General features: G+C 52.4%; 48 protein-coding genes and 1 tRNA gene (1 of these 49 running past the window's edge). 21 read left to right on the forward strand and 28 right to left on the reverse strand.

Annotated features, from left to right (window positions below; translation table 11 throughout):
- Positions 1 to 127, forward strand: the end of a protein-coding gene (locus SH678x_RS20205; protein WP_496920267.1) for a hypothetical protein. 506 nt of this gene lie to the left of the window's left edge; 127 of the gene's 633 nt are visible here — the last part of the coding sequence; its start codon lies off the left edge, out of view; its stop codon occupies positions 125 to 127.
- 706 nt (positions 128 to 833) lie between these two features.
- On the opposite strand, the gene SH678x_RS20210 is transcribed toward SH678x_RS20205, so the two are convergent.
- From SH678x_RS20210 to SH678x_RS20220, 3 genes are all read right to left on the reverse strand, one after another.
- Positions 834 to 1,859: a PIN/TRAM domain-containing protein gene (locus SH678x_RS20210; protein ID WP_496920268.1), complete on the reverse strand. Its 1,026-nt coding sequence runs from the start codon at positions 1,857 to 1,859 to the stop codon at positions 834 to 836.
- 137 nt (positions 1,860 to 1,996) lie between these two features.
- Positions 1,997 to 3,118 (reverse strand): deoxyguanosinetriphosphate triphosphohydrolase, encoded by a 1,122-nt coding sequence (locus SH678x_RS20215; protein WP_496920269.1) that lies wholly within the window; start codon positions 3,116 to 3,118, stop codon positions 1,997 to 1,999.
- Entirely contained in the window at positions 3,108 to 3,653 is a 546-nt protein-coding gene (locus tag SH678x_RS20220; RefSeq protein WP_496920270.1) for an HIT family protein, read from the reverse strand. Before SH678x_RS20220 ends, SH678x_RS20215 begins: the two co-directional genes overlap by 11 nt.
- Positions 3,654 to 3,901: 248 nt before the next feature.
- Here SH678x_RS20220 and SH678x_RS20225 point away from each other — a divergent pair, with 248 nt between their 5' ends.
- Both SH678x_RS20225 and SH678x_RS20230 read left to right on the forward strand, forming a co-directional pair.
- On the forward strand, positions 3,902 to 4,663 hold the full coding sequence (locus SH678x_RS20225) for a segregation and condensation protein A (protein ID WP_496920271.1): 762 nt from the start codon (positions 3,902 to 3,904) through the stop codon (positions 4,661 to 4,663).
- A gap of 117 nt (positions 4,664 to 4,780) precedes the next feature.
- On the forward strand, positions 4,781 to 5,902 hold the full coding sequence (locus SH678x_RS20230; protein WP_496920272.1) for a ligand-gated ion channel: 1,122 nt from the start codon (positions 4,781 to 4,783) through the stop codon (positions 5,900 to 5,902).
- Between the two features lie 97 nt (positions 5,903 to 5,999).
- Here the strand turns inward: SH678x_RS20230 and SH678x_RS20235 are convergent, their stop codons facing one another.
- Positions 6,000 to 7,133, reverse strand: a complete 1,134-nt coding sequence (locus SH678x_RS20235) for a linear amide C-N hydrolase (protein ID WP_496920273.1) — start codon at positions 7,131 to 7,133, stop codon at positions 6,000 to 6,002.
- A 695-nt stretch (positions 7,134 to 7,828) separates the two neighbouring features.
- On the reverse strand, positions 7,829 to 8,239 hold the full coding sequence (locus tag SH678x_RS20240) for a hypothetical protein (RefSeq protein WP_496920274.1): 411 nt from the start codon (positions 8,237 to 8,239) through the stop codon (positions 7,829 to 7,831).
- 188 nt (positions 8,240 to 8,427) lie between these two features.
- On the opposite strand from SH678x_RS20240, the gene SH678x_RS20245 reads away from it, so the two are divergent.
- A tRNA-Gly gene (locus SH678x_RS20245) sits at positions 8,428 to 8,498 on the forward strand.
- 1 nt (position 8,499) lies between these two features.
- On the opposite strand, the gene SH678x_RS20250 is transcribed toward SH678x_RS20245, so the two are convergent.
- Positions 8,500 to 9,525, reverse strand: coding sequence for a LolA family protein (locus tag SH678x_RS20250; RefSeq protein ID WP_496920275.1), 1,026 nt, complete (start codon positions 9,523 to 9,525; stop codon positions 8,500 to 8,502).
- A 121-nt stretch (positions 9,526 to 9,646) separates the two neighbouring features.
- Entirely contained in the window at positions 9,647 to 10,138 is a 492-nt protein-coding gene (locus SH678x_RS20255) for an RNA polymerase sigma factor (protein ID WP_496920276.1), read from the reverse strand.
- A gap of 298 nt (positions 10,139 to 10,436) precedes the next feature.
- On the opposite strand from SH678x_RS20255, the gene SH678x_RS20260 reads away from it, so the two are divergent.
- A complete protein-coding gene (locus SH678x_RS20260) occupies positions 10,437 to 10,748 on the forward strand; it encodes a hypothetical protein (protein ID WP_496920277.1) in 312 nt (103 codons plus the stop codon).
- Positions 10,749 to 10,808: 60 nt separating this feature from the next.
- Here the strand turns inward: SH678x_RS20260 and SH678x_RS20265 are convergent, their stop codons facing one another.
- The 5 genes from SH678x_RS20265 to SH678x_RS20285 all read right to left on the reverse strand — a co-directional run bounded on the left by SH678x_RS20265 (position 10,809) and on the right by SH678x_RS20285 (position 17,058).
- Complete coding sequence (locus SH678x_RS20265) at positions 10,809 to 11,258, reverse strand: type II toxin-antitoxin system VapC family toxin (protein ID WP_496920278.1); 450 nt, start codon at positions 11,256 to 11,258, stop codon at positions 10,809 to 10,811.
- Positions 11,249 to 11,467 carry a hypothetical protein gene (locus tag SH678x_RS20270; protein WP_496920279.1) on the reverse strand — a complete coding sequence of 73 codons (219 nt, stop codon included), beginning with the start codon at positions 11,465 to 11,467 and terminating at the stop codon, positions 11,249 to 11,251. The genes SH678x_RS20265 and SH678x_RS20270 overlap by 10 nt, the downstream gene beginning before the upstream one ends.
- Positions 11,468 to 11,548: 81 nt before the next feature.
- Complete coding sequence (locus tag SH678x_RS20275; protein WP_496920280.1) at positions 11,549 to 12,454, reverse strand: ThuA domain-containing protein; 906 nt, start codon at positions 12,452 to 12,454, stop codon at positions 11,549 to 11,551.
- An 81-nt stretch (positions 12,455 to 12,535) separates the two neighbouring features.
- Positions 12,536 to 13,996, reverse strand: coding sequence for a DUF1501 domain-containing protein (locus SH678x_RS20280; RefSeq protein WP_496920281.1), 1,461 nt, complete (start codon positions 13,994 to 13,996; stop codon positions 12,536 to 12,538).
- A gap of 14 nt (positions 13,997 to 14,010) precedes the next feature.
- Positions 14,011 to 17,058, reverse strand: a complete 3,048-nt coding sequence (locus SH678x_RS20285; protein WP_496920282.1) for a PSD1 and planctomycete cytochrome C domain-containing protein — start codon at positions 17,056 to 17,058, stop codon at positions 14,011 to 14,013.
- A 226-nt stretch (positions 17,059 to 17,284) separates the two neighbouring features.
- Between SH678x_RS20285 and SH678x_RS20290 the strand changes: the two genes are divergently transcribed.
- The 5 genes from SH678x_RS20290 (at position 17,285) to SH678x_RS20310 (ending at position 24,121) form a co-directional block, all read left to right on the forward strand.
- Positions 17,285 to 18,499: a hypothetical protein gene (locus SH678x_RS20290; RefSeq protein ID WP_496920283.1), complete on the forward strand. Its 1,215-nt coding sequence runs from the start codon at positions 17,285 to 17,287 to the stop codon at positions 18,497 to 18,499.
- Between the two features lie 1,189 nt (positions 18,500 to 19,688).
- A complete protein-coding gene (gene cutA / locus SH678x_RS20295) occupies positions 19,689 to 20,006 on the forward strand; it encodes a divalent-cation tolerance protein CutA (RefSeq protein WP_496920284.1) in 318 nt (105 codons plus the stop codon).
- 38 nt (positions 20,007 to 20,044) lie between these two features.
- Positions 20,045 to 20,944: a CHAD domain-containing protein gene (locus tag SH678x_RS20300; RefSeq protein WP_496920285.1), complete on the forward strand. Its 900-nt coding sequence runs from the start codon at positions 20,045 to 20,047 to the stop codon at positions 20,942 to 20,944.
- Between the two features lie 48 nt (positions 20,945 to 20,992).
- Positions 20,993 to 22,333, forward strand: coding sequence for an MFS transporter (locus tag SH678x_RS20305; protein ID WP_496920286.1), 1,341 nt, complete (start codon positions 20,993 to 20,995; stop codon positions 22,331 to 22,333).
- A 102-nt stretch (positions 22,334 to 22,435) separates the two neighbouring features.
- On the forward strand, positions 22,436 to 24,121 hold the full coding sequence (locus SH678x_RS20310; RefSeq protein ID WP_496920287.1) for an alkaline phosphatase: 1,686 nt from the start codon (positions 22,436 to 22,438) through the stop codon (positions 24,119 to 24,121).
- A 4-nt stretch (positions 24,122 to 24,125) separates the two neighbouring features.
- Here SH678x_RS20310 and SH678x_RS20315 read toward each other — a convergent pair whose 3' ends face one another.
- Positions 24,126 to 24,497: a DUF4345 family protein gene (locus SH678x_RS20315; RefSeq protein WP_496920288.1), complete on the reverse strand. Its 372-nt coding sequence runs from the start codon at positions 24,495 to 24,497 to the stop codon at positions 24,126 to 24,128.
- 204 nt (positions 24,498 to 24,701) lie between these two features.
- Between SH678x_RS20315 and SH678x_RS20320 the strand changes: the two genes are divergently transcribed.
- Positions 24,702 to 26,375: a SulP family inorganic anion transporter gene (locus tag SH678x_RS20320; RefSeq protein ID WP_496920289.1), complete on the forward strand. Its 1,674-nt coding sequence runs from the start codon at positions 24,702 to 24,704 to the stop codon at positions 26,373 to 26,375.
- Positions 26,376 to 26,417: 42 nt separating this feature from the next.
- On the opposite strand, the gene SH678x_RS20325 is transcribed toward SH678x_RS20320, so the two are convergent.
- The 6 genes from SH678x_RS20325 to SH678x_RS20350 all read right to left on the reverse strand — a co-directional run bounded on the left by SH678x_RS20325 (position 26,418) and on the right by SH678x_RS20350 (position 32,626).
- Positions 26,418 to 27,578, reverse strand: coding sequence for a vWA domain-containing protein (locus tag SH678x_RS20325; RefSeq protein ID WP_496920290.1), 1,161 nt, complete (start codon positions 27,576 to 27,578; stop codon positions 26,418 to 26,420).
- Between the two features lie 291 nt (positions 27,579 to 27,869).
- The gene (locus SH678x_RS20330; RefSeq protein ID WP_496920291.1) at positions 27,870 to 28,217 is read right to left on the reverse strand and encodes an RHS repeat-associated core domain-containing protein; all 348 of its coding nucleotides are present in this window, start codon (positions 28,215 to 28,217) and stop codon (positions 27,870 to 27,872) included.
- A gap of 145 nt (positions 28,218 to 28,362) precedes the next feature.
- Positions 28,363 to 28,977, reverse strand: coding sequence for a hypothetical protein (locus SH678x_RS20335; protein ID WP_496920292.1), 615 nt, complete (start codon positions 28,975 to 28,977; stop codon positions 28,363 to 28,365).
- Positions 28,978 to 28,982: 5 nt separating this feature from the next.
- Positions 28,983 to 30,821: an RHS repeat-associated core domain-containing protein gene (locus tag SH678x_RS20340; protein WP_496923088.1), complete on the reverse strand. Its 1,839-nt coding sequence runs from the start codon at positions 30,819 to 30,821 to the stop codon at positions 28,983 to 28,985.
- A 238-nt stretch (positions 30,822 to 31,059) separates the two neighbouring features.
- The gene (locus tag SH678x_RS20345) at positions 31,060 to 31,848 is read right to left on the reverse strand and encodes a Cdc6/Cdc18 family protein (protein ID WP_496920293.1); all 789 of its coding nucleotides are present in this window, start codon (positions 31,846 to 31,848) and stop codon (positions 31,060 to 31,062) included.
- Positions 31,835 to 32,626 (reverse strand): AICE-type RepA C-terminal domain-containing protein, encoded by a 792-nt coding sequence (locus SH678x_RS20350; protein ID WP_496920294.1) that lies wholly within the window; start codon positions 32,624 to 32,626, stop codon positions 31,835 to 31,837. The genes SH678x_RS20345 and SH678x_RS20350 overlap by 14 nt, the downstream gene beginning before the upstream one ends.
- A gap of 725 nt (positions 32,627 to 33,351) precedes the next feature.
- On the opposite strand from SH678x_RS20350, the gene SH678x_RS20355 reads away from it, so the two are divergent.
- On the forward strand, positions 33,352 to 35,379 hold the full coding sequence (locus SH678x_RS20355; RefSeq protein WP_496920295.1) for a S9 family peptidase: 2,028 nt from the start codon (positions 33,352 to 33,354) through the stop codon (positions 35,377 to 35,379).
- A 77-nt stretch (positions 35,380 to 35,456) separates the two neighbouring features.
- Here SH678x_RS20355 and SH678x_RS20360 read toward each other — a convergent pair whose 3' ends face one another.
- Entirely contained in the window at positions 35,457 to 36,614 is a 1,158-nt protein-coding gene (locus tag SH678x_RS20360) for an aminotransferase class V-fold PLP-dependent enzyme (RefSeq protein ID WP_496920296.1), read from the reverse strand.
- 294 nt (positions 36,615 to 36,908) lie between these two features.
- On the opposite strand from SH678x_RS20360, the gene SH678x_RS20365 reads away from it, so the two are divergent.
- Both SH678x_RS20365 and ilvN read left to right on the forward strand, forming a co-directional pair.
- The gene (locus SH678x_RS20365) at positions 36,909 to 37,397 is read left to right on the forward strand and encodes a cysteine dioxygenase (RefSeq protein WP_496920297.1); all 489 of its coding nucleotides are present in this window, start codon (positions 36,909 to 36,911) and stop codon (positions 37,395 to 37,397) included.
- Between the two features lie 59 nt (positions 37,398 to 37,456).
- The gene (gene ilvN, locus SH678x_RS20370; RefSeq protein ID WP_496920298.1) at positions 37,457 to 37,816 is read left to right on the forward strand and encodes an acetolactate synthase small subunit; all 360 of its coding nucleotides are present in this window, start codon (positions 37,457 to 37,459) and stop codon (positions 37,814 to 37,816) included.
- Here ilvN and SH678x_RS20375 read toward each other — a convergent pair.
- The 3 genes from SH678x_RS20375 to SH678x_RS20385 all read right to left on the reverse strand — a co-directional run bounded on the left by SH678x_RS20375 (position 37,744) and on the right by SH678x_RS20385 (position 42,581).
- A complete protein-coding gene (locus tag SH678x_RS20375; protein WP_496920299.1) occupies positions 37,744 to 38,757 on the reverse strand; it encodes a DUF2891 domain-containing protein in 1,014 nt (337 codons plus the stop codon). The two genes, ilvN and SH678x_RS20375, sit on opposite strands and share 73 nt — an antisense overlap.
- A 201-nt stretch (positions 38,758 to 38,958) precedes the next feature.
- Positions 38,959 to 40,893 (reverse strand): tetratricopeptide repeat protein, encoded by a 1,935-nt coding sequence (locus SH678x_RS20380; RefSeq protein ID WP_496920300.1) that lies wholly within the window; start codon positions 40,891 to 40,893, stop codon positions 38,959 to 38,961.
- A gap of 89 nt (positions 40,894 to 40,982) precedes the next feature.
- Positions 40,983 to 42,581, reverse strand: a complete 1,599-nt coding sequence (locus SH678x_RS20385; protein ID WP_496920301.1) for a sigma-54 interaction domain-containing protein — start codon at positions 42,579 to 42,581, stop codon at positions 40,983 to 40,985.
- Between the two features lie 585 nt (positions 42,582 to 43,166).
- Here SH678x_RS20385 and SH678x_RS20390 point away from each other — a divergent pair.
- The 6 genes from SH678x_RS20390 to SH678x_RS20415 all read left to right on the forward strand — a co-directional run bounded on the left by SH678x_RS20390 (position 43,167) and on the right by SH678x_RS20415 (position 52,025).
- Positions 43,167 to 44,138, forward strand: a complete 972-nt coding sequence (locus tag SH678x_RS20390; RefSeq protein WP_496920302.1) for a DUF1559 family PulG-like putative transporter — start codon at positions 43,167 to 43,169, stop codon at positions 44,136 to 44,138.
- A 58-nt stretch (positions 44,139 to 44,196) separates the two neighbouring features.
- Positions 44,197 to 47,016, forward strand: a complete 2,820-nt coding sequence (locus SH678x_RS20395; RefSeq protein ID WP_496920303.1) for a beta strand repeat-containing protein — start codon at positions 44,197 to 44,199, stop codon at positions 47,014 to 47,016.
- 111 nt (positions 47,017 to 47,127) lie between these two features.
- Positions 47,128 to 47,961 (forward strand): PEP-CTERM sorting domain-containing protein, encoded by an 834-nt coding sequence (locus tag SH678x_RS20400; RefSeq protein ID WP_496920304.1) that lies wholly within the window; start codon positions 47,128 to 47,130, stop codon positions 47,959 to 47,961.
- A gap of 177 nt (positions 47,962 to 48,138) precedes the next feature.
- Positions 48,139 to 49,488 carry a TlpA family protein disulfide reductase gene (locus tag SH678x_RS20405; protein ID WP_496920305.1) on the forward strand — a complete coding sequence of 450 codons (1,350 nt, stop codon included), beginning with the start codon at positions 48,139 to 48,141 and terminating at the stop codon, positions 49,486 to 49,488.
- Positions 49,489 to 49,600: 112 nt separating this feature from the next.
- Positions 49,601 to 50,026 (forward strand): RrF2 family transcriptional regulator, encoded by a 426-nt coding sequence (locus SH678x_RS20410; RefSeq protein ID WP_496920306.1) that lies wholly within the window; start codon positions 49,601 to 49,603, stop codon positions 50,024 to 50,026.
- A 43-nt stretch (positions 50,027 to 50,069) separates the two neighbouring features.
- Positions 50,070 to 52,025 (forward strand): protein-disulfide reductase DsbD family protein, encoded by a 1,956-nt coding sequence (locus SH678x_RS20415; RefSeq protein WP_496920307.1) that lies wholly within the window; start codon positions 50,070 to 50,072, stop codon positions 52,023 to 52,025.
- Positions 52,026 to 52,043: 18 nt separating this feature from the next.
- Here SH678x_RS20415 and SH678x_RS20420 read toward each other — a convergent pair whose 3' ends face one another.
- The 5 genes from SH678x_RS20420 to SH678x_RS20440 all read right to left on the reverse strand — a co-directional run bounded on the left by SH678x_RS20420 (position 52,044) and on the right by SH678x_RS20440 (position 56,419).
- Positions 52,044 to 52,838: a sulfite exporter TauE/SafE family protein gene (locus SH678x_RS20420; RefSeq protein ID WP_496920308.1), complete on the reverse strand. Its 795-nt coding sequence runs from the start codon at positions 52,836 to 52,838 to the stop codon at positions 52,044 to 52,046.
- 360 nt (positions 52,839 to 53,198) lie between these two features.
- Entirely contained in the window at positions 53,199 to 53,987 is a 789-nt protein-coding gene (locus SH678x_RS20425) for a hypothetical protein (RefSeq protein WP_496920309.1), read from the reverse strand.
- Positions 53,972 to 54,817 (reverse strand): RecB family exonuclease, encoded by an 846-nt coding sequence (locus SH678x_RS20430; RefSeq protein WP_496920310.1) that lies wholly within the window; start codon positions 54,815 to 54,817, stop codon positions 53,972 to 53,974. The genes SH678x_RS20425 and SH678x_RS20430 overlap by 16 nt, the downstream gene beginning before the upstream one ends.
- A gap of 32 nt (positions 54,818 to 54,849) precedes the next feature.
- Positions 54,850 to 55,353, reverse strand: coding sequence for a hypothetical protein (locus tag SH678x_RS20435; protein ID WP_496920311.1), 504 nt, complete (start codon positions 55,351 to 55,353; stop codon positions 54,850 to 54,852).
- A gap of 82 nt (positions 55,354 to 55,435) precedes the next feature.
- Positions 55,436 to 56,419 (reverse strand): DUF932 domain-containing protein, encoded by a 984-nt coding sequence (locus SH678x_RS20440; RefSeq protein WP_496920312.1) that lies wholly within the window; start codon positions 56,417 to 56,419, stop codon positions 55,436 to 55,438.
- A gap of 347 nt (positions 56,420 to 56,766) precedes the next feature.
- On the opposite strand from SH678x_RS20440, the gene SH678x_RS20445 reads away from it, so the two are divergent.
- On the forward strand, positions 56,767 to 57,588 hold the full coding sequence (locus tag SH678x_RS20445; protein WP_496920313.1) for a hypothetical protein: 822 nt from the start codon (positions 56,767 to 56,769) through the stop codon (positions 57,586 to 57,588).
- Positions 57,589 to 57,671: the final 83 nt, after the last annotated feature.

Raw genomic sequence — 57,671 nt, forward strand, 5'->3', positions numbered from 1 at the left:
TCAAAATCACCAGTACTTCTTTTGGGTTCCTCTAGGAAAACTTGATCCTGGGTCGTATGACGTCAAACTTGAGGATGGTGATTCAAATACGACAAAACTTACGCGCCGAGTTGAGATTACGCGGTAAGCTTTCCACAAGTTTTTACCTCACACAAACAACTTGCTGGACTCCTATTTTTCTAGACCTCACTGAATAACAATCCTTTCGGCGTTAAGAAATTCAGGGCTCTTTCTTATCCGCGTTGATCAGCGTCCATCAGCGGTTTCTTATTCGTGCTATTCGTACGATTCGTGGTTTCTCTCTGCGACCCCCGCGTCTCTGCGTGAAAATTCTGGATTCCCGCCTGCGCGGGAATGACACGCCGAGGGGTGGCCAAAAATCGTGGTAGCATCGCGCTCACAAATCACGATAATGGGGTCTTATCGTTAGCCGCGACGTGATGCGAAGCAACGCGGAGCGAGTTAAGTGCATTGTAGGCCGGACGGAGTAACACGAGTTCCGGCAAGAAGAGGGGGAGCGTTAAACATCTTTCGATGAAGCATTGCCGGAACTGCGCGGAGCTTGTTCCGGCCTACAAGTTTCACAACCCATTTCGAGGGACGGATACTTTACACTATCCGTCCTGGCCACGCCGAAGGTCCAGACAGAAGGCAATCACGATGAAAAAAAACACACTCATTTCAAAAGTGCGCAAAAAAGTCTGCCAAGTTGACCAAGTTGGAAGAGTTGACGTTTTTCCCGAGAAAATATGAGGATCTGCAGCAGAAATCAACTTGGCAAAGTTTGCCAAGTTGAAGGAGGGAAAATTGATGATTTCTGAATCGGCTTCCCATCAGCCCGTGGGTTTTCCCTCATACTTACCGAACACCATACGCCCCGCGCTGGTCTGCAGAACGCTCGTCACGTTCGCCATGATATTTTGATTGACATAATCACGGCCCCCTTCGATCACGACCATCGTGCCGTCTTCGAGATAGCCGACCCCTTGGCCGGGCTCTTCGCCCGCTTTGATGATGCGGACTTCCAAGTGTTCGCCGGGCAGGAAGATGGGCTTGAGGGCGTTGGAAAGGTCGTTGAGATTGATGACCCCCACACTATGAAGCTTTGCCACTTTGTTGAGGTTGTAGTCGTTGGTTACGACCTTGCCTTCCAAATGCTTGGCGAGCAACACGAGTTTTTGATCGACCGATTGCCCGGCAAATTGGGGCAGCTCGCGATCGAAAATTTGCAGATCAACCTTGGGATCGGAGCGCAAACGGTTGAGAATGTCGAGCCCGCGACGCCCACGCCCGCGACGCAGTCGGTCGCTGGAATCTGCGATCGCCTGCAACTCGGCAACGACGAATTGGGGCATGATCAGTTGGTTGTCGATGATGTGCGTTTCCACGACGTCTGCAATCCGTCCGTCGATCACCACGCTGGTATCGAGCACGTAAGGTTTGAGACCTTTGATTTCTTTGGCAAATTCAACATAGGGAATAATGAAGCGAAAATCGTCCTTGGTCTGCATCAGAATGCTAATGCACGTATAGCACATGACCATGCCGAGAATCACGGGGATCCATTGCGCGAGCAGTGTTCCCGCCCGCGGGAGCATCGGACTGAGCGCCAATTGCAACACGTAAGTCAGCAGCAGTCCGATCAACAAGCCAAAGTAGACCGCAGTGATCGTATCGAGCCGTTTGCGGCCCGCGAGAACGTCAATCGCGATGACCCCGACGGCCAGCAGGACCAACCCGCCAAAGACCATGTAAGGGATCAATGCGGAATCACGCGAGAGCTCGTCGGAATTGATGAGTTGAAAACCAATACCCGCTGCGACGAGCACAAAAAAGCAGCGTAAAATTACAAGAGCCATAAAGATCGGCCAAGTTATGGATGATGTTGGCGTGCGCTCGCAAAAATGATGGCAAGCCGCTCGCCAGAAAAATGATATTACCCCGCATATATTCTAGCACGCTCGGCTAAGCGAGTCAGCCCAGGCCGCGCTAGCGCTTAGCGGCGATGCTCGCCCAAGGCAAAACGGTCGGTCATACTGGCCAGATAATCGCAGACAGAACGCGAAACGCCGTCGTCCGCCAAACGGGCTTGAAACTTGGGTGGCAGAGTTTTTGGATTAGCCGAGTAGCGGTTAAAGAGTTCCAGAACTGCCTCTTCGGCAAGGGACCGTTCAGCCAAAACATTCGGATGCCGGTAAACTCGCTCAAACAGAAAGCGTTCCAATTCCGACTTTTTCGCCAGGATTGCATCCGACGGGGTGATGAGACGCAATGGCGCTGAAGTGACTTGAGACACACTTTGAATCTCGTATTCCGTGAGTAGGGTTTTGGTATTTTCGACCAAGTCGCTCACCAAGAATTCAATCAGCCGATGAATCACGGCGCGGCGAAACCGCTCGGTATCGAGCGCCGGATAGCGAGAACGAACATCATCCGCCGCTTGCTGCCACAGAGGCACGGCCAACAAGTCGTCCAAATCAAGCAGGCCCAACTCCAAGGCATCATCGGCATCGTGCGTGTCGTAGGCAATACTGTCCGCCGCGTCGACCACTTGCACTTCCAACAGCGGCATCGACTTTTGCGACATGCGATGCTCCTTCGTGCGAGTTCGCTGGCCGGAAAGAACTTCGCTGGAAAGATTGAGCCCGGCAAATTCCGGATAGCGAGTTTCCAACAGCGTGGCGATTCGCAGGGCGTGTTGGTTATGATTGAAGCCTCCGCAATCCCGGCAGCACTCAGCGAGCACGGCTTCCCCCGCATGCCCAAACGGCGGGTGACCAATATCGTGCATCAAGGCCAGGGCTTCGATCAAATCTTCGTTGAGTCGAAGTTCGCGGCCAATCGTACGTGCGATCGAGGCGACTTCGAGCGTATGAGTCAAACGCGACCGATGATAATCGCCGAGTTCTCCGGTGAAGACTTGCGTCTTGTGGGCCATCCGGCGAAAAGCGCTGCTGTGAACGATCCGATCACGATCGCGTTGAAACGGACCGCGATACGGATGGGCCTGCTCGGGGTGTTCGCGACCAGCCGTGTCAGCGCTGTGCATCGCATACGGCGCGAGCAGTGCGGCCTCGCGTTCCACGGTCGACTCGGCGGCAAACAGATCACGAGTCATTCGTCAAAGCCTCCCACAAGGCTTCCAGCGATTGCGAGATCACCCGTGTCCCCGCCGTGGTGGGCATGAAGTTGTTATCCCCCGGCCAGCGCGGCACTAAGTGCCAATGCAAATGGCCTGGAACACCTGCCCCGGCAATACGTCCCAAATTGAGGCCGATATTGAAGCCCTCGGCGGAAATTAACTTGGCAAGCTGTTTTGTGTAACGGCTCAGTGCCTGCATAGCGGCCAGATGTTCGTCGTTTGTGAGTTCGCTCAAATCCGCGACATGCCGCACAGGTGCCACTAACAAGTGGCCGTTGTTGTAAGGATAGCGATTGAGCAGTGTGACGCAGTGATCGTCGCGAGCGATAACCAGATTTTGCTGATTTGCGGCGTGGGCATCGGCGTAATCACCGGCCGCTCGGCAAAGAAAACAGCCGTGGTCGGCACCCGCTTGCCATGTGTTTGGCAGAATCTGAGTCTCCTCGCTCTTATCACCGGCAGCGATATAACCGATTCTCCAAGGCGCCCAGATCCGCTGTTCGTCTGCCACAATTATTATTCTCAGAGTGCTATCAGATACCCCGTCAGTGGAAAATTTAGGGCTGTGAGTGCCCTGAAGCAATACCGACCGCCACCATTTGCCACATGGGCTGGTGCAAAGTTCAGCAAGCAAGCATAATCCCTGCCCTGATTTTCCTAATTAACCACGAACCAAACGAATGACACGAATGAAGAAGTACTGAACAACTATTCGTGCTATTCGTTAGATTCGTGGTTAAAAAATAACGGTATGTATTGATGCGATTTCGCGTGCAACTCGATATGTTTGCCGGGCCCTTGGACCTGCTCTGGTATCTGGTGCGCAAGCAGGAACTCGACATCCTCGATATCCCCATCGCACTCGTGACCGAGCAATATCTCGAACTGCTCACGGTCCTTGAGGTGATCGACGTCAACGCCGTGGGAGATTTTCTCGAGCTCGCGACTCGACTCATGGAGATTAAATCCCGACTGATGCTCCCCCGGCACGAGGAAGAGCAAGAAGCCGAGCAGCAGGTCGAAGACCCGCGCCACGATATCGTGCAGCGGCTGTTGGAATATAAGAAGTATAAAGACGCTGCGAGTATGTTGGCCGAGCGTGGCCAGCTTTGGCAGCAGCGATTTGCCCGGCGTGCCAACGATCTGCCCACGGTTGGAATCAATCCCGCTGAACAAGAAATCCGCGAAGTGGAAATGTGGGACTTGGTCAGTGCCTTCGCGCGTGTGATCCGCGACAACGCGGTCGCCAAGCCGTCGGCTATTCGCTACGACGATACGCCCATAGAAGTCTACATGGATCAGATCCGCGAACGCTTGGCCACCGAGTCGCCGCTCGCCTTCACAAGCCTCTTTCCACCGGGGATCATTCGGTCGCAACTAACCGGCATGTTCCTCGCCGTTCTGGAACTCATTCGGCACCATCATGTGGGGGTCGAGCAGGAAGATTTGTTTGGCGAGATTTGGATCTTCGCCAAAGCCGCCGAAGCGGTCGACGTCGACCAGCAGGAACAAGCGGCCTAGCGTCGGCGGCTCCTCCCGCTAAACAGCCAGGGGCTAAGCGGTTACAATCGTTAGCGATTCGCGCCGGGAATGGTTCCTGGAGGACCGATCATGGAGGTCTCCGTCGGGGAGTGAAAAGTGCGTTTAATTTGGCAACCTTTGGTGACAAGCTCAACTGCCGCCTGCAAAAATCAATTGTTCAGTGCCATTGTCGTGGCGTTTGTCTTAGTGGTGTTGGGCTTAAGCCGGGCATCCGCCATCGAAGCGGGAATGCCCAATCCCCCCGGCTCGCCGACTGTCGTGAAGGTTGGAGTCTTCATAGCCGACGTGATCGAACTGAACGAGGTGGATGAAACCTTTCAAGCAGAAATTGTTGTGATGGCGGAATGGAATGACCCACGCTTAGCTTTCGATCCGGCCGAAGAGGGGACGGACGTCAAACTCTTCCAAGGGCAGTACCAGTTCAACGAAGTCTACGCGGGGTGGTGGCCCCAACTGGTGATAGTCAATGAAATCGGCTCGGGGGACGTCAACGCCATCACTATTCGAGTCCATCCCGACGGGCGAGTCCACTATCTGGAGCAGCGGAGCATTACGTTGGAGACTCCCATGAAACTCCAACCGTTTCCGTTCGACACCCAAGTGCTCGAGGCAAAAATGATTGCCTTTGGCAACTATAGCGACTCAGTGGTGTTCGAAGTGGACGAGCAGATGGTGAATGCGACCGAGGAACACGTCCTCAGCAACGAACAGATCAACATCGCCCAATGGCGCCTGATCAACCTCGATCAGGTGGCCGAGCTTGCGGACTTTCGCTATTACGGTCGTTCCAAGCAGATTTCGGTGCTCCGCTTCAACATAACTCTCGTGCGCGAGTCGGCCAATATCATTTGGAAGGTGATCGTCCCGCTAATCGTCCTCGTACTCTTGATGTGGGCCGTCTTTTGGATGGAAGTGGACAATCTGGCAGATCGTTTGAATATCTCCTTCATTGGAATCCTCACGATCGTGGCCTATCAGTTCCTGATCGATGGCACGATGCCTCGGATCGCCTACTTCACATTCACCGATACCGTGTTGCTGTACTCTTTCCTGGTGATGTGTTTGGCAATCGTGGAGAGTCTGATCCTCTATTCGCTCTGCAAGGCGGGACGTAAGCCGCTGGCCGAGAAAGTGGACCGTGCGGCCCAGTGGATGTTTCCGATTCTTTATTTTGCCGGTCTGTTGATTAGCTATTTCTACTACATCTACAGCTATTAAGAAAAAAGCTGAAACAACAAAAAAGGTGACAGAACGATTCGACAATCCGTTCCGTCACCTTACTGTCTGAGGAGTTTCTTGCTAGATCGCGATAAAACTATTTGTGAAGCGCTGTTGCAATGTTCTCGCCCGTCGGGGGAACGAGCGACTCGATTTGTTCGTTTCCTTGCATCGAGAATGTGACGATCTCGTCGGCGTTGGGATTCATAGCCGTAAGATCAATCATGCGAATTTGACTGTTTTCGTGAGTGCGAAAGTAGAACCGCTTCGCCTTCAAGTCGCAGGCACAGGTCCACTGCGTGATTTCGCAAACATCGTTCCCATGATCGCCGTTCGTCAGTTCGCGGGTCGAACCACGCGGAATGTCGAAATTATTCAGGACATGGAATGCCGCCAACAGGGATTGTTCACCGTTGGAAGTTGGCTCCATCGACTGGCTGTACGCCACGGCCCGCACAAATCGCGACGGAGGTGTGTAGTCGCCTGGTAGTCCCAACATCCCGGAACCCTGCCCGAAACTATCGAGTGTGAGCCCGTCCAATTTCAACGGCGGGGCAAGCACCGGGGACATCTTCACATAGTTCCGGAGGTTCGTCATGTGCCAATCGAAAGTCGGACAGTTCGTGAGCACCCCGATCGGATTATCGAAGATACGCGGCGCACCATCGGTGTATTCGATGACGATGCTCTTGCCGGTTGCGTCCATGACCAAGTAATGCACGCCAGGACTAATGCCCATCTGCTTGAGCACCACAGCCGGAACAACCACCTTGTTCACGCCTTCACGAACTTCGTCGAGAGTCGCAAAATTGTCCAGAATGAACACACCGAGCTCGATCGCGGAAAGTGTCTGGTTGGCATCCTTCGCGTCATAGGGCATATACTCTGCCATATCAGGAAAATAGAACAACCCGACGGCCAGGCCCTTCTCGTTAACACCGTTGAGCATCACGGGCAATCCAAACGCATTGGCTCCAACGCTCGCGTATTTGGCTGTCCACTTCATGCCAGGCGCACCATCAGGCGTACTGCCCGTGCGAGAATACCCGCGGGGCACGACAATCACCTCCGATTCAAGAGGCATCCCAAATTCGAGCGTGCGAGCTTGAATCACCGTACCATCGCTGGCCGTCACGCGTATGCCGGTGCAGGCCATCGTCGGCGTTGCGAGCAAAGCGACAAGCATGCCAATGGCAAGCGAGAATTTGGTGATTTTGTGGTTCAATAACATGAAAGTCTCCTAACTAGTGTGGCTCGCGTGCGAACCAGACCGCAGTTGCAACATCGCCACGCTTGTGGATGGCCAGTCTGCGGTCTGCCGAATCGCCCAACAAGTATAGGGCGCTATTGGTGCGTCGAGACGCATTCGAAATGTGGCGAATTCCACGATTCGGGCGATGTTAAAGGCGGCAGCAGGACAGGTCCATTAAATGGACCGTGTTGAGATGATCGCAGACGTTTCGAGTGATGAGCAGCCAGCCTATCGCCGTGGCAACTCGGGGGGCATTTTCACCTTTCGCCCTAGCGCACCTCGCATGATCGTCTCTGTTCAGCCAGCGGCCGGAGAGGAAGTGTCAGTTGGGGAAATGCCCATGTTGACGCTTGGCGGCAATGGTGTGTTCGTCGTTTTCGGGCACCAGAGAGGACGATTTGAATCAAGTTGCCGACGAGCAGAGTCCTGAGCAATAGCAAACACGTCGCAGTTGAATCGATCCGATATCTCACGGCGGATTTCATGAATTTCTTCAATGGTTGTGTCAGTTTTCATCGGTTTCACCGCCCAACATTTCCTCAGGTGTGCAAATGATTGGAATAGGAATCCCCAGCTCTGTTAAAACACAGTGGATACTATGACATCGGATGCAACCGGACGCCACTACGAGGCACGGCGTGGTTCGCCGCTGACTTGTCCAGGAAGGGTTAGCGTCAACGGATGGTGAACCATTGCCACAGTTGGTAACCAATGCAGCTAATCAGTATCACGCGTATAATGATGCTGAACCAGCTGAAACCAAGTTTTCCTTTCTCGCGTCGAGCTTCAAATGGCAGGCTGCCCGTCCAAAATTGCCCCCATCCATTGAGCCCGAAGTGATATGTTCGATCACTCGTTTCAACCGTCAATATGTACCCGGGTATGCGAAGGAAGAACGACTGAAACGAACAAAGGACGGCATCCTTAATTTCAGCGTAGTCGATTCGCCAGTCGCCGCATTCGAGTCGATCTTCAAAAACCTTGAGTAGTCCACGTCGTGAAGTAATCCAGTTAGGGCCATACTTCCGCTGGTCGCCTTGGGCGGTCGTGGCTTTCGTCATGCATTTGTGAAGTAGTTCAGACATTGGCAGTACTTCGGGCGACAAACTTGTATTAGACAAAAACGTCCTCTCTATCCCAGCATTCTGTTCACATGCACACGGATAAGCAATACTGCTGTTTTACGGCTCCATGTGTCCACATCCACCACTTACTTGCGGCTCCTCTACGCCCATCTTAAACTACTAATAGGCCCGCTTTTGGCGGTCCTCATGCGGGTGTAGTTCAATGGTAGAATGAAAGCTTCCCAAGCTTTAGGCGGGGGTTCGATTCCCCTCACCCGCTCTTATTCTTTCGGCAGTTGATCGGGCGCAAACTGTGCGACATGGAAATCGCCGAACACGCCCCAATAGACGTCGTTGTGTTTGTCGTTGAACCAAAAGATCATCTCGTTTCCATCATTCTTTTGGCGATTGGCAAAATACTGCCAGTCTGTTCCTTGTGACCTGCGGGTGACTGAGGCCACGGCAGCGACGTAAAAGGGAAGTTTCATCATTTCGGCGCTGGGAAGTTGATTGGGTTGAGGTTTTGGCATCTTCTGCCTCAGGGTCAACGCGGCGTCCTGTAGCTTTTCAGGAAGCCGCCCCCCCATGTGCTTGGCATAGATCTTCAGGAATTCGGCAACCAAATGCGCGGGGGTCGTGACGCCATCAAGGGGAATGGCAGAGTCGACCTTGAACCCCGGCGCAGGATCGATGCTGAATAGCGCGGCATCGAGGACGGGGTTCAATTCGATATTCGTCCAAGTATGAGTGGTCCCTGCTGCGGGATCCTTTTCACGCAGATCGACTTGAAAGAGCTCGCCCGTTTTGGAATTCACCCAGACTGTTATGAATTGGTCATCGCGTTCGAACTGGAAACCCTCGGCCAGGACAGTACCAATTTTTTTAGTGCCGATGGGAAAGCCTTGTTCTTCGTCAAGAGATTGGACGCGCTTGATGGCTTGGACCGCTTTATCGGCTTCTTCCGATTTTTTGAAAGGCAAAATACTGGCGGTTTTGTTCTTTTCGTCCACCATTAACACCTTGCCGGCATTGGCATCCAGAACAAAATAATTCTGCTGGCCGTTGCGGGCCTTGATTTGTATGCGCACCTTGCCGGGGACTTGATAAAGATTACGCCCCCGCCCGACGATCTTGCCGTCAGACGCACGTTTGGAAATCCAGTCATAACTAAGTGTGTGCGCCGCTCTTATTTTTTCCACAACTTGGGCGAAGGCGACCGAGTTGCCCGCACTGGTCACCACGACGTAAGCCATTAACACACTCGCCGCCATACCCATGATGGCTGCGACTTTCGATTTCCAAGACATCTGTTTGATCCTTTCTAAAAGACCAGACTGGGCATGAGTAGATTTTGCGCGGCTCAACAATGTGGCTGGTTCGCCAAACTCGGCCGTTGGTCGACGCAATCGCAGGGACTTCAAGCGTTGTTCAAACGGATCCATCAGGCACCTCCAACTTCCGGCGGAGTTTCTCAAGCCCCCGGCGATACCAACTGACGATGGTTCCCAAGGGCAACTCGCGAACGGTGGCAATTTCGCGGAATGTTAAATCTCCGTAGAGATGTTGCACGATCGTTTCCCGCTCGTCGGCGGAGAGCTGCTGCATGAGCTCAACGACGGCTTGCTGAAACTCCACATCTTCAAGCGTGGTAACATGGCCAGGATCGAAGATCCCCTCGGGTTCGGCTAACTCCACCATGGGGAGTCGACGAACCAGATCGATCGCTGCGTTGCGAACGGACTGAAACACGTAAGCCTTCGGGTTCAGACTTTCCGGCCTGCGGCCAAGCAACTTGCAAAACGCTTCATGCACGGCATCTTCGGCCAGGGTCGACGAGCCCGTGATCACCAAGGCGCAGGTGAACAACTGCTGTCGAAACTGGCTGTAGATAGTTTCCAACTCACCGTCGCTTATCTGCACGGCAACAATGCTCCGAATTGGCTCGTCCGCGGTTCACTCTCACCTAGGTAGACGGAGAGCGGGGCCCAAATTATGCAAATGCCCAAAATAATTTGCCGTATCACGCTCCGGAAAAGGAGTGCAGCCAGGCGAGTGGCGGGCATTCGTTGGACCCAGAAAGCAGGGGCCCTAAATTTAACCCATTTTCGCCGAAAACCCCATTGCACCAAATCTGCCAAAACCTAGACTTACGAGAAGTCAGTGGGATTTGGCCTGCCGATCCCGGGTTCCGTTTTTTCCAGAGGGGAGAACGTACGAAATGTTACGTCGTGTTGTTTTGGCAGTCGTTTTGGCTGCTGGCTCGCTGCTTGCGAGCAATGTCGAGGCTGGTGGTGGTGCTTGCTGCTGCCCGCCCGCTCCAATTCAAACCACGCTTTGCGTGGCTCCACCCTGCAGCTGCTGCAACACCACCGTTTGCGTGTGTGTTCCCGGCTGCTGCACCGAAGCTCCGACCGTCTGCTGGAAGCAAGGTTTGTTGGGTCGCCAAGTCGGTACCTACACCTGGCCCTGCTGTGGTCACGAAGTGAAGGTGGTTGTCACCCGTCGTGGTGAAGTCAAAGTTCGCGGCTAAACAGCCGTTGAGCGAAGACGAAAATACGAACGCCTCGGGATGGCAATCTCGGGGCGTTTTTTATGCGCTCTCGGTCAGAAAGTCACTCAAACGAACAATGCGGATACCGGGCACGTCCGCGAAATCACGATCGTTGGTTAAAAATGTCGTTAGCTTACTTTCGATCGCGGTCGCGAGTTGAATCGAATCTGGAGCTTTGAGTGAACAATTTGCTCGAAGTTCAGCAGCGTGCTGAGCAATGGCTGAAGTGAGTGGAATTGTCAAAACGTGAGGATGGCTCAGCAAGACATCCAAATATTCTGATGCGAGTTTTTCATTGTTTTGCTTGATTGGATGGACCAGCGCTTCTGTGATAGTAATCATTGAAGTGACAATTTGTGTCGACCCAGCATGCAAGCTTTGAAACAATGGCTCCAGGATATCCGCATAAGGAGCTCGATCTTCGAAATAGTAAATTAACCGTGCGGTATCTAAGCCGATGAGCTGGCCCGTTAAGACTTCTATTCCCATGAATCACGTTCCTGGGCAACATACTCATCAGGATCAATGCCTTCCCAAACTTCTTTGCCTAATCCTCGTAGCTCAAGAATACTCCGCGGATTAGCAGGCATTTTACGAAAAGCTTGTATCGTGAGAGCTTCGCTCAGCTTGAGCAATTCTTCGCGACTTAGCTCTCCAGTAGCACGCTCGAATATTTCGTCATAAGAGTTTTTCGACATAGTATGATCTCCTGCCAATAATTGTACCCAGGCCAGATCAAATGATGCGATAGAACTTAGACATCCAGCTAGCAACGGGGTTCATTCAGTCGATTGAATTCCGGTGAATTCCTTCGAAACTGGCAGCGTCACGTTTCCCGTGGCGGCCCACTCGGTGCCGCGCAGCAACAGCGTTTGAAAGCCGGGGCATTTCATCGAATAGTTGGCATGACCCAGCACGGTATGAAACACGCGACCGGCTCCATACGGCAACACCATTACCATCGGCTCGTGCTTACCCGATCCCTTGAATTCAGGATCGCTGTAGGCCGTTGCCAGAATCTGCATGTCGGTTGCCGGCCCGCGCAGCGAATCATAGAGCTCATCCTGGGCATGCTTCCAAGTCATGGGAAAACCGCGCGTGATCGGATGCTCAACGTCGCGCATGCGAATTTGATATTCATGTTGCGGACCGTGACTTCCCCCTGCGCCTGCCTTCGTATCACGAATCTCTTTACCCGCTTCATCGAGATAAACGTGTGGTCCCGCTTTCTCGGTTCTGCCGTACCAACCGCCGACGCCGCACATGCGGTTGTATTCCGGCCAATCGGGAAACGCATTGTTGGCCGAATGAATGACCACAAAACCACCGCCGTCGTTCACAAACTTGACGAACTCTTCTTCGGTCTGCTGCGGCCAACGCGGGCCGATGTAGTTGCCAATCACGACGTCGTAGTCGGCAAAACGAGGATGAAAATCCAAATCCGCCACGGGGGCTGGGGCTTTCGACACATCGGTCTTGTAGCCTTCAGGAATCGGCACGGTCGCGACGTCCACCTCAAAACGACCGCTATCTTCTAAAGCTTTTTTCATGAGCGGCGTGGTCACCTGCCAATCGTGATAGGGATTGTTGCCGTCGATAATCAGTGCTCGAATCTTCTCGGCGCCGCGCGCGACATCCATTCCAGCAACAAGTGACAGAACCATGAAACAGGCCAACAAGCGCATGAGGAATCTCCAACAAGGTATGACAAGAATGCTCAATTATGCCGCAGACTCTAAGCGTCAGCAACACACGAGCTGGCAGCGTCACGCCTTGAGAATATCCTTCACCACCGAGCCATGCACGTCGGTGAGTCGGAAATGACGGCCTTGGAACATGTAGGTGAGCCGTTCATGGTCGATGCCCAACTGCGCCAGCACGGTCGCTTGCAGATCGTGGACGTGAACTTGGTTGGCGACGATGTTGTAGCCGAAATCGTCGGTCTCGCCGAAAGTGAAGCCGGGCTTCATCCCGCCGCCGGCCATCCAAATCGTAAAACAATTCGGATGATGATCGCGGCCATGCTTCTTCTTGTTGTTGATGTCTCCTTGGCCGTATGGCGTTCGGCCAAATTCGCCGCCCCAAATCACCAGCGTATCGTCAAGCAGGCCACGTTGTTTAAGATCTTTCACCAACGCGGCCGAAGCCTGATCGGTGTCGCGGCATTGTTCGACTAGTTGCGTAGGCAAATTGCTGTGCTGATCCCAACCAGAATGCATCAACTGGATAAATCGCACATTCCGCTCAGCCAGCCGCCGCGCCATCAGACAGTTGTACGCATAACTTCCCGGGCGATTTACATCAGGCCCATACATGTCGAGCACGTTCTGCGGCTCATTCGAAAGATCGGTCAACTCAGGCACCGACGTTTGCATGCGGTAGGCCATCTCGTACTGTGCCATCCGCGTGAGCGTTTCGGGATCGCCCACTTGCTCGTGCTGCAATTCGTTCAACTCGCCCACGGTATCGAGAATTTTGCGTCGAACCGACGAGCTCATCCCCTTGGGATTGGAAAGATACAGCACCGGATCGCCGCCGCTGCGGAACTGAACTCCTTGATGCTTGGTGGGCAGAAAACCGCTCCCCCAGTAGTAATCAAAAAAGAGCTGCCCGCAGGAACCTTCACGGTCGCGCGAGGTCATCACGCAAAACGTCGGCAGGTCTTCATTCTCGCTGCCCAAACCATAAGACAGCCACGATCCCATGCTCGGTCGCCCCGGCTGCATGCCACCCGTAAGCAAGAATGTCATCGCCGGCGCATGATTTACTCCTTCAGTTCGCATCGATTTCACGATGCACAAATCGTCGACGATCGATGCCGTGTGCGGCAAATAATCCGACATCCACGCCCCGCACTTGCCGTGTTGACGAATCGGAGCAATCGCGCCGAGGCAGGGCTGCCCTTTGCCGGCGGTCATGGTCGAGCTTTGCTGGCCCATGCTGACCGAGGCCGGAATTTCCTGGCCGCGCAACTTGTCGAGCAAAGGCTTATAATCGAACAAATCAACGTGCGACGGTGCCCCCGACTGCATCAAGTAAATGACACGCTTGATCCGTGGCGGAAAATGGGGCAATCCCGGAAGTCCTTGCGCGGGCAGGCTCGCTGCTTGGGCGAAATTTCCATTGCCACTCAACGAAGCCAGTGCCGCGGCACCCAACCCCAATGTGGCGTTGCCGAGGAATTGGCGGCGAGTTTGAACACGCAAGTTTTCGAAAGGGGGATTCATGGTCTGTCGGTCCGCTAGCCTTTATTTTCCACTTCATCCAAATTCAAAATCGCATTCATCAATCCACCATACGCGGCCGTTTCCACAGGGTCGAGCGTATTGTCGTGCGGAGCTTCGCCCACACTAAGAAACTCCTCGGCAGCCTGGGGGTTCGCGGCGTACTCATCCAACAAAAATCGCAACATTTTCAGCATGCTCGTCATTTCTGCTTCGGACGGATCGCGAGCCGTGGCCAACCGAAACGCCAAGCTGATTCGCTCGGCGGGCGTGCTGCCCCCTTCACGCAAAATCCGCTCCGCAAACATCCGCGAAGCCTCGATGTAGGTCGTGTCGTTGAGCAGCGTGAGTGCGTGCAATGGTGTATTCGTGAGTGACGGTCGCACGGTGCAAACTTGCCGCGCCGCATTGTCGAACAGCATCGTAGGGCCCACCGAACGCCGCCAGAATGTATAAACGCTCCGTCGGTGCAGATCTTCACCGTGTCCTTGTTCGTACGAAATCTTGCCCAAACTAAAATCTTCCCAAACACCGGCGGGCTGATAAGGCTTCACACCTGGCCCACCCGGTTTGTCAACCAGCAAACCACTCAGCGCGAGCGCTTGATCGCGCAAGGCTTGCGCCGAAAGCCGAAAGCGTGGGCCGCGTGCCAGCAGACGATTATAAATATCGCGTTCGGCCAGCTTCGGTGTGACATCGGATTGCTGCTGATAAGTGGCCGACATGACGATCAACTTATGCAGCGCCTTCACATCCCAACCGCTGCGAATAAACTCAACGGCTAGCCAGTCCAACAATTCAGGATGAACGGGCCGTTCCCCTTGCACGCCGAAGTCTTCACTCGTTTTCACCAAGCCCGTGCCGAAGAAATGCTGCCAGTAGCGATTCACCGTCACGCGCGCGGTGAGCGGATGCGCAGGATCGATCAGCCACTCGGCGAGCGTCAGCCGATTCTTAGGCGCATCTTCGGAAAGTCGTGGCAAGCATTCCGGCACATTGGGCAGCAGATTTTCGCTCTTATCCGGAGCATCCCAAACGCCACGTTGCAAGAGATACGTCTCGCGCGGTTCAGCCCGATCGCGCATGATCATGGTTTTGAGAAACGTCGCTTCCGTCGCGGCGATTTGTTTTTCCAAACCGTGAATTTTGTCACGTAGTGGCAACTGCAAATAAGCCCGGGTTGCTTCAGTGATGGATTTGCGTTGCTCGGGCGTGCGGTCGGATGCGGGAACGGCCAGTGCCGCCACAACGTCACTCGACAAGCCAAGATTCTCCGCCAATGCCGGTCGCGGATACTCCGTCAGCGAAACCCGGAAACGACCGATGGGTGCGTAGCTGTCGACCGATTCGTTGCGAAGTTGCACAACCAACTTGGCTCCAGCCTTGGCTTCTATCGGTTTTTCAAAGTAAGCCATCCAGGTGGGATTGCCTTGCACTTCCCGAGGATTGCCCGCAGTAAAACCCGTGCGAATATTGCCGTCGAGTGGACCGTTGGGGCCATCGAAGTTTGTGATATTCATCTGCGGATCGACGAGCTTAATTTCCTGCCCGTCGAGTTCCACCTGAATCATGGTCACGCGGTAATCACCGGAAATCGACGTGCTGAACAAACCGTTGAAGAGACTGGGATCTTTCAGCGCTTCCAGACGCAATGCATAATGCTTCCCCGCCGGCAACGGGATCGTGAGCGTGTAGTCCTCGTTGCTATCGACATTCTCCACGAGCAATACCGATCGATCGTCGAGCAATTTCAGCTTGGAGCCTTGCTTGGTGCTTAACTCCGGATCGCGGAGTGGCTGCCACAACGATTGCCTTTTTTCTGCCGCTAGCCATTTGTTGGCATAGGCCTCCCACTCGGCTTCCTGCTTTGGCGTCGGTTGCGGAACAGCAGCAACCTCTTTTTCGACCGTCGCGATTTGACTCCGCAGCTCAGCAACCTGGGCTTGCTGCTCATCCGTCGGTAAGGGCAAAAGTGGCTTGGCCAGTGGATAGACATCAATCCCCCCCGATTCGTCGACACTGTTAAAGTACGCATACATTCGATAAAAATCTTTATGCGAAATTGGATCGTACTTGTGGTCGTGGCAACGGGCACACGCCACGGTTAGGCCCAGCCAGACCGTGCTCGTGGCATCGACACGATCGATAACATACTCCACGCGCGACTCTTCGAAATTGCGGCCCCCTTCGCCATTGAGCGCGTGGTTTCGGTGAAAGCCCGTGGCGATCAGCTGATCTTGCGAGGGATTGGGGAGCAAATCCCCCGCCAGCTGATAGAGCGTGAATTTATCGAACGGCAGATTCTCGTTCATCGCGCGAATCACCCAATCCCGCCAAGGCCAGTTCGTGCGGGTCGCGTCGTCTTGATAGCCATTCGTGTCGGCATAGCGTGCCGCCGCCAGCCACTCGAGCGCCATGTGCTCTCCATAATGGGGCGAAGCCAACAGCCGATCGACGACTTTCTCAAAAGCGTCGGGCGAATCATCGGCAAGAAACGCATCGAGCTCCGCCAGCGTCGGGGGGAGGCCCGTCAAATCGAGCGTCACGCGCCGTAGGAGTGTTTCTTTCTCTGCCTCCGCCGATGGCGATAGCTTCTCTTGGTCCAAGCGATTCAAGATAAAATAGTCAATCGCATTGCGAGGCCATTGCGGATTGCTAACTGTGGGCAGTGGCGCCGCCTGGGGTGGCACAAACGACCAATGCTGGGTCCAAGGCGCACCCGCGGAGACCCATTTCTTGAGCAAGGCAATCTGCTCGGGCGTGAGTTGTTGCTTGGCATCGGGCGGGGGCATCCGCTCGAATTCATCTTCGCTCGTGATGCGGCGAATCAGTTCGCTCTCGTCGGGATGGCCGGGCACGATCACCGCCGCCTTGGCATCCTCTTCGCGGTCAAGCCTAAGATCGGCTTCGCGGCGAGCTTCGTCAGGACCATGGCAAGTGAAGCAAGTGTTCGACAAGATCGGCCGAATCTGGCGGTCGAAATCGAGCGGTGCTTCGGCGCGCACGGGGAGTGCGGTCAGATAAATGGCAACGCCGCAGAGAGTGATCCAAATCTGGCGGGACATAGAACGAGAGCTGTCGAAAAAGAAAAGCGGCTAATCCATTAATTATGGACCGCGGCGCAAACTTGGTGAGGTGGTTTTTCTCGCATTTTTCGGCCACGAATCTTGCAAGCCGCTTCAGGCCACGCTGGTTCGCGGCAACGCACGTTTACCAACCCCACAAAAAACGCGAAAATCGCGGGGACTCTCGCCCATTCCGCCGACCCGCCCTGCGATTTCCCCGCCAGCCATGCCGCACGCCAACCACTTCCGCCATCAGCCTTATCACGCCTTGCCGCCCCAGGCACCGGCTGAAGTGCTGGACACGTCGCATCCCTTGGAACCGAAACACCCCGATTACACGGCCAAGTTGGCTCATGCGTGCCAGCCTTATCGCCACGCCAATTTGGCCGCAGTCTTCTTGGTCCATGGTACGTTCACGGGCAACGATGCCTTAGGAACTTTGACGGAATTGCAGCGACTGAGCCCCCGTTTGTCGGAACAGCTGCGCCGGTGGATCAAAGGAACAGTTGATGCCTTGATCGGCGAAACGGGCAACTATACGGCCAGGTTCGCGACACGATTCCAAACAGGATTAACCGCCGCCACGGGCCGCGATATTCCCGTGCGGCTGTTCAACTGGTCGAGTCAGAACAATCATATCGCCCGCGCCGATGGAGCCGTCCGCTTAATCGCTCGCCTCGCGGTGATCGCCGAGCAACATGACGCTGATCTGTCGTCGCCCACACCGCCGCGCGTCATGCTCTGGGGCCACAGCCACGGCGGCAATGTGTTGGCGTTGGTTACCAATCTCTTGGCTGCCGAACAAGCAAAGCGACAGGAATTCTTTGAAGCCGCACGAGTTTTCTATCAGCCGTGGCTCACAGACGAAACAGACATGCCCTGTTGGGAGCAGGTCGAAAAACTTTTGCAGTCCGACCACCCGGTCAGAAGACTGCCGCTCGATGTCGTGACATTCGGCACGCCGATCCGCTACGGCTGGGAAAGTCGCGGTTATCACAACTTGCTCCACTTTGTGAACCATCGACCCTCGCAAAGCTTACCCACTCACCGCACCCACTTCCCCTTACGCCCGTTTCACTTTCTCACCGCCCAGCACGGCGACTACATCCACCAAATCGGCATCGCGGGAACGAACATGATCCCCGTGCCGCTGGCCATACGCACCTTTCTCGCCGACCGCCGCTTGCAAAGCGTGCTGCAAAACGAAGTGACTTGGTTTCGACTTCTCCGTCGGTATGCCCTGGGGCAACGCATCCACCACGAAGGCCACACCCTGCTCGTGGATTACGACGACCGCAGCTGGCGCTTCTGGCATCACTTGGCAGGACATGCCATCTACACCCGCAGCAGCCGCTTGCCGTTTCATGTGGGGGAGGTGGGGAGAAGGTTTTATGGAATCTCTGGTACGTCCTCCTCCCGGTACCCCGGGAGGCCATGTTAACAAGAACAGAGTGGGGAGGGTTTTCTGGCCAGCGGGTGCTTCTCGCTGACTTAAAATCTGTCCAGCAAGACCACAACTAGCGGAAACAGTGTGAGCGGGTAACCGATTGTATAAAGCGCCACACCGACCGGTGTAAAAGATCGAGGAGCCTCCCAGAGTGGGACAAAGAACTTGTTACTTCCTCCTGGAAGCCGACAAAATCGCCAGCACAGAAAGAGCATTGTAAAGCCACACACAAACGTCAGTACGACTATGGCGTTGTAAGCAGTCATGGGGAGTGTAGTGTTAACGGAAGTCAGAGAAAATTGCTAGCGCTACCCCAGCGGTCATTAAGCCTTTATCTACCCATTGTCGAGCTGGGGTTGAAGTCGCTGGACGTTCACCAAGCCAGAACTTTAAGGCCCAGCCCACAAGCAGAATAAAAATTCCCACTAGTCGAATGTTTTCGTTGGTCATGGCGAGTGTGTTGCCTGTCTTTTTTTGTTGAGATACTCATTGAGGGCTGTGCCGATCATGAGGCCTAGGGCACTGGCTAAAGGACCTCTGTATGTGGGCAACTCCCCTTGAATGAGGTAACCATAGGCACACACAACTACTACAGCCGTGGCACCTCCCAAAAGGACTTTGGCAATTGACTTGATCATTTTCAGTATTATCAATCTTTAAGTCATAGGAAAACTAAAAGATAATTATCCCTATTACGTTAATCCTAACGTCGACAAAGAGCAAGTATTACTTCGAGTGCCATCTGACTTGCCCAGCGATACCCTTGAAGGCACCAGGAAAACTCTCCAGTACTTACTGTGGCGTAACGCCCGATCTGAAAGAGGTCAGCCACAGACAAACAGTCCTGCCTCCCCTCCATGCTCTCCGTGTCCTCTGTGGTTTAATCCCTTCACCCCGGCCAAGAATCGTTGTGGCGAAACGATTCACAATCGCGATAATGGTGTTCGCCCAATCGTAGGCACGCTCTTTGATAACCGAAAAGCTCATGGCAAATCTGCCGAAATCCTCGTCGGCAAATTGCTTCAAAAAAATCGCCCGTTTGCATCTTGGAAACCACAACCGGCAGTGGGGAAGCGACATCCCACCACTACGGATCGTGGTAGAATTGTCCACGAAACCGTGGACGGACCGGCGGAATTCTGGAAACGAGTCTAAGGGGTAATTGGCGAGATATAATTAAAGCATGACCCCGTTCATCCAAATCGCGACCACCACAGCCACGCGGGACGAAGCCCAGCAGATCGCGCGGATGCTGATCGAAACGCGACTCGTGGCTTGCGCACAGGTGACCGGGCCGGTCACAAGTGTCTACCATTGGCAGGGAGGCATCGAAAACGGCGAGGAATGGCTCTGCACGCTCAAAACCCGCGAGACTTTGTTCGAGAAAGTCGCCACGGCCATTCGCGAAGTTCACTCCTACCAATGCCCCGAGATCGTGGCGACGCCGATTGTCGCAGCCACCGCGGATTATTTGGCTTGGTTGGAGCGGGAACTCCCCTGAAATTTGTCTCGGGCTCGTCCCCAGACTACTCTGGCAGGATGAGCACAAAATGGGCAGAAGAGAGTGACCCCGACGTTCCGGCACGGGAATTTGCGATATCCGTGCTGACGGAGCGGGTCAACTCCGTGGAAGAGTTACTCCCGCATGCGGCCTATCATTATCAGGATGATGTCGAACACGTGCATCAACTCCGCGTGGCTTGCCGCCGCTCATCGGCCGCGCTCAGGGCGTTCGCTCCTTTGATGAGTGAGAAGCCGCGAAAGCTCAAAGAATGGTTAAGCCGTATCCGCGATGCGGCCGGTCCTGCCCGTGATAAAGATGTTCTGCTGGCACGCTTTTCCGAAGAAGAAGCCGACGAGGTCACGGAATATGCCATCGCCAGGTTGCGTGATGAGCGTAAGCAAGCTCAAAAACAATTGGTGAAAGTTGCCAAGAAAGCCACGAGTGGCAAGCTGGATGAGGTTTTAGAGCAATCGCTGAAACTCCTTAGTAAGCCCTCGAAAAAACTAAACTTGGCGAAGTATGGTCATGGGGCAGTCCATTTGGCTTACGCGCCGTTTGCCCGTTTGATGCGCCTCGATAATCCCACGACGGCCGAACTGCACCAGCTGCGGATTGCTGGTAAGCGACTGCGTTATTCCTTAGAAATCTTTCACGGCCTGTTTCCCGACGAACTTCACAACGACATCTATCCGCAAATCGAAGAGTTGCAAAGCCGCTTGGGCGACATCAACGACCATGCCACGGCGCAGAGCCTCTACCAAAGTTGGCTTGCTGAAATGGAGCCCGATGATCTGGCCGTCGCCGTGGCAAGCCGTGTGATCAGCGAACGTAAAGCACTTTTACGATTGCAGTCGCAGTTCCTACGGTGGTGGACTGCCAAGCGAATCGCAAAGCTAGAAACTTTTTTCGCCGCATGCCAGGTGGACCAGAAGTAAACAGCTGCTGACTTGTGCCTCGACGAAAATGCCCCTACTCTGTGCCGTATGGGTGAAGACACCACAACCGTTTCTTTGGCCGAGAAAACCAAACTGCGCCGTTTGGGAATACGTTGCCTTTACAGCAATGCGGTCTTGTGGGGGCTCGGCAACGGACTTGTCAGCTCAGCATTAGTCGTTTATTTGGCTGGCTCTTACGGCGCTAAGGGATTGGCTATCAGCTTGATTCTCGCGGCTCCGCGGCTGATCGGCGTGCTAAGACTCGCAACTCCGGTATTGATGTCATGGATTGGGAATCGCCGTCGTTTTACCGTCATCTGCTTTTTAGCCAGTGCTGGTTTCCTGTTGGCGCTCCCACTGGTTTCCGCACCCAGGGTTTTGCCGTCCCCCGAGGTATCGCTGGCAGCTGTTGTCTTCCTGTGGAGTTGTTATCACTTCTGTGAATTCCTAGGAACAATCGCCCTTTGGTCGTGGATCGGCGATCTCGTACCGCAGCGGATTCGCGGACGATTTGTCGGCAAACGGACTGGCATCATGAACGCCGGACAAGTAGCTGGCATGTTCTTGGGAGCAATGATCACTTGGCTTTGGCAAGAACATGCCACTCGCCAGGGACACCCCGACCAAGCTTGGCTGGGGTATGTCATCTGCGTTGTGAGCGGTGCCATGCTCTTTGGTTTAGCGACATTGCCGCTGCTGCGGGTCCCCAACGTTCATTCAGCGATCGCAATCCAAAAATCCCACATACGAGAGATCATCACGCCGTTTTTCGATCCAGCGTTCTTGCGCTACTTGCTCTACGGCGGTTGGTTTTCCTTGGCCAACGGAATAACAGGCGCCGCGCAAGCCTTGTTTCAGATACGCGTGCTGAACATCACCTACGCCCAACGCATCGGCCTGGATGGAACCTCTCAAGGCATCCAGTCGGCAGTCATGCCGTGGATCGGGCGGGTGATCGATCGTCGGGGCAGCGTGCCTGTGCTGGTCGTGTCGCAGCTCCTCGTCGCGGGCGGTCTGCTTTTCTTCGTGATTGCCACGCCCGAGCACCGCTGGTGGATTGCCGGGGCGTATGCCATGTGGATTGCCTACGCCGGGATCAACGTCGCCATGCCAAATCTGGTACTCAATCTGACGAAACGCGAATTGTACGCCAGCTACGTCGCTGTTTGGTTTGCCTGGACGCAACTGGTGTATGCCCTCAGCACCGTGGCGGGGGGCCTGCTCTTCGACTGGGCCAGCCAACAGGCTGCGTACCCGTCGATTTTTGGCGAAATCGACCATTTTGCCGCGATTTTCCTGCTTGGTTTCGTATTGCGACTCATCGCCGCGGCGCTGGCGGCACGCGTTGACGAACCCAGAAATACGGTGTCTCTCGATCACCACGCCTGATGTGGAAAATCGCGAAATGGCCCCTCAGCGCGATTTCGCTGGGAGAGTTATAATGAAGGTTTGCCATTCTAGGCTGATTCTATCCGTTCGCTTGAGTGATTCATGGTATCTCATCATCGTTTGCTAGTGCTCGTTGCCATTTGTTGGGGATGCTTGTTTACCCAATTTCCGACTGCCCAGGCGAAGGACTCGGCTGCCTCGGCAGTTGCTGTGTCATCTCCTTCCGCTGGTTCGCCTCTCACGGCAACGGATAAGGCTACGGCCAAGTCGTCGAAGATTCGCAATGTCATCCTCATCATCGGCGACGGCATGGGCCCTCAGCAAATGGGCCTGCTGTTTGCTTATGCCCGTCACGCACCGGGTTCGAAGGTTCCGGATCGCATCGCCGCGATGGAACAAATGGCCATCGATGGCGAACTTGGGATGGTCCGCACCGACCCACACGGCGCGCTCGTGGTCGACTCCGCCGCGGCGGCGACGCAACTGGCGACGGGGGCCTATGCGGGCTCAGAAATGATTGGCGTCGATTTTGAAGGGAATGCTCAACCAACCGTGGTTGAAATCGCGCGTGATTCAGGCAAGGGAACCGGCCTTGTCTCCGACACGCGATTGACTCATGCCACGCCAGCTTCTTTTGCCGCTCATCAACGCGATCGCTCGATGGAGAATGAGATCGCGGTCGACATGATCGAGAATAAAGTCGATGTGCTCCTGAGCGGTGGCTTGCGATATTTCGTTCCTCAAGCAGTCAACGATACCGACTCTGCCGCCTACGATGCCCTCATACAGATGATGGGGGGAGTCTACAAACCCTACTCACGGCGTGAAGACAATCGCAATTTGCTGCTCGAAGCCCGTAACGATTACAAGCTTGTTTTCGATTACAAAAGTCTGGCCGACGTCAAAGAAGGCAAAGTTCTCGGACTTTTTGGCAATTCGGAAATGCTCGACGCGATCAGTGAGAACAAAGCTCTCGACAGCGGGGATCGAATCGAACCAACGCTCGTGGAAATGACCGAGAAGGCGCTCGAATTGTTGAGCCAGAACCCCAAAGGTTTCTTCTTGATGGTCGAAGGGGGCCAAATCGATTGGGGTGGGCACAACAACGACGCCGGCGTCATGTTGCACGAGCTGTTGCAGCTCGATGACACGATTCGCGTCGTCATGAACTGGGCCCGCGAGCGGGACGATACCCTGGTTTTGGTCACCGCCGATCACGAAACCGGCTCGTTTGGCTTTAGTTACTCGGGAAAAGACCTGCCCGAACCACGCCAACTGAGTGGCAAGGCTTTTGGCAAAGTCCCGTTTATTCCGAATTTCAACTACGCACCGCACGAATTACTCGACAATCTCGCGGCCCAGAAGAAGAGCTTCTTTGAAATTTTCACAACCTATGATGCTCTTCCCGAAAAGCTCAAGACTCCCGAAACCTTGGTCACGATGGTCAACGAGTCGGTAGCTCCCTACAGCATCACGCTAGAGGACGCCACCAAGATTCTCACCCGCACGACCAACCGCAACTACAAGAAGGGCCATCCCTATCTCGGTACGGAAACCGTGCCGCAAATGCCCGATCAGCAGGACTTCTTCGTCTATGGCGAAAACCTGCGTTTCAATCGGCTTGGCCATATTCTTGGCGGCCAGCAACACGTCGTCTGGGGCACCGGCACGCATACGAACACGCCCGTCGCCATCATCAGCTACGGCCCCGGTTCCGAAAATTTCTCCGGCCTCATGCACTCAACCGACGTTGGCAAAAAAATGATCGAACTCGTGAAGTGCAAGTAAGTTGCTATCGGCCACGCCACCAGAAGGCCAGCGTGCCGAGGAACAGCACCCACTCACTTGCCGCGAAATACCAAGTGGGATTCACCACGCCGCTAAACAGCGTGAAGCTCACCGTTCGGCAAAGCACCAAACAGCCGTGAAACACGAGCGAAATCAAGAGCGCCGTCGGCAACATCTCGGGCCGCACTAGCGGCGCGAGCAAGAATAGACCCAGTGCCAGCTGCATCCCGCCATAGACGGTAAAGTATTCGCTTTGCCCAGAGCCAGGCCTGAGCGAAAGTCCCAGCGATCCCGCCGTCTTTTCGGGCTGAGCCATGCACCATAGTGCCAAGCCCAAATAAATCGCGCCAACGACTGCAAGAAAAGCACGTGCCATGAGATTACATTTCCGAAGGTTACAGTTATTTAATATTTTACCGCTATAATTATGTCGAATTAACGTAACTGTTTTGCCTGTTTATTAATAGATGACAGATAATGCCTGGCCGTTCCCTGGCACTACAAATTGCTGAGGGCCTGCGATTGATGTTTTGATGACAAAGGCGCAAATTTGACATGCCCGAGTCTGCGGTCGTTTGCAATGAATAACTGGCTACCGAAAAGCGCGCAATGCTGGCATACCTACTCTTGGCGAGCTTTCTCTCGTGATTTGGTGGCTGGGATCACCGTCGGCTTTGTGGCCCTGCCACTAGCCATGGCTTTTGCTATCTCATCCGGAGTTCCACCTCAGTCTGGCATTTATACGGCTGTCGTCGCCGGTTTTCTGATTTCCGCGTTCGGAGGTTCCAAAACTCAGATTGGCGGACCAACTGGCGCATTTGTTGTCATTGTCTACGCGATTGTTGCTCGTTACGGTCTCGATGGGTTGGCTGTCTGCACCGTAATGGCAGGCTTCATTTTATTGATGCTGGGCCTCACCGGATTGGGGGCAACTGTCAAATACATTCCTAGAACCGTGATCGTGGGATTCACCAATGGCATCGCGGTTCTGATTGCAAGTACGCAACTGAAGGACTTTTTCGGACTTCCCATCGATAAAGTTCCCGGCGAATTCGTAGCACGATTAGAAGCCGTTTGTTCAAACATCAACAACTTCTCATGGCAGTCCACACTTCTGGCACTCAGCGCCATGGTGACAATCCTTGCCCTGCGAAAATTCTTGCCGCGTGTGCCGGCTTACATCGTTGTGATGGTCTTGGGGACGGTTGCTGTTGTCGCTTTTGGTTTGACTGTGGACACAATCGGCACCCGGTTTGGTGGTATTCCTACTGGCTTACCGAAAATCAACGTTCCACACTTCGAATTTGGCATGTTGGAATCCCTGTTTCCCTCCGCACTCACTGTCGCGCTTTTGGGAGCCATCGAGTCTTTGCTTTCGGCTGTTGTTTCAGACCGAAAGAGCAACGACAAACACAACCCGAACGTGGAGTTAGTGGCTCAAGGGATTGCCAATATCGCTTGTCCGTTCTTCGGAGGAATCCCCGCCACGGGTGCCATCGCTCGGACCGCCACAAATGTTCGGGCGGGGGCGCAAACGCCAGTTGCTGGCATGATTCACGCGATCACTCTCCTTTGCATACTCTTGTTTGCCGCTCCACTCGCAAAGTTTATCCCTCTCGCAGTTTTGTCCGCAATCTTGCTTGTTGTCTCTTACAACATGGGTGAATGGCACGAGATTCCAAAGCTACTACGACTCACCTGGGCAGATATTAGCGTCTGGGCGATCACATTCGCGCTAACAGTTTTCACCGATCTCACGATTGCCGTGGGGAGTGGAATCGTGCTTGCTGCCCTTTTATATATTCGCAAGGTAACGGGAACGACCACGGTCGCACGAGTGACATCTCAATATGTCGAGGAAGGATGGCTCCACATTCTCCAGGGGAAGCCCATTCCCGATTATGTGGCAATCTTTCGTATTCATGGACCCTTGCTCTTTGGCAGTAACGATAAAATCTCTTTGATTGGCGATTGCCTGCAAGATCTACCACCCATCCTAATTTTAAGGTTGCGTAATATGACGGCGATCGACGCTACCGGACTCCAATCGCTGGAAGACTTGGCCGGAAAATGTCGTCAAGCGGGACGGACTCTGATTTTATGCGGCGCACCGCCGCAGCCTGCGAAACTGATGCAACAGGCAGATTTTGAACAGCATGTAGGCCAGGTGAATATTTGTGCGAATTTACACGCGGCCTTGGAAAGAGCCATCATCGTCCAATTCAATACCGGGCACGAGAATCGCGTTGCCTGACCATATTAGTAATTGTTTGGTCACGGCTCGCCCGAATTCTTGCTAAAACGACTTGATGAAGTCGACGATGTCGACCGATTGGGCCAGGTGTTTGAGGTCGAGAAAAATGTGCTTGCCGCCCGTCCCTTCGGCCATCCAAATCATCGTGGAATTTTGGCGTGGTCTATCGGATAAGTGGACAACATTGATGATGATATGATGACGCTTGCAATATCTAATGACTCGCGCGACAACGTCGGGCGATAAATCATTGTGGCGTTGTGCATCGGTTAGCAGGAAAATAACATCGGGCTCAAGCGCTACGGCAGCGTCTAGGGCAATCCGATGATCGGTCGAACCGAGTCCAGGCGTTTGATCAATGTAGTCGTAGGCTAATTCTTTATTCTGCAGCGTCGCGCGGAACATCGTACCTTCGTAATGACCAGATCCAATGCTCTCAACCGTGCCGTTGTAAAAAACGATTTGGAATTCACTGGCATCCGATAGGGTCGACAAACTCCGCTTCAGCTCTCTTTTCGCGGCTTCTAACGGGACAATCGTGCCTACAATGGTTCCTTCCGAATACCGCGTCAGCACGGCGTTCATGCTATCCGAGCGATCAAACACATAAACAAATTTACCTCCTTCGCCCGCCAGTCCAAAAAAGCTCGTTCGATCCATGATCGCGGAACCTTCGCCGCTTCGGCCGTTGCCACTTCCACCACCTTCTCCGTCGCCAGCGAGCCCCGCTCCAGCGCTCGCCATCCATGCAGCACCAGCATCTCCCGAGCCGATCATCTTTTGCCAATTGGATTCGTAATCTGCGACAGCACCAGCGAGCGAAACTGACTCGCTCGCCAAATTAGAGGCTGTCGGCGCCGAGGGCAATGCTTGGAATTCGTCTGTCAATTGCACCGGCTCAACTTCGTCTAAGTCCGCACCCAAAGATTCGTCTAATCGATCAGGATCAGGGCTGTAGGTCGCCAAGACATCCAAGGCCAACGGATCCCCCATCTGCTGCTCGACACTAATACTTAGCAGACCCAGGAGAACAACAACAACCGCATGGAACAAAACGCTCACCAACCACGCTGGGACATCTTCCTGAACTTCATTCCAAGGAGATTCCTCGTTGCTATCTAGCAAGAGCTGCTCAAGTCCAACCGGGAGGTTGAATGGCGGCGGCACTTCTGCCGGAGTCGGCGGGGTTGGGGGAGTGCTCATCGCTGTTCCGTCGATGTGCTCAATACCAGAGAAATAGAACTCGCTCTTATTCTATCAGCGCGCCAACCGCCGGGAAACAATCCATTCAACGCAGCCTACGTGAAACTATTAGCAAACTGCCTTTTTCATCGCATTAAACAGCTTAACAACTTAAACATCGGTATCAGCTCAATCCGCAGACGGAAAATGTCAACTTCGAGAGGTATAATTCTGCTAGACCGCGATCCCTTGCCCTGAGGAATATATCCTCCGGCGAAGCTAGCGACCGTGACTACAATGAAATTCTGCCGCTCAATTTGTCAGCGAAGAGAAACTTGAGGTATCGAATAACTGAGTCGTCGTTCCCGTGCCTAACTGCGAAGTACTTCCAAAAAGCTGCTTTCTGGAGAGAGTGGGGCCATAATTTCCCAGGCCAGAGTACAAACCATTGAGCGGATTCCCCGCCTGGGAGAGACCCGTGGGATCGGAGAAGTTGACCGGATCATTCCCCGCATAGCGGTAAGGGTTCGGACCATCGGCGAAGCCCGTGGGGTCTTCGCTTAAGAAACGACCCGTCGCAGGGTCGTACCAACGGGCGCCATTCTGCGAGAGTCCCGTCGCACGATCTTGGAGACGGCCAGCAAAACCATATTCGCTCAAGAGGGTCTACGGCGTTGAAGCTCAAAAAGATTTCCATCAACTAACTAGAAATGTCAGAAACCTGTGCGGGCAGCAGTTTCTAGTCGGAGATGAGTAAACTTTCTTGAATATTAAGAATCATCGTCCGAACTCAATATGTGAACTCTTAAGGTAGCTGAATTGCTTCTAGCTTTGAATCGCTTTCTGCAACATGGGTTCGTATCCATCCGTCTACATATACTACTTCTTCTCCCTCGATGGAGCATGCGATCAAGGACTCTTGGTTCGCACATAACAATTCCCGCTTTCCACGTACTATGGGAATTGAGTCCTTAGGAAATGCGAGGAAACAAATTTCATTCTCTATAACGAAGATTCGGCAATAGGAGCATCGATGAAAATTGATGGAATGTGACAATTGAGTTAGACGATCCTCAATTTTCTCAATATGCTCTTTGAAATATTTGATAGAAAATGCTTCCCCTCCTAACAATTCAGTCATTAACGGTTGTGAGGTTCTTTCATCGACGACAAGAAAAACATGTACGCCTAATGTATTTGGAAGAATAACAGCACCATATGCCTTAGTCGTCGCCGCGTTTAAATATTCCTCAGAGACAAATTTTAAAAAGTAGTCATTGTTAAAACGTACTTTTGATTTCATCCGAGGCGGCGCATAGTATTCATGCACAATAACATTGTTAGTTTGTAGATGAATACCCACATACTTCCATAAGATTTTACTAATATAACGCTGTTCAGAGATAAATAACTCTCGCATGCCGCTTACCTGTTCCGATTATTCAAAAATTGCTCTCGGTACTCTAGTCTGAACTGTCGCATTTGCTCAAACCTAAAAGAATGTTGTTGATCTAAGGGTAGATTTCTGGATTCTTTTTCCACCTGCTGATAACGCTCAAAGATTGCCCGATCTTGAGCTGCAACATCGTCGGGGGTCGCGCGTGTCCATCTTTTGACCCAACCGTCACCATTTTTTAGTGGAATCCCCGTTTCCATTAGTTTATTGGCAGGATTATTACTTACAGACCCTGGTCGACGGGTTGAAGTCCTTTCAATGACATCATCGGCGAAGTTGCCAGTTCCTATTTGGCTGCTGAAATTGACGGCCGGTTTAGGAGCAGCAAACGGAGCCGCCACGCTAGGTAGTATATCATAAGCGAAAGCCAATCCTTCGGCCTCGGGTTGTAACCCGCTGGAATTTGCAATACTGCGAATGGCTTGTGCACCATACGTTTCCGTGGGCCTTCCATAAACAAGTTCTTGAAATCCTGCATTAAGCGTATCGGTGGCATGCGCAGCGATGCCCAAGGCGATTGGAGTACCCAAGCCCGTGGTGCTCAAACCTGCTGCTAGATAGTACTCCGCGCCTGCCTGAGCGATTCTTCCAGCGCCCTGGATGCGGGGACTGGACAGCATATCTACTACGGGATCGTTGATGCGACTGTTGGCTCTGCGGACTTCGTTTGGATCGGCGACAATCAAAGGGATTGAGTGGGTTGCAACAGGAGTTTTCCATTGTGCCAACTGATCGTAACTTGGCAACGGATCATACAGCGTATAATCCTTCACGCTGGGCGTTCTGCTCGGCCCATTAAAGCTATTGATCAAGTCGCGCGTGCTGACCGCTGGTTTGAAGGGATTGACCGGGTTGCGGAGCGCTGTGTTCTCATTTTGAATCCGTCCACCACTGTAGCCGCCTCCCTGCAAACTATTCAGCGGATTCCCCGCCTGGGAGAGTCCTGTCGGATCGGAGAAGTTCACCGGATCATTACCCGCGTAGCGGTAAGGGTTAGGACCGTCGGCGAAGCCGGTGGGGTCTTCGCTTAAGAATCGACCTGTCGCAGGGTCGTACCAACGGGCGTTGTTAAAGTACAGATCGGCCGACAGGTCCCAGTTCTTCCCCGCAAAGCCGTAGTGACTTTGCAGATCGGTCTGGTTGAAGGTGTTCTGCTTCAGAACCAGCGAGTTCCCCAACTCGTTATAGACCGCTTCTAACGCGCCAAACGAATCATATTCACGATGCTCGACAACAGACTCGTTGTTATCGACGAGATTATGAACGGTCCCCAGATGGTCGCTGGCCGCCCAAAGGGTGTCCGTGGTCGCAGTCGTGTAATTGTAAACCTCATCACTCAGGAGTTGATCGACGCCCGGAGCCCAGGTCAGCCGGTGATGCAGGCTCAAGTCGTAGATGAATGAGAGTACTCGCTGGCCACCCGCATTGACGAAGTATTCGTCGGGATCGTAGGAAGGAATGGTCCCATAGTGGGAATAGAGTTCATGACGCGAAATCAATTCGTCATCGGTGTTGTAGCGGAATGTGACGTTGTTGATGCCGTTACTGAAGCTCGTATCAACCCGCTTCACGAAGATCAGTCGATTGGCGTGATCGTAGTCGTACTCCGTGTAAGCGGTGCTCGTCTTCGAGTCCTTGCGAATCAGATTCCCTTCGTGGTCGTACTCGTAGATCCAATCCGCGTCCTGCAGCAAACGGTTAAAGTCCCCAATGACCAACCCCGTCCCGGTGCGATTGCCGTTGCCGTCGTACTGGAACGCCTCATCCTGGGCGTTGACGCTCGAATTGTATTTCTGTCGGTTTCGGATTCATTAACTGCAAGCGTGCGCCGCGAATATCCCGGTGGAAATCTCCGATCAATTCAACTGTGACCCGTTCATCAAGCCCAACAAATTCAAGCCAGCCGGTGATAATGCCGGGACATGTATTGTCGAACTCTCCAGCAATCAACTCCGAATTCGGTCTCCAAGCCATAATAACACCCCATTTTTAAATACTAGACATAAGTAATTACAAAAACATTTTTGTCGAAATTCGACAACTTGGTTAAAACGTGAAGGATTCGACAAACTCAAGCGTCAATTTCCTTGAGCTTACTGGGAGAGCACTCAATACAATGAGAGGCTTTAACGCCTTTCTGCAAATGCAGTTCGAAAGTTCTGCCAATCGCAGAACAGCTTCGGCTTCGAACTGAATGCTGTTTCGATAGCACAATCGAACGACCCATCCAGAGGTTCCTTCTAGCGATGGCAATGAGGTTTTAAGTTTTGCGGGGAAGCGATCAAGAAACGCAGGGTCCAAATCTGTTAGTGTGGCTCCACTCGCTATCCACATGTAGTTCAAATCTGTAAGAGGCCCTAGCAAAACCTCATCAAGACCACGATGAACAAGTCGAGAAATTTCTTCCAAATGGACAATTCGGATACCATCGAAGTCTTGCATGTAGCGTACTTTTTCTATCAGCTCGTTGCTGTCTTTGATTGTCATGCAGTCGATGGGCATGTAGTTGAAAGCACTTGTCAAACTATGCCTGGTTAAACCTTGCTCTCCATATCGCGCAGCATCGTCCCTACATGCCGAGCATTTGCCGCCGCACATAGGATTTACGGTATTTATGTCAAGCTCCTCGCAAAGTAGACATCTGACGAAAAATCGTATGGTGGAACTTTTACCTGTGCCGAATTCGCCATAGACAAGCGTATTAGTACCCTCAGACAATTCTTGAGTTCTTAGTGCAATCGCTTGTTGCTTGAAATGCAGCTTTATTTTGCAGTTGCCAATTATGTCATTGTCCCAGTCTTCGGGTGCATACCGTGACAAATTAGTTGTGATCATGATTCTCTCCTGTCGGACTGTTAATCATTTTCTTGATGGTTTCTATGATGATCTCTCTTTGAGTCTGTTCATCATTAACGTCAGTTGCTTCAGTACTTCCAAAAGCTGCAGAGCTGCGTGAGCTTTGGGCCTCATGGGCTGATGTATGTTGTTGTTCTGTATCAAGATCGTCAGTTTTTTCACTCTTCGGAATCCAATGGAGCTTGGTGTGACTGCCATCTACTTTATGGAGATGTTCGTATCGAATACTTAGTTGTGCCAAGACGTGCTGATACGTGTTCAATCGTTGAGTCAGCATTCGTGTGATTGAGGGCCAATACATCGAATTGATCGATATCTTGTTTTCTTCAGCAAAGGCTTCTAGTTCCGTTAGCAAAACCGAAGTGAGACCTTCCCAGCTACTTTCCTTGGATTCCATAAACTTGACCACAACTTGAAGTAGTGGCTGATTAATGATGTGAGTGACAAGCTGCCCTTCATCAGTGAAATTCATCTCGTGTTGTTGATAGCCCCTTCCTTCCAAGACTTTAAAAAATGCTGTTAATTGTGCTGGCAAAATCACCGTTCCATACTTTGCGAAGTACTTCTCGGATAGCCAAGCTAAAACGCGCTGCTTGCCTGTCTTGAATGACCAAACCTGTTGCACCGGATCGTCAGGAATTCTTGCGTAGAGTTCACCCATGGGATCGCGAAAGGTAATGAGTCCATATGTCTGACAGATTGAATCTAGTTGCTCGCTATCTGAATATGTGCGGGGACTGTCTGGCACGCCTTCCATCAACTTCTCCTTGCTTTTAAGTGTTGCAAAGATTCGTTTGCAAGCTCACAGCTCGCTTGCGAAATCGACCAAGGGCGTAGGTGCGATCTGCGGGGAAGTTGTGCTATTGAAACACCAAACGACTTAAGGGGGTCCACCAGTTCGCCTAGCGCTATGCTGATATCACGTGCTGACTTTGGCAGAAATTTCGATAACGACGCCGTTCCCTTGAGTTTGGCCAAACCGACAAGCACGTCCTGGAGGTCTCTGGCTGAGCCAATCCATGGCTGATCCGCAGGATGTACGCTCGCGAGTTCCTTAACAAGCATCGCAAGAGCCTGGTCCTCAACGATTTCGCAGTTGAGGATTTGGCGATTATTGCGATAGGCAGTATCAAAACTTGCTGAGTCGCCTAAGATTCCCAACTAGAACGGTGTTGCTCAGGCGAACATTTCTTTCGAAGAGAATCCATGTAAGCTGATCATCTATCAAGGATTGATGAGCAGAAAAAATTTGTAGTAGTTCGTTAAGAAACATTTCGCTTTGCTTGAAGTGTAGACCACGACAGGAAACAATGCTTGCTCCAGCATTCAGTTAGCTTTGCGGAGAGCCAGATGTTTCTTTGTTATTGGATCTGTAATTGCCGTGTCGTCAGCAAACACATATTTACAGTCGCTGTAGCGATTGTCATTTCGAGTTTCGCAAGTATTCCAGGCAATGTCTTTGCTGAAAGTTCGATAAGAGCCTTGTCTGAGGTAGCCCTAATTCCGCGTGCGGTGTTGTTTGGCAATCCACAGCGTGCGAATCCGCGCGTAAGCCCCGATGGCACGTGGCTGGCCTATCTTGCCCCCGTGGATGGGATTATGAATGTTTGGCTCGCACCGATTGATGATCTTGAAAGTGCGAAACCTGTCACGAACGACAAACATCGCGATATTCGCGGCTTTGGTTGGTCCTACTCAAGCAAGTACATCCTGCATTCACAGGATAGGGCGGGAGATGAGAATTGGCATGTCTATGCTACGAACGTAAACACTGGCGAAAGCAAAGATTTAACGCCGCTCGAAAAAGTCCATGCTCGCATCGCTGGATCGAGTGAAAAGTTTCCGGATGAAATTCTCATCGGCCTAAACGACCGCATTCCACAGTTACACGATCTGTGGCAAGTGAATCTCGAAACGGGTGAGCGGAAGTTGCTGCAAGAGAATCAGGGCATGGCCTCGTATATGGTAGACGACGATTTCCATGTTCGCTTTGCCTCGAACTTCACACCGGATGGTGGAACAGTTGTATTCAAGCCCAAGGTAGCAGGAAAAACCGGTAAAGGCGCTGAGTGGGAGCTTTTCATGCAAACCGGTCCAGAAGACGCGATGAATACGGGTCCCGCCGGATTCGATAAAACTGGCAAAATTCTCTATATGAAGGATAGCCGAAACCGTGACACGGGCGGTTTGTTCGCTATCGATCTCGAAACTGGCAAACAAACTTTGATTGTTGAAGATTCCCGCGCGGATGTTGGCGGTATTGTCACTCACCCGACGGAGAAGACCCTGCAAGCGGCCATCTTTAACTACACGCGTAATGAATGGAAAGTGCTCGACAAATCGATTCAACCCGACTTAGATTATCTGGCCTCGGTCGATAAAGGAGAGATGGTCATAACGGGCCGCACCTTGGACGACAAGTTGTGGACGGTAGCGTATATGCTCGATGACGGACCGCTCAAGTTCTATCTCTATGATCGAGATAAATCGAAAGCGACTTATTTATTCAGCAGTCGTGATGGACTCGAAGGCTACGAGTTTGTGAAAATGCACTCGCCTGTTATTACGAGTCGCGACGGTTTGAATCTTGTCTCGTACCTCTCCCTCCCCGCGGGTAGCGATCCCGATGGTGATGGAGTTCCAGATAAGCCCTTACCATTGGTTCTCAATGTGCACGGGGGACCGTGGACTCGCGACGGTTGGGGATTTAATGCAACACACCAATGGTTGGCCAATCGTGGCTATGCGGTGTTAAGTGTAAACTATCGCGGATCAACGGGCTTTGGAAAGAACTTTACGAACGCCGCTAATGGGGAATGGTCGGGCAAAATGCACGACGATCTGATCGATGCGGTCAACTGGGCCGTTGAACAGAAAATCGCAAATCCCGATAAAGTTGCGATTATGGGAGGTAGTTATGGCGGGTATGCGACATTAGTTGGATTGACCAAAACGCCTGACGTCTTTGCCTGCGGAGTTGACCTTGTCGGGCCATCAAGTTTGGTGACGCTCCTCCAAAATATACCTGAGTACTGGACTCGCTCCCTGCCGGTTCTAAAGCGACGCATGGGAGATTTTACAACCGAAGAAGGACGTGCTGACCTTCTCCAGCGTTCCCCTTTGACGCAGGTAGAAAAAATATCGAAGCCACTGTTGATCGGCCAAGGTGCCAATGACCCGCGTGTGAAACAACTTGAAGCGGACCAGATCGTTGCCGCGATGCAAGCTAAGGGAATACCTGTAACTTACGCGCTGTTTCCCGATGAAGGTCATGGATTTTCGCGGGAGCCCAATCGCATGGCCTTCAACGCGATTGCCGAGGCCTTCCTGGCGGAGCATCTTGGTGGACGCTACGAGCCGCTTGGTAAGGTTCTTGAGGGTTCGAGTATTCAGATCCCCGTGGGTGCGGAGGACTTGCCAGGCATTGCGCAAGCTTGGAAGTCTCGTATGAAGGCTGTGCCTGCCAAAGTATCGACTCCCACGACGCAAGAGCTTCGTAAAGCGGGTTGATAGATTGCCGGCGAGACCTTCCCGTGGAGGATATTCCTGTTGGACGCTCCCCGTGGCAAATTGACTAAGCCGGCTGACTAAGCCGGCACAGTCCGGGGAACGTCGGCGAGGATTCCCAACAACGAATCCACTTCTTCAGTCGTATTGAATAAGCCAAAACTAAATCGGAGAGTTCCTTCGCCGGGAAGCGTGCCAATCGTTTCGTGAGCTAAAGGTGCGCAATGGTATCCGGGCCTTGTCGCTATGCCATGCTCGACGCTTAGCCATTCCGCGACGTCCTGGGGGCTTGTGCCTTCGATTGTTACGGAGACGACAGAGGTGCGTTTGGAAGGATCCTGTGTCCCGTAGATGCGAATACCAGGCATGTCGCTGAGGCCTGCGAGGAATCGCTCGGTGATCGCTTGTTCGTGCCGACGGACATCATCTATACCATATTGCCGTAGCCAGCGTATGCCGGCTGTCACTCCAACGATTCCCATCAAGTTATGTGTACCCACCTCGAAATTCGACGGATACCTCCCCGACATAGCGTGTTTGCCCGAGTCTTTCCCTGTTCCTCCCTCCGCAAGCGTATTTAAGTTGATGCCTTCGCGCACATAAAGGCCTCCTACGCCTGGTGGCCCGAAGAGTCCTTTATGACCAGCAAACGCCAACATGTCGGCATTCAGCGATTCCACGTCGACGGGTAGAACTCCTGCTGCTTGGGCAACGTCGACCAAGAACATGATCCCGTGTTGCCGACAAATTTGCCCCAACTCGACAACTGGTAAAATATCCCCTGTGACATTGCTTGCCATCGTTGCCGCGACAAGTTTAATCCGATTCTGTTTAATGACATTCTCTACGTAATCGAGATCGATGGGATTGCCTTCATCATAAGGTGAGATGAAGTATTCGATCCCGTGCTCACGGGCAGCCTTGCGTACTGGTCGTGAGATTGCATGATGCTCCAGGCCGCTAAGTATGACACCGTCTCCTGCGGACCATTTCTGTCCAAGAATCGCGAGATTGAGAGCATATGTGCATGAGGGTACTAAAACGAGCCTATTGAAATCCCTGATTCCAAAGAACTCGGAGATCTCACGTCGACAATTCTGCATAGCCGAGGAATCGCGTTCCCCTTCAGCCGAATACGTGCGATCTGGGCTGCTCATATTGCGAAAGCAATCGTCCACGGTTTGATAAACGAGTTCTGGTTTAGGCCAAGTGGTCGCTGCGTTATTGCAATAGATCATTATTTACCTCGTAATTCACTTCCCTCAACGGATCATGAACCCATAGAGTGATTTATGAAAATCACTTTTGCTTACATCGCAACTGCATCGTCATCGGCAATCGAATGAGTGTCAACAAGCCCGTGAAACAATTTAGAGACATATGAACCTGATCAGGTTGGTATGCTTTGAAGGGACTAAATTGATCTGTAGACAGAAAGCTTCCAGACTAGTGGAATTAATTTCGATACAATGGTGGTAGAAATGAATGAGTGTTGGGTAGAGAGTCTAGCATGATTAAGCAGGTGCATTTCGATGCTTAAGGGTCTTGTCAAGTTGATTCGCAAAATGGACGGTCTGAATGGACCCGCAGAACTCTCTCAGATGGAGGCTCTGCTTCGTGAAGCGGCTGTGACTCGGGAAGAACTAATCCAAGCTTGCAAGTTTAGTAACGCTAATTACGCACGGACGATCTTCTCGAAATCGCCATGGTATCAATTGCTCGTCATCTGCTGGCGCGCGGGACAAAGCTCACCCATTCACGATCATCCGGGTTCGCATTGTGCGGTACGAATCGTCGACGGAATTGCCACTGAGTCGATCTACGAGAAAACGGGCCTAGGACAAGTGCGGATTGTTCAGGAGGTCGAGCACCACAAAGACGACATCTGCAGCACAAGCGATACTGGCATTCACGTGATCAGCAATCGGCAAGACGCGGCCGACTTGGTGACCCTTCATCTCTATTCACCCCCGCTCAAAATGACAATCTACCATTCACAAGAGCTATCGGAGCGAACCTGATTGCACCTGAACGACTCTGTGCAAGTGTTTCCTTCCAAATCCGTAAAGGCAGTCAGTCCATGAACCGCCATTTATTCTCAGCATTAGTACAGAACGTTCCCGGAGTGTTGTCTCATGTGGCTGGGATGTTCTCAGCCCGGGGCTACAATATCGACCGACTTAAGGTCGAGGAATGCCAAGACAATCGACTCGCCTACATGGAGTTTTCTGTCGTCGGCGACGAGAAATTAGCAGAACAAGTGCGCCGCCAACTGGAGAAGATCGTTACGGTCGTAAGCGTTGATCATCTCGGCTCAGAGCCAATCGATAAACCAGCTTCCCCTATGATTCCATGCATTGAAGAGAATCAAGGAGAAACCCTTCCGACTTCATCGAGCAAATATACCGCGAATGTTGCGAGCCAATGTTCGCCTTCGTAGTGGCCGCTGAATACATAGCTCAGTCCTGCAGTCTGATGTTCAGCCAATGATGACTCCAGTATCGGTCGGCGAGAATCGTTTGCGGGTAAATTCTGGAGAATGCCTTGTAAGCACCAAGCCCGCGACAAGTTCAATCCCGCCAGATGGACGATCTTAGGATCAGTGACATCAGAAACAATAACAGGTTTGAGAAGTGCATGGGAACTGCTTTCCGTATCTGTGATATCGGGCAGGAATTGATCGAGCCAGACGGCAAACTCGTCGGGAGCCAATATTCGGCGGACTAACTCAACTTCGTTCAGTGCTGGTGAAAAGAAGTCCTCTCCTGAGGGTTCAAATGTCGCGCGATAGTCACGATCCCTCAGGTACTTAGTGCGAACGTAATTGATTATCTGGTTCTCAAGTTCGGCATCGTGCGTAATGCGTGCATAGTCCAGGATTTGCGTGAGCGCAAACGAGGTGTCAGGATGAACACCTGTACGAATCGGGTAGGTAAGCAATGGCAAATACTCTTTTGTCAGCACAACAAGCCTCTGTTCCAAAGGTTGTAAGAATTGAGCCCACTGTTGGGCTTGCGGGTCATCCCAAGTCTTCAACTCCGCTGCTAAACGTAGTGTCCAAGCCCAACCGTACATTCGCTCAAAGCTACGATTTTCATGAACATTAAAGTAAGAAGCCTCGACCTTAAGTTTTTCAGCAGTGAATTGACGCGTTAGTAGTTCTCGAATCTGTTGCGCCGTTGATGCTTCGGGATAAGATTTTAATAGGCGCACTAGCATCCAATGGCCGTGAACAGATGAATGCCAGTCAAAGCATCCGTAGAACACTGGGTGTCGTTCCCGCGGCGAGAGAATCGACTCATTTCCCAGTACCACATCCAAAGGTTTGTTGGGAAACTCCTTTTCGATACCGAGAATCGCAAGTTCTGCAAAGGCGTTCACCTGGTCCTCGGATAGCGACTTTTGCGATGCGTAGCATACTAGCATTTGTAGAGACCAAGAAGCGAGTAATAGAAAATAAGTTAGAGTACGCATAGTACAGCGTGTTGTAGGATACGATGCAGCGCTCTATCTGCGTTTGAAATTAAAGAACAATTATCCGACAAAAAACAGCTATGTTTGAAACTTGTACTTCCCTCGCGATTACTTCTCAACAGTTGCGTTAACGGGGTTGTTTGTTGTCGGCATTCTTGTAGAGGTCTCGTCATGCTCGGCAAGGTAAGCTTGAGCACGGCGACGTTTTTTCGGCGGTAGTGCTGGCGCATCCATTCTTAGCGAGAGTCGAAAGCAAGGGACTGCATTTGCTGGATCGCCTTGCTTGTCGTAGACAAGCCCAAGATTGTAGTATGCCCAACCATTTCCTGGACGCAGTTTGATTGATTGTTCGAGGTCTTGGAAGGCGCGCTCAAATTGGTTCAATCCGGCAAAAGCCAGACCGCGTCCGCTGAGTGCATAGGCCCCTTCGCTAGCTGTTGGCTTATCCGCTGGCCAAAGCTTGATTGCCTTGTCAAGATCGTCAATTGCCAAGTGATATTCGCCAAGTTCTGCATAGACTTGCCCGCGACCGTTGTACGCACGGTAAGAATGCGGCTCCAGAGCAAGCATCTGAGAAAAGTCTTCTACGGCTTCAACAAGTTGCCCGGAATACCAATAGACTATGGCGCGGATGCTATAGCATGACACTGGTGAGGCATTCAGCTCGATAGCTTTTCCGCAAAGGTCGACTGCTAAACCGTAGCTTTCTTGATCGACACGTAAAAGCGCTTCAGATAAGAGACGGCTTATCAGATAGTGATCTCGTTCAAGTGGATCAAGCAAGATGGCTTGCTCCAGATCATGGTCGGCTAATTCATCCTGACCGAGATGGAGTCTTGCCAGCGAACGCCCGAAATACGCGGAAGCCAGTTGCGGTGACAACTCAATGGCCGTCGAGAAATCGGCGGCGGCAGGTACGTATTGTTTTTCTTGCATGTACGCATATCCGCGAGCAAGCCAGACACTCGTTGCCATAGGTCCGAGGACGAGGGCCTGAGTAAAATCAGCAATGCCAACTTGGCCATTGCCTTTTCCCATCCAGCACTGTGCTCTGAGCGTTTGAATGCGAGCATCATTTGGTTCCAATTGCAAGGCGCTGCTGAAATCGTCAATCGCTCGATCGAATTGTTTTAATTCAGCAAATGTCAGCCCACGGTTGATCAGTGATTCCGACATCGTGGGAGCCAGCCGCAAGGCGTCACTGTAATCGGCAATCGCGGCGGCTCGATTCTGTAAGGCACGATGACAGTGTCCGCGACTTTCGTACGGATCAGGCCAATCAGGTGCAAGGCGTATCGCAACACTCAGCGCTTCGTTCGCATCTTCCAATTGTCCTTGGTTGAGGAGAGCAACCCCGAGCCCAAAATGCGCAATAGCATTTTGCTCGTCGACTTTAACCACAGTTCTAAAGTCATCAGTTGAGCCTGCAAGCTCACCCAATTTCAGGCGTGCTTGGGCTCTGGTTAATGTAACAGACGGCCATGATTTCAAACGGAGCACACAGTTTGCGTCGTCGATGGCCCCGGGATAGTCACCGAATTTGAGCAGCATTTTAGCGCGGGTGGCAAAGTTGAGCAAGTCTCCATCGTCGAGCGATATGGCTCGATTGATATTTGCACGAGCATCATCCCACAAGTCCATGCCAAAGTATGCCTTCGCACGCAACCGCCAAAGTGTCGATTCAGAAAGTCCTCCCTCGATTGCTCGAGAAATATCTTGAACCGCTCCCCGGAAATCGCCCGCTCGTAGTCGTATCGAGCCTCGTCTCGCATGACCATTTAAGCATTGGGGATGGTCCACCAAATGCGTGGTTAACAGTGCATGCCAGTGCATCATGTTTCCATCATTGCAGTCCCGATCGAATGCGGTTGAAAGTGCACACAAGCTATAGGATGCCTGTTGTGGCTTGTTCAATTTCTCGGTTGGCGCGGCGTTCTGATGCAGCTTTACGCCAAAGTTGCCACATGAACAAAGAACTGAATCGTCGAGATGGTCATCTCGTATCGCTAGTCTCTGGCCGCAGCAACAGTGAGCAGCATTCATATTAAAAGAGTTCCTTGTCGTCATTGTTGCTTATTAAGTCTAGTAATTAATGCTGGATACGATTCCAATCAAAGACAATCAACGGCCTGTTATCGACCTGGCGGCTGACGGAAATGATGCCATTCAATCTTCAATTTCTTCATTCGCGATCGCAATGTGTGAGGATTAAGTCCGAGCAATTTGGCGGCTCCTTCTGGTCCCTCAAGAACTCCTTTTGATCTACGCAACGCTGCCTTGATATGCCGAGCCATTGCGGAGTCCAAAGGCTCAAAATCAGCACCGGTGTTCGTCGAATTGGCTAGCGAAACATCTCGACTCGTGTCAGGGATGCCGCGCACGGATGATGCAAGAGCGTTGGCAATATCCAAAAACTTACCTTCTCCTAGAATGGCTGCCCGTTCGATAACCGCTGCTAACTCTCGAACATTCCCCGGCCAAATATGCTCGGCCAAAAGTTGTTCATCGCCGGCAGTCAGATGACAGTATGCGAGACCCAGCCTGGCAGCAGCACGCGATGCAAAGTGGTTCGCCATAACTGGTATGTCGCAGGCCCGCTCACGAAGCGGTGGGATCCGCACGGGAAACACGGCCAGTCGATACCACAAATCCTCGCGAAATCTGCCTTCCTTCATCATCGTGTGGAGGTCGCTATTTGTGGCGGCGATGATGCGCACGTTGCAATGGATCTGATTCTCACCACCAACCCTCTCAAAAGTGCCATCTTGAAGGACTCGGAGCAATCGCACTTGGGCGTCGAGTGGAAGTTCGCCGCACTCGTCCAAAAACAATGTACCGCCCTCAGCACGCTCGAACCAACCCTTCCTCGTCGTAATGGCACCGGTAAAGCTACCTCGCTCATGTCCGAAGAACTCGGAATCGATAAGATCGCGAGGGATCGCTCCACAATTCACGCGAAGAAACGGGCCACTTGCTCTCGGAGAATGCCTGTGAATTGTGCGTGCAACGACTTCTTTGCCAGAACCAGTCTCACCTAAGAGCAATACTGGGGCAGTTGTAGGAGCTACGAGAAGTGCTCGTTCCATCGTCGATCTCAGTCCCCCATCGAAACCGACGACACCGTCATCAATCAAGTCGGCACCAAGCCGCGCCATTAAGGTCTTGCGATCAATTCCTGCTGAATCACCAACAGGCTCATGAATTTGCTGTCGGCGACGGTCATTCACTAAAGCAACTGCAATCGGAGGCAACGCTCTTTCCAGCAACTCGGCATGCGCTCCAGAAAAGACATTCTTCTGGTGAGTCATGGCTTTAAGAACCCCAAAGGTTCCATCGCTCATGCGAATAGGGCCGACTAATGCGTCACCTTCCGTCTGATCTGCCGCAAGACTGCGAACATCTTCGTCGGGATGATGTACGTGATCCGCTGATTGCTTCCAAGCCGTAAAACTCTTGAGTTCAGCGTGATCATGCATGGCGCTCGATGACAATTCCGTTGCGCCTGGCTTCGCATTGTTCGAAAGCCAGACGGTATCAAGAGTTGCCCGTTCGGCGTCAAACTGTCGTACGAGCAGGACATCAAAAGGAACTTGCTGCTTCAAGATTCCGGCAATCTGCGAGAGCGTTTGATCAATGCCATCAAAATCGCTGACTGCACGCCACAAGTCCGCCTGGAGAACATCTCCGTTCTTTGGGCCAGAGTCGCCATCAAACATCTCAAGCGAATTCAAGAACAGCTCCACATGTTGAAAAACGAATTAAGTAGGGACGGCTTTCCAGAGTGCTCTGGCTTAGCCATCGCAATTTTGCCCTTAACTCGATAAAACCCTTCAGAACTAAATTCCTCGGCGATACGTTCCTGAGAACATGGCCTGGAAATATCACAGTGCTAGCTTCAAAATCTGTGCTAGCTCACTCCAAATTTCATGCCGTAAAACACTTACGATCAGGAAATCTCCTCTATATTGCTACTTAATACCAGGGAATCGCCTCGGAATCAACATTTATTCCGTGAAATATCAATGGCCATTGATATGTCACGGCGATATTTCCTCGCCATTGGAAAGCTTATCAACCTGATTCGGTTAGCGGTAAGAATCGAATTAGATAGCCTTTTACGTGACCTTTGCCGGTTGTAACAGCAATTCTAAAGGAATTTTGCTCTTTGGCATGCTGCTTGCTTGCCAGCATGTGCCGGACACAACCTGATAGGTCGACAGGCAATTTGACTGTGCGTTGACCAGCCAGATTGGACCAGGCTTCACGCCGTCATTTGAAGTCCCCGGGGCACTTTCGCACACTGGATGAAGTTTCTCATGAAGAGTCGCAGAGATGGTTTCACGCTCGTTGAGTTACTGGTCGTCATCGCAATTATTGGTGTTCTGGTCGGGTTACTGCTGCCAGCCATTCAAGCGGCTCGTGAGGCGGCGCGACGGTCGCAATGCCAGAACGGAATTCGACAGGTCTTACTAGCGACCCATAATTATGCTGGTGCCATGAAAGAGCGTCTTCCTGATGCACTGGACAACATGTCCTCTGGCGGCAAGCCCCCGATCTTTGCGTTGCAAATGGCTATTGGCCCCTACATTGAAGAAACAACGATCCGCCAACTTTTTTCCGCTGGAAGTGGCGGTCCCAGTTCCGTCGGCACGAACCTCGTGATTCCGATTTTCATTTGCCCTAGCGACTCTACGCGTGAGAGTTCGACCGGAACGAACTTGACCAACTACGTTTCCAATGGAAATCTCTTTGCAAATAATCCTGAATTGTCGCGAGTCTCTGACGGCACGTCTCGAACGTTAGCCTTTGGGGAAGTCTTTGCCGAATGCTTGGCTAATGGTCTGACCGTCCGAACATCCTTTACGGCACGTGCCACAACCAAGGACCTTCCCAGCACCTCAGGGGGTATGAGTACTAATCGCATTGCAAGCCGCCATGCGGCAACATTTGCACACCCAGGTTCACTCGCCATGCAAAAAGGAAGTGAACCCATGATTGAGATTGGTCGGACAAACAAACCAGCGGGCAATGTTCCTGACAAGCCCTGGGGAACAGATTACAACGCGGCAGAAGTGAATGCGCTCGTTGGAGCAATTGATCCACCGATACAGACTGGCATGAGCTCGGCGCAAGACGCCGACGGTACATTGCTCCAAGCAGTCCACGTGAACAGCATGAATTCAGGCATGGCCGACGGCAGTGGCCGTCCCATTAACAGTGATATCGACAGCGTTGTCTTTTGGTCGATTGTTACGCCTGCAGGCGGTGAAACCAGAGATATCGAATAGTCTAAGAACTGAGATCGACGCTTCACGCTCCCTTGGGCGCGGAAATTTAATACACAACATGACTTGCACCAAAATTCTCGCTGTCCTCTGCTGTTTTGTGGTCTTGAGTGCCACCGCGCGAGCCCAGTCATATACCTGGAACAATACGGGTTCTGTTTGGACTTCGGCAACTAGCTGGAACCCTGCGGGAGGACCTCCCGGCGTTTCTGCTTTGGCACAATTCACGCAGCCAAATTCTTCAGTTTACAATCTCCCGGCTCTCAATTCGGCAACGACTATTCAGCAGCTCAATCTTGGCGTGGCACCTGCAAGCGGTTGGACACTCACGGGAACAGGCAGCTTGACCTCTGGAGTCAACGGCAGCTTTAGCACTGCAGTTGGGCTGCCAGGCATTTTCACTCGGGCTGGTGGTGGCGATCAGATCTTCAATTTAGGAGATGGAACAAATCCATCGCTACTACTGGGTGGCAATTCTGGCACGACGGGCATCGGCATCGTTGGCGTTAGTTCTGGATCACGACTTTTACTAACGGGCAGCACCGTGGCCGTGAATACCAACTCGAACACGGACAGTGGTAATCCCCCCGTCGCCGCGTTCACGACAATGCGTGGTGGTACGCTCGTCTTAGATAATTCGGCAGGCAATCCTAATGCCCAACGATTCACTACAGCCGGTGGAATCGCGCTGATTGGTGGTGGCTCGACGCTTGAACTTCGCGGTGCGGCTACCGGGACAACCTTTTCAGGGATGACAGGAAACCTTGCGGCTGGAGCTGGAGATGTTTACTTCCGCACTGTGCCAAATGGTGCAGGATCTATGAGTACCAATTTCAGTTCGCTTTCGCGCTTTATTCCCGGAACGATGATGTTCCTTGAGAATATCGGTTCGGGATACATCGGCGATGTCGGAGCCCCTTCGCTTACCTTCACGACTGCTCCCAATATCCGCGAAGGCGTCTTATCCACCAGCACTACTACTACAACCCCTTGGGCAATGGTGACTAAGCGATCGAATGAATCGCCGGCCGCAATGATCACAGGAAGATGGGCTACCTATGATGGGGGCATTAAAGCAGCATCCACGACAGCATTTGCCGGTGATTTTAGTGGGGCGGTGTCTGGTAGCAATGTCTTGCTCAATCGTGCCACCTCGGGAACTGTCAATCTTGCGGCGAGCACGAATCCCCTGGCTTCTGTCGTGTTCGAGCCCGGAGCGACAGGTGTCACTTATGCATTAGGTGCCAGTTCGATTAACACCTACAGCACGGCCTTATCAGGTGGGAACGATCTCATGGTCACAGGCGGTAGTTTGTTGAACAATAGCTCTGCCGGGCTCACCAGGGCGCTCGTGGTCTTGAATCCGACAACAAGCCTGATCACTAGCAGCAGTATTGCCAATGCTCATACCACGGCTGGCAACGCCGCACTCAATATCGGTGGCCAAGGGTTTGTGGTTCTTAATGGCAACACAAACCAAATTGCGTTTGCCACTGCGCAGAATCTTAACTTGGGTGGTGGCGTGCTTCGAGTGACAAGTGCCAATTTCGTCCCCACAAATGCACGTATAGCTTTTCGCGGTGGTACCCTGGAGTATGACGTAAGTAATGGCAATACGTCGTTTAATCTCCCCTTAGGAACAGGCCCGAATGAAATCGCCTGGGGCAGCAGCAGTGCTCCGAGTGCGGGGGAACTTAACTCGACGAATGTCGGCAGCGGGGGCTTCTCGGCCTACACCACCAACCCCGCCAATTCACTCACGGTTGATCTGGGGGGAAGTGCAGCACAGGTCGACTGGGATGCACCAGCCTTTGTAGCCGGTTACTACGCCTTGAAATTCGGATCGCTGAAATCCAATGCGACGGTCAACTTCCAAAATCCAATAGGTCTCGGAACAGCGACGGACCAGCCACTCAAAACTCGTGAATTCAACGTGACCAAAGGGGTTGGCATTGCCTCTGATAAAACACGTCTTAACGGGGTGATTTCTGGAATCGCGGGTTACGATTTGGTTAAAACAGGTAGCGGAGTTCTCGAAACGACCGCAGCTAATTCCTATTCCGGCAACACTTATGTCAAAGCCGGTGAATTACGCATCGGTGGATTCAATACTGGCACCGGATATTATGTTGTCGATAGCTCAGCCACACTCTCAGGCACTGGCACGATTCCTGGATCAGCGACTGTTTTGAGCGGGGGCAGCTTGCGTGGTGATTCTGGCGCGGGCACGGGGACACTCACAGTCGGTGGTTTCACAGTTGGAAACGGCGGCTCGATCTTAGCTAACATAGGTACGACAACGGTTAGCAGCGATCTCTCGCTAGGTGCCGGCATCGCCAATTTTGTCACCGGGGCAACGCTCGACCTCACCGCTATCGCTGGCTTCAGCGATTCAGTTGCTGCCACTTGGGACATCGCCACATTAGCCAGTGGCAATAACCTTCAACTCAATGGGGTAGGTGTCGCTAACGGTTTTGAATTTGGCGAATACGTTCAGGGCACCGGTGCCTCGGGTGCGATTGGCATCGACGTTAGTCTTCTAGGAGCTTCACTAACTTCCGGCGATAAGTTTGAGCTTGTTCGTTCAGCCAACAAACTAGTGTTGAACTTTACCCCTGGTTCCGGTGGATTACCCGGAGACTTCGACAACGATGGCGATGTTGATGGCCGCGATTTTCTGGTTTGGCAACGCGGAGGTTCGCCGAATGGCACAACTCCTGGAGACTTGGCCCTCTGGCAGGCTAATTACGGTGCACCATTGCTGACGGCAAATGTTGTCTCAGTGCCCGAACCTAGTAGTCTAATTTCAATTGTTATGAGTTCTTTTGCTTTCTCACGTTTGTGTTTTCGTCGGCGTCAGGGGATTGTTGAACGCTGTTGATGAGAAATGGATAGCTACAAAATCGTTGGCTCGACGAGCCATTTTTATTCCCGAGAGAACTTTGTGGGCGCTAATGCACGACAGTTCAATTCAGCCTGAGGAGATGAGTACATGAGACTTGCATCACGATTACTGTTTACATTGCTTGCCAGTTTGCCGTTGGTTGCAAACGCGGAAATCCTTACGCAATGGGACTTCAACAACAATACACCGACTGGAACCTACCTGTTCCCATCCACGGGCACAGGCACGATCGCTTACTTCGGTTCGACTAATTCTGGTTCCGCCACACAGAATTTGGGTACAACAAGCGACCCCGTCGCAACAACCAATCGCATCATGAATTTGACATCACAACCAGCACCCGCCTCAGCTAACCTTGCCAAAGGCTGGGATTTTAAAGCCAGCACGGCCAATCGTTACGATATTGAGATCAGCTTCGACATGCTCGTGCAAAAAAGTGCGAGTCGCTACTGGCAGTTGCAATTCACAACCGATGGCTCAAGCTATGCAAACGTTTCGGGAGGATCCGCGATAAATCCTGCTTTGGGAACCGGTGTAACGACGGCAACGATTGACGACGCAGGACTCATTACCATTATTTCGACTCAAGCCGGCTCGACCGCCGCAGCCAACTTTAATAAGGGCATGGGTTACGCCTTCGCCAGCGGAAGTGTCGACAACAACGCCACTTTTGGCTTCCGCATTCTCCCTATTTGGGATCCAGCCGGAAGCGATTATGTCTCCTCAGGTGCCGGTCTCACATTTGTTGCCGGTGACGGGAACACCTACAACAACGTTAGTTCTGTCGGAGGACCCAGTCCTTTTGCGGCAGGTGTGCGGCTAGATTATGTCACGGTCATTGGGGTTCCCGAACCCGCTTCATTGGCTTTGGTCAGTTTGATGATCGGTTGCGGGCTACTCTCTCGCCATCGGATTGCCTAAAAATGGAGATCGTTGGCTACTTCCGTTGCTGGCCAATCGTTGGCCAGCAACGGCATTTTATAAACTCGCAACTTGTTAGCCTGGTAAAGTTTGAGCTGAGACAAGCAACACCAAATTCATAGCTTGGTGAATTATTCACCATTCCCTGAATAAATATTCTTCCCGAAGGAAAGTTTGATGAAGACCCTAATCTTTTCAGCATTGTTGCTCATGTCTTTGGCTCAAGTGACTGCCCAGGAAGCGGGTACGCCGGGAACCGTCGCCCCAGCTGCTACCGCATCGCCAGCTGGCACGGCAGTTCCAGCCAATCCCGCCGTTGCAACGGCCCCAGCGAGAGCTGTCGGTACTTCGACTCCCTCTAAGGTTGACGAGGCTGAAGAATCGCATAACGGCGTACCTCTCTCATCTAAAGAGGCTGCCAAGCGAGGCCCCTTGGTGCCTATGGCAAAAAGTTCCGGTGCGAGCACTGCAAATCGTTTGCCTATGGTCAATTCGATTATGGAACAATATCGGGCTTCTTGTGTGCGTTTCAATGATCTTCTGGTGTGTGCCACAAGCGACGAAGAAATTGCAGAGATCATGAAGAAGCAGCCGAAGCCGAAAGCGATCATTCCGATGTTCGGGCGTGTGATCACCGAAGACCCTAAAAGTGAAGCTTCATTTCAGGCACTTGCCTTTCTCGCCCGCTATAGCGAAGTGGACGAATACATGGAATCGCTGATCGATATTCCGAGCATAGTTCCGGGCAATCCTCCTATGACGGTTGAACCGATACCGATGCTATTGGAGCATCATTACAACAACCCTGGCATGAAGGATGTTCTTGCCAAGCTTCCCTTGGTGCCCGCGACTGAAGAATTCTACATAGAATTGTTTAATAAGACTCTTGATCCAATCGTCAAGGCAAGAACTGGCATGAAGCTTGCGAACTTGTACAAGGATCGTGGTGATGAGCCTGAAGTAGAACGAATTCTAGAGTCGATGATTGAAGACCGTTACATGGACGGGGTAATTTTCCACCCCATCCGAAAGTCAACGTATCGAGATTGGGCGAAAGGCCAACTTCAGGAAATCCGGATGCTCGGCATCGGAAAAGTCTTGCCCGAAGTCTCTGGCGAAACCTTGGAAGGTAGCACACAGAGTATTTCTGATTTCCGAGGCAAAGTGGTCGTGCTCGATGTGTGGACCACATGGTGCAGTCCTTGCGTGGCTATGATCCCCCATCAGAAAGAGATGGTCGAGAGGTTGGCTGATAAGCCGTTTGCCTTGGTCAGCGTGAGCTGCGACACAGAAAAAGAAGCCCTTACAACTTTCCTTGAAACAACCGAAATGCCTTGGAATCACTGGTGGGTCGACGATAAAGGCGACTTTCAAATTGCACTCAACATAACTGGATTTCCAACCGTGTATGTTCTCGATGCCGAGGGCACAATCCGTTTCAAAGGTCTGCGCGGCGAAAAACTCGAAGAGGCCGTCAACTCGCTTTTGGAAGAAATGCAGCCAAGCACTGCCGGGGATGGGGGCTGAGCGAATACTCTCGATATTTACCTTAAATTGTTCCCCTATGAATCTCGCGTCGACAACAACGTGTCCCGATGTCATTTATTAATCCTTGCCACATTTAAGACCCGGAAAAATCATGCCATTGCAGGCACGAACAGAGTACGGCTGCCTTGCAATGCTTGAGCTGGCCCGTAACTACGCTCAAGGTGAAACGATTCAAATCCGCCGAATCGCCGAACAACATGGAATTCCCCAGCCTTTCCTACTCCAAGTGATGCAACAGTTGAAAAGGAGTGGCATGGTGGTCAGTGCGCGTGGAGCTTCGGGTGGTTATCGCATGGCACGTGACCCGGTGGAGGTATCGTTGGCCGATGTCATCGACGTATTCGAAGGTGACCTCCAAGAGAAAAACGTCGATCCAATGACTTCACCCGGCCGTCAATTGCTCCAGTCAATTTACAAAGATGCTGAAGGTGTGAAACGAGGAGTGCTTGCCTCAACGAGCCTCGATGATCTGAGCGAATGTATTTCCTGCCAAGCCGAGCCAACCTGGCAAATCTAGCTACGAAGCCCCCTATATTATTTGTTGTTGGAGTATGTACGAAATGCCTACTCGGTTTCTTGCGCATCATCGCGCACGCAAACTCACGGCTGTTCTGTTAGCCAGCTTCATCTGGCTGAGTGCTCTCCCAGGCTATTCCCAGCTTGGCTTGGGAGGGGGATCGGCTCAGCAAGTGTCGCTTAAGGCGCGATTTACTGCACCGACTGAAGACAAGCCGGCCATACTGATGGTCACGGCCACAATCGCGCCGAAGTGGCATGTGTTCTCGGTGACCCAGCCTGAGGGCGGGCCTCAGCCAACTGTGATCACCCTTGAGAAATCAAGCGACTACAAATTGGCTGGCAAATTCGCAGGTTTTCCTGCCCCGGATGTCCATGTGGATGACACGGCATGGAAAGGCTTAAAAATCGAGGAACACTCGAAAAAGGTCACTTGGTACGCCCCTCTGGATATTTCAGAGGGTGTGGATTTATCAAAGCTGACCATTAAAGGCAAAGTGTCGCTCCAAGCCTGCAAAGAAATGTGCGTTCCACTGGAGCTAAAATTCTCTGCTAAGCTTGGCCGTGCTTTGCCGATTGGTCCGCTTGATGTTTCCACGGATGACCCCGCCGTTCCCGTTGAGACTGCAGACCCTGCCAACATTAAAGAACAGCCAGCGACACCTAAATCACCAACCTCGGCATCATTCTCTGCCCCGGCCAAGAACTACGATCTGTCCTCCATTCGCTTTGAGGAGTCTGCCAGCGAGTCGTCTTTGGGACGAAACTTGGCCTTGGCATTCGTTGGTGGCCTGATTCTGAATTTGATGCCCTGTGTGTTGCCTGTGATAGGGCTCAAGGTGATGAGTTTTGTCCAGCAGGCAGGGTACAGTCGCAAGCAAGCATTTACGCTCAATCTTTGGTATTCCTTGGGAATCGTATCCGTCTTTTGGATCCTTGCACTTTTGGCCATTACAATTGGGCTTTCTTGGGGAGAGCAATTCGGAAGCGTAGCGTTTAATGTCGTTATGCTTTCGATCGTGTTTGTGATGGCGCTGAGCCTGCTCGGCGTCTGGGAAATTCCCGTTCCGCAAACGGTTGGTCGTGGCGCAGCCCATCAAGCAGTTAATGCCGAGGGGCCCTCAGCTGCGTTCCTCAAAGGTGTCTTCACGACTTTGCTCGCCACTCCCTGCACGGGACCAGGCATGGCCATCGCCCTCGGCTGGGCCGTCCGCCAGGCAGCACCCACTACCTTCGCCATCTTTACTGTGTTGGGTCTGGGAATGGCGTCGCCCTATTTGCTCATTGGGGCATTTCCCCAACTCGTCAAGTTTTTACCTAAACCGGGTGAATGGATGATCACCTTCAAGCAGCTCATGGGTTTCGTGATGATCGGCACGGTGATTTTTTTGCTCTCGATTTTGCCGAATCACTATCTCTTGCCGACACTCTGCCTACTCACGGCACTCGCACTCGCTTGTTGGTTTTTCGCTCGCATCCCCACCACGGCGACAACTGTCGAGAAGTATCGTGGCTGGGCTTACACCGCGGCGATCATTGTTGCCGGTTGCTTGTTTTCATTTGCGTGGTTCGCGCCCTTGCTAACAAACGATTCTGCAGCCTGGCAACCGTTCTCGCTTTCTAAGCTGAATAAACTGGCCGTCGAGAGCCGCAAAACGGTGCTCGTCGATTTTGGGGCCGATTGGTGCGCGAATTGTAAGGTCTTGGAAAAGACGGTGCTGCATACGAAGCCGGTTGAAGATGCGATACGCTCCAACAATGTCGTCACCATGTTTGCGGACAACACGAAATATCCGCCCGAGATCGAACAGACTTTACGCGCCCTGAAAAGCAATGGTGTGCCCGTCATCGCCATTTTCCCGGGCGGAAATCCATATCAGCCGATTGTGTTTCGCGGAGTGTACACGAGGGATCAGTTGATCACCGCCATTCATGAAGCGACAAATCAAGCGACACAAGCAACCGCTGATATTTCGCAGCGATCGACCACTTCGCTCTGAATCCATGCCTCGGCAAGATTAAGATAAGAGCGTTTTGCCGATCATCATCACTGCCAGAGCAGTGATGCCAACGGCAAAGACTTTCTGCATCAGCTGGGTGGACAGTCTCTTGCTGAGGGCACTTCCCAAGAACATGCCGCCAATCCCACCGGCAGCAAAAAGCATGGCTATTTCGACTGAGATTGGATGGCCTGCAACAAAATGCGAGGCGACTCCCGAAATACTTATCAACGAGATAACCAGCAGAGAAGTTGCCACGGCATTATGAATCGGCATTTTTGTGAAAAAGACGAGTGCTGGAACAATCAAAAAGCCTCCGCCAACGCCAAACATTCCCGAGAGAACCCCCGTGACGAAGCCCACGACAACCAATATCAAATTTGCTTGCAATGTCAGGTCGAACCCGAAATGCTCTTCAAATTGACCTCGACTTTGACCATAGTGGGCGGACTGATTCGAGGATTTAAACCACATTCTCAAAGCCACAAATATCATAAGCGTGCTGAACAACGCTAAGAGTATTACTTCGGAAATGCTCTGAGAGACCCACATCCCGAGTGGCGCACCGATCATCCCCGCGATGGCAAAAATAGTAGCCGCGTGAAGTTGTATTTGTCTTGTGTCGAAATTGGACACGACACCTACGAGTGCCGTTGCTCCCACCGCGGCGAGCGAGATGCCATTGGCTTCCGACGGTTGTAGTGAAAGGCCATAGACGAGCATCGGCATGGCGAGCAGTGAACCGCCCCCGCCGGTGAGCGCAAGAGAAAGCCCAACACACATGCCAAAGAAAATACTTTCCGCGACGAACATCAGAACATTCTATTCTCAGCTAAGTAACTTCGGTATCGGGCCGAAAGTAAAATATAGGTACAACCAATTATCTAATGCGGATCAGGTTTGTTGGCATGCTTGTTTCTATATTTACGTGTAAAAATTTTCTTGCTTCGACAAAGCTTGCATTCCTGATCCAGTTTTGTGAGATAGGCAATAAGTGTTTGCAGCGATGATTGATTTAGTGATCCGCCCCACGTGCTTAGGTCTGCCGATAAGAAATCAGTTTATTCTGGACGAACTATCGTAGGTCACCTCGATTTAAAAAGGCAGCGCAGTTTATTGCGCTCCTGTAAACTTATCTGGTCGACGACCACTCATCACTCACGGTAAAACATGCTAACTTAAGCAACTGTTACTGTAGGTCAATGCATGGGGGTCTCCCGAGGATAGCTTAAGCGCGAAATACTCACCCAATTGATTCACTAACTTTCGCTCATTCCAATTCATCGTATATTTTTGATCATTGAGTAAATTTATCACATTCTGGTAACTCAGTTGTCCCACAAAAGGTCTGTTCGGCAACGCGCTGAGCAATTCACCATGCGGAATGGAGCCTTTTAACTGTAGCGCGTCTCGGTATTTGTCGACGATTTCCGTCTGCGGCTGTGGACTCACCAGCAGCACTACAAAATCCCGCTTTGGCATCTCAAACAGCTTCGGCTCGTCGTACCACCCGCACTGATAAAGCCCCACTCGAATATTGCGAATAAATTGATCCGACGGATAACCTTTGCTGCCAACATTATGGGTCGTGGTTTCCGAGAGTTCGGAGCGGTATTTCATCTCCCAGAAGATGGTCGTCGGTGGATTCTCCCAGCGGATCACGACGTCGACCTCCGTCGAACCTTCAGTCCAGGGCAAGAGATGTTTGGGCATCGTAGGCTGCCGCTGCCACAGCTCTATCCGCAGATTTCGGTAGACCTGTGTCCGAAACCTGTTCACGCCCAAACCCTCATTGAGGAGATGTGGCAACCAGTATCGGGGAGCAATCGCCTGAAGCACACCTAAGAGATTTCCCGTAATCGCATCTTCGCTATTCGGACGAATGATCAACGGACATCGCAGGGTCCCCTCCAAGGCGGGCTGACAAACGCGGCCCCCCTTCCCTCCTAGTTCGGTAAGCATCGACCATTTCCATTGAGTTGGTGGACGGGACTTTCGATAACAGGCTTCGGTGCCTTCCACTGCCGACACTCACTGCGATAAGAACAGTTCTTGCAATTGAGTGGCGTCTCGATGGGATAGAAAACTTTGCCAGTGACAGCTTTCTCGACGACCGCCACCAAGTCTCCCAACCTTCTTCGTTCCGCTTCCGTTCGTACCGTCGAAATCTGCTGCAGTCGGGGCACTTTTGTTTTCAGGAGGATGGCATATTCCACTTTGGGACCTGTACCAAACTCTTCACTGATCGCCTGACTGTAGCAGGTGGCTTGGAGTGAACTGTCGACCTCGCCTTGAGAATAGGAGCGACTCGCGGTCTTAAATTCGTGGACAACGAGACTTCCTTCAGTTCCCGTCAACAAATCGATGACGGCCACCAGGGGAGTTTCGAGATACTCGCCCTGCTGATTCTGGAGTGGCACGAGAAACGTTCGTTCCACGGCAACGATGTTTTCCGGGGCGGGATGCCGCAGATACGTCGCCAGTAGTGCTTTGCCCAGGGCGAGTTGGGATTCGCGTGATTGACCTCGCTTGAAGAGCAACCCCTGGCGTCCCTCCCGAGTTCGCCAAGCTGCCTCCAACAGGCATTCCAGTTCTTTGAGATTTGTGGCCCCCTTCAGCTGAACCTTGCGATGATAGAACGCCAAGGCTTCGTGGATCGCACTTCCCAGCACCAGATCGCTCGATACCCGCAGTTGAGGTAGCCGCAACACCCTTTCAAAGTAGTATTGCAGCGGGCACCGCAAATACTGATTGATCGCCGAAAAACTCCAGTGGAAGCGATCGATCGCCATAGCTCCTCCCTTCAAGTGACTTGAGTGACGAACTAGGATTGCGTTCCCGTCGTGGCATCGGCCATGAGCGAGTCGAGCACTCGGCCTGCTTCCTTCTTGGTGAGCTCGTAGACAGTCGCCTTTCGGCCGAATTGTTCGGCGATGCGATCTTCAAGTTCGCCTTTGGAGAGTCCCTGTCGCTTGCTGAGATTCAACAAGAACTGAATCTGCTTGTTGGTGGCCGGTTCGCCGGTCGTACTCCCATTGGCGGGCAACCGGTTGACCGGGGCTCGACGTGGAACTGGCGGCTCAGCGACTGGCTTCTTTTCGGGGGTGGGTGCTTCGTCATGAGCGGCGATAGCCACTTCACTTTCATACCGTTCAATCTGCCGGTTCAGGGCTTCATCAGCCAGGTCGTAATACTCTTGGATGCGTTCGACGACCGTTTCGGTGTCTCTCAAGTCGACACAGACTTCGCCTTCCAGATTGAGGCTAAAACCGTGGGAGTTGAAATTTTCGGAGAGTTTACGGCTGAGACCGATATTGATTTTGAGCATGGTAATTTTTCCGTGAAGGTATCGAGTTTGGATGTCTCCTACAAATACTCGTAGGAACAGGCGATGACGCTGCTGGTCTGCGTCAATTGAAAGAGCTCATCGCCAAGGCGTTTTTCCAGGCTTCGCCCTTGAGTTTGGCCCCGGAGCCAAACCAGGCCGATTTGAGCCGGGCACTCGCTCGGTCGTAGTAGCTCCGTCCACGAGTCTGACGATGATGGTCGACGAACTCGGTCACCGCGTTGAAGGCCGACCAAGCGGTAAGTTTGGTTTCAGAAATTCCTTGACCACGACCGTACTCGAACAGGCGAAATAATTCTCTACGAATGTTTCGTGCTCGTAGCCGGTTGACATCATCAGAATCTGGGTACAGAGAATAAAAATAGTCTTCCAACTGTTTTCGTGACGGATAAAAGCTCGCCAGTCGATTGATCTTCTCCTCGGCATCATCGTAGAACCGTTTGGCGAAGCCGAGAATTTCCTGAGCTTCCGCGATTTTGCTCGTGAGATTCCCTTTGTGGGCGATGGAGACGCCACTGCCGCGACTACGAGTTTCGGCCATAGCCAAGGTGTTGGCACAAACAACGCGAATCGGCGTGAAGAAAACTCTTAGCGAAGATGTCCCATCGTGACTGTTGTGGAGCAAGAGAAACTTCTCGGTCACATCTGCGGAGTCTTTGATGCGGATTTCACCGGGGAGCTTGGCAAGCATCCAGATCCGTTCCCCTCGGCCGAGTGCTCCCGCTGTGTGGTATCGCAATTCGCCGGAAGCGACGATCGCGTCTAAGAATCCGAAGCATTGGTGATTCTGGACGGGTTGGTAGCTGTTGCCGACGACACCCAGGACGGAATTGGAGTCGGTTCGCACGACGGCTTGCCGCTGAGGAACTACAGTACCTTCACAAGTTTGCAGTGGCTTCAAGGCCACCCCAAAATTCAGCCCTGCCTTGGTGATGGCTTCGGCGGCAGTGGCGGGTTCGTCGAGCTTGGTGCCAAGTCCGTGCCAGGGGGTTCCACCAAAATACATCATGGCCGTCCGGCCGTTGGTCGTCGCAAGTTCGTGCGGCATTTTGTAAGTCCAGATCGGGTTGATGAGTTCACCTATAAGTTCAATACCCCATTCAAAGACTTCGCACTCCGCAAAGTGCAGATTATCCGCGGAGTGGTACCATGCCTATCAGACAAATCTAAAAAGCGGAGCAATGAATTGCGATAGCCCACGACTTTCCGACAGCGGTGGTCCCTCCTCCCAAAGGCAAGATTCTTAAAAAATTGCCCCCGCACGAACCAAGAAACGTGGTAAAAGGTCAACATTGTGACAGTCCCTGCGAAAGCTCAAGAAGTGGAATTGAAGATTGCTCAAGCCCAATTCTTTGGATCTTATGTCTCGTTTTTTTCACTATGATTGGATCACTCATGAAGCCAATGACCAACACCGTTTTGGCAGAGCTTGAGGAGTTCAGGGTACGCCTCTTACCCACCTTGGCGAAGCGTGACCCCATCTCTTTCGGTGAGTTCCAGGGTGACAACCCTGAGTACCACGGCCCTCGTCATACGCTCTCTGACTGGCAGGAAGCGGCTGCTCACTTGAGTGGCCTCCTGAAAAGTCATCCGGACGACACAGCGTTAGCCACGGAACTGAGCCACTTACGTCCGTTCATGAGGGGCGGACAGGCTGGTGGCGATTATGTCATCGAGAAGGGCATCCTGCATTGGCGACTCTCGATCTTCGCTTCCGTCAGGTGGGAGCAAGGAGTGTCTGGTTACCTGCCGGTTGAGTATCGTCCTGAAAGTGTCGGAGGGGTGGAGCAATCTCGGAGAGCCGTGCGGCGATGGTTCGAGCGTGCGGATGTTGGAGACATGTGGTTCTGGAATGCTCTCTGCCTAGTCTTGCCTGCGACTGTCGACGACGACCCCGAATTCGCCATCAGCATGCTCCAGCCGGGCACTTATCGCGACCGCATTCTCTCGAATCAGGAACTGACACCTGCTGAGCGGCAAGTCGAGCTGGCTAAAGTCGAGGCAAAATACTTTCGTCATGTACTACTGAACAATGCGTTCTTGCATGTCGTGGCGGCCCTCGCCAACAATCATTTCATGAAAATCAACCATTGCTTTCAGGTCGCGGAAATTTCCGGCAGATACTCGGACCTCTTACCGCACTATCTATTCGCCATACTTTTCGCCAAGTTGGAGATCTTGAACAGGCTCTCCAATGCTGGCCATGATGAATGGTGAGCGTCTTCACTCTTTCCTGACCAAGGACTTTGCACGCAGTCCGGAACCGCTTCCGTAGCGTGTGCCGCGAGAATACAATTTCA

This window comes from Bythopirellula superficialaquae (assembly GCF_059632245.1).

Excerpts from the sequence above, each read along its gene's own strand:
- SH678x_RS20320 (WP_496920289.1), top strand. The coding sequence starts at position 24,702 with ATGAATAACTGGCTACCGAAAAGCGCGCAATGCTGGCATACCTACTCT.
- SH678x_RS20305 (WP_496920286.1), top strand. The coding sequence starts at position 20,993 with ATGGGTGAAGACACCACAACCGTTTCTTTGGCCGAGAAAACCAAACTG.
- SH678x_RS20440 (WP_496920312.1), bottom strand. The coding sequence starts at position 56,419 with ATGCCGCACGAACTTGCGACGACCAACGGCCGGACGGCCATGATGTAT.
- SH678x_RS20425 (WP_496920309.1), bottom strand. The coding sequence starts at position 53,987 with ATGCTTACCGAACTAGGAGGGAAGGGGGGCCGCGTTTGTCAGCCCGCC.
- ilvN (WP_496920298.1), top strand. The coding sequence starts at position 37,457 with ATGAACCGCCATTTATTCTCAGCATTAGTACAGAACGTTCCCGGAGTG.
- SH678x_RS20225 (WP_496920271.1), top strand. The coding sequence starts at position 3,902 with ATGCGATTTCGCGTGCAACTCGATATGTTTGCCGGGCCCTTGGACCTG.
- SH678x_RS20405 (WP_496920305.1), top strand. The coding sequence starts at position 48,139 with ATGAAGACCCTAATCTTTTCAGCATTGTTGCTCATGTCTTTGGCTCAA.
- SH678x_RS20325 (WP_496920290.1), bottom strand. The coding sequence starts at position 27,578 with ATGAGCACTCCCCCAACCCCGCCGACTCCGGCAGAAGTGCCGCCGCCA.
- SH678x_RS20260 (WP_496920277.1), top strand. The coding sequence starts at position 10,437 with ATGTTACGTCGTGTTGTTTTGGCAGTCGTTTTGGCTGCTGGCTCGCTG.
- SH678x_RS20410 (WP_496920306.1), top strand. The coding sequence starts at position 49,601 with ATGCCATTGCAGGCACGAACAGAGTACGGCTGCCTTGCAATGCTTGAG.
- SH678x_RS20420 (WP_496920308.1), bottom strand. The coding sequence starts at position 52,838 with ATGTTCGTCGCGGAAAGTATTTTCTTTGGCATGTGTGTTGGGCTTTCT.
- SH678x_RS20240 (WP_496920274.1), bottom strand. The coding sequence starts at position 8,239 with ATGTCTGAACTACTTCACAAATGCATGACGAAAGCCACGACCGCCCAA.
- SH678x_RS20315 (WP_496920288.1), bottom strand. The coding sequence starts at position 24,497 with ATGGCACGTGCTTTTCTTGCAGTCGTTGGCGCGATTTATTTGGGCTTG.
- SH678x_RS20265 (WP_496920278.1), bottom strand. The coding sequence starts at position 11,258 with ATGGGAATAGAAGTCTTAACGGGCCAGCTCATCGGCTTAGATACCGCA.
- SH678x_RS20300 (WP_496920285.1), top strand. The coding sequence starts at position 20,045 with ATGAGCACAAAATGGGCAGAAGAGAGTGACCCCGACGTTCCGGCACGG.
- SH678x_RS20415 (WP_496920307.1), top strand. The coding sequence starts at position 50,070 with ATGCCTACTCGGTTTCTTGCGCATCATCGCGCACGCAAACTCACGGCT.
- cutA (WP_496920284.1), top strand. The coding sequence starts at position 19,689 with ATGACCCCGTTCATCCAAATCGCGACCACCACAGCCACGCGGGACGAA.
- SH678x_RS20280 (WP_496920281.1), bottom strand. The coding sequence starts at position 13,996 with ATGAATCCCCCTTTCGAAAACTTGCGTGTTCAAACTCGCCGCCAATTC.
- SH678x_RS20235 (WP_496920273.1), bottom strand. The coding sequence starts at position 7,133 with ATGTTATTGAACCACAAAATCACCAAATTCTCGCTTGCCATTGGCATG.
- SH678x_RS20395 (WP_496920303.1), top strand. The coding sequence starts at position 44,197 with ATGACTTGCACCAAAATTCTCGCTGTCCTCTGCTGTTTTGTGGTCTTG.
- SH678x_RS20215 (WP_496920269.1), bottom strand. The coding sequence starts at position 3,118 with ATGACTCGTGATCTGTTTGCCGCCGAGTCGACCGTGGAACGCGAGGCC.
- SH678x_RS20435 (WP_496920311.1), bottom strand. The coding sequence starts at position 55,353 with ATGCTCAAAATCAATATCGGTCTCAGCCGTAAACTCTCCGAAAATTTC.
- SH678x_RS20310 (WP_496920287.1), top strand. The coding sequence starts at position 22,436 with ATGGTATCTCATCATCGTTTGCTAGTGCTCGTTGCCATTTGTTGGGGA.
- SH678x_RS20210 (WP_496920268.1), bottom strand. The coding sequence starts at position 1,859 with ATGGCTCTTGTAATTTTACGCTGCTTTTTTGTGCTCGTCGCAGCGGGT.
- SH678x_RS20250 (WP_496920275.1), bottom strand. The coding sequence starts at position 9,525 with ATGTCTTGGAAATCGAAAGTCGCAGCCATCATGGGTATGGCGGCGAGT.
- SH678x_RS20285 (WP_496920282.1), bottom strand. The coding sequence starts at position 17,058 with ATGTCCCGCCAGATTTGGATCACTCTCTGCGGCGTTGCCATTTATCTG.
- SH678x_RS20365 (WP_496920297.1), top strand. The coding sequence starts at position 36,909 with ATGCTTAAGGGTCTTGTCAAGTTGATTCGCAAAATGGACGGTCTGAAT.
- SH678x_RS20290 (WP_496920283.1), top strand. The coding sequence starts at position 17,285 with ATGCCGCACGCCAACCACTTCCGCCATCAGCCTTATCACGCCTTGCCG.
- SH678x_RS20270 (WP_496920279.1), bottom strand. The coding sequence starts at position 11,467 with ATGTCGAAAAACTCTTATGACGAAATATTCGAGCGTGCTACTGGAGAG.
- SH678x_RS20380 (WP_496920300.1), bottom strand. The coding sequence starts at position 40,893 with ATGAATGCTGCTCACTGTTGCTGCGGCCAGAGACTAGCGATACGAGAT.
- SH678x_RS20345 (WP_496920293.1), bottom strand. The coding sequence starts at position 31,848 with ATGATCACAACTAATTTGTCACGGTATGCACCCGAAGACTGGGACAAT.
- SH678x_RS20400 (WP_496920304.1), top strand. The coding sequence starts at position 47,128 with ATGAGACTTGCATCACGATTACTGTTTACATTGCTTGCCAGTTTGCCG.
- SH678x_RS20335 (WP_496920292.1), bottom strand. The coding sequence starts at position 28,977 with ATGCGAGAGTTATTTATCTCTGAACAGCGTTATATTAGTAAAATCTTA.
- SH678x_RS20360 (WP_496920296.1), bottom strand. The coding sequence starts at position 36,614 with ATGATCTATTGCAATAACGCAGCGACCACTTGGCCTAAACCAGAACTC.
- SH678x_RS20445 (WP_496920313.1), top strand. The coding sequence starts at position 56,767 with ATGAAGCCAATGACCAACACCGTTTTGGCAGAGCTTGAGGAGTTCAGG.
- SH678x_RS20275 (WP_496920280.1), bottom strand. The coding sequence starts at position 12,454 with ATGCGCTTGTTGGCCTGTTTCATGGTTCTGTCACTTGTTGCTGGAATG.
- SH678x_RS20350 (WP_496920294.1), bottom strand. The coding sequence starts at position 32,626 with ATGGAAGGCGTGCCAGACAGTCCCCGCACATATTCAGATAGCGAGCAA.
- SH678x_RS20430 (WP_496920310.1), bottom strand. The coding sequence starts at position 54,817 with ATGGCGATCGATCGCTTCCACTGGAGTTTTTCGGCGATCAATCAGTAT.
- SH678x_RS20390 (WP_496920302.1), top strand. The coding sequence starts at position 43,167 with ATGAAGAGTCGCAGAGATGGTTTCACGCTCGTTGAGTTACTGGTCGTC.